This window comes from Streptomyces sp. Act143 (assembly GCF_003143935.1).
In the GTDB taxonomy this organism is placed as follows: Bacteria; Actinomycetota; Actinomycetes; order Streptomycetales; family Streptomycetaceae; genus Streptomyces.
In genome coordinates, this window is sequence record NZ_QFRX01000001.1 from 9,196,295 (window position 1) to 9,250,903 (window position 54,609).

The following is a 54,609-nucleotide window of genomic DNA, read 5'->3' on the forward strand; positions in this document are numbered from 1 at the left end:
GGAGGGCCGTGGCGCGGAGGCGTCCGGTGCCGCGTCCACGGGCGAGGCATACGGCGTCCCGGCAGGGCCGTACGGAGGGGAGGCGAACTGCGCCGGTTTCGGCCGCGGCACCACCACGACACCGAGCACGCCCCGCCCCACCGCGACCGACGCCACGTCCGCCCCCGCGGACACCGCCGAGGCGTCCCGCTCCGCCGGTGCCCCGGTGGCGTCTCGCTGTGCCGAGGCCGGCGTCGCGTCCCGTCCCGCCGACGTTCCTGTCGCGTCCCACCCCCCGGACGCCACCGCCTCTGCGCGTCCCGCCCAAGCCACCGCCCCTCCTCGCCCCACCCACACCACCGCCCCTCCTCGCCTCACCCACACCACCGCCCCTCCTCGCCCCACCCGCACCCCCTTCGACGTCCCCACCCACGCCCCCCTCGACGTCCCCGCCTCCGCGCGTCACCTCCTCGCCCGCGCCACAGAAGCCGCCATCTACACCGGTGACCTGCGGCGGTTTCGGGAGGCGGATCGGGTGGCGCGCAGGCTCGGGATCGAGGTGCCGGGGACACTCGGCGGGCTCGCGGCGGCCTCCGAGGGGCGGTACGAGGACGCGCGTGACCTGCTCGGCGCCACGGCGGGCCGCTGCGGCCCTGGCGGAGACCCCACTCTCCTGATCCACGCCGGCATCGCCGCCCTCCTGCTCGGCGACCACACCCGGGCCACCGCGGCGACCGTCCGCGCGGCCGCCTCCGCGCGTGTGCGCGGTGCGACCGTCAACGTGGTGCAGGCGATGGAGTTCCGCGCCTACGCCGACTTCTGGAGCGGGCGCCCCCGCGCCGGGGAGGCGGCCGCCGCGGACGCGCTCTGGCAGGCCTACGTCACCGGCCAGGACAACGGCGCCTGCCATCTCCAGGCAGCGCTGGCGATGTTCGCCGCGCTCACGGGCGACGCCGACGTCTGCCGGGAACGCGCGGCGACGGCCCGCTCGTACGCGCTGGGCCGCGGCCTGGGGCTGCCCGCGGCACTCGCCCAGTGGGCGCTCGCCTGTCTCGACCTCAGCAGCGGACGGTTCGCCGCCGCGGCGGCCCGGCTGCGTGCCCTCGCCGGCTTCGGCCCCGGCCACGGCCACCGGGCCATCCGGCACCTGGCCACCCCGCACTACGTGGAGGCCGCCGTCCGCACCGACGACACCCGGGTCGCCCGCGCCGCGCACGCCGACTACCACCGCTGGGCGAGCGCGGTACGCAGCCCCGACGACCTGGCGCTGAGCGCCCGCTGCCGGGCCCTGCTGGCCCCCGGAGCCGAAGCGGTGGACCACTACCGCACCGCGCTCGACCTGCACGCCCGAGGCACCCGCGACTTCGAACGCGCCCGCACGGAGCTGCTGTTCGGCAGCGCGCTGCGCCGTCTGCGCCGGCGCACCGAGGCCCGCGACCGCCTGCACAGCGCCCTGGAAGCGTTCGAGCACTTCGGCGCCCCGCACTGCGCGGCCCAGGCCCGGGCGGAACTCCGCGCCCTGGGCACTCCCGCGACGCCCGCCGCCACCGCCCCGGACGACCCCGCCAGCCGCCTCACGGCCCAGCAGTCGATGGTCGCCCGGATGGCCGCCGAGGGCGCCACCAACCGGGAGATCGCCACCAGGCTGGCCCTCAGTCCCCGCACGATCGACCACCATCTGCGGGGCGTCTTCAACCGGTTGGGCATCCGCTCCCGGATCGAGCTGGTACGGCTGCTGCCGGAGCTGGAGGGGGAGGGGAGGTGACGAGGCGCGTACGCGTTGCACGGACCCGAGCGCGGAGGCAGCGGTGCGCGGCTGCGCCGGCCGGCCGGTTCAGGTGCCTTCGCGCCCCCGGAACGCCTCCGCGTCCCAAACCCCGTCCAGCCGCGACGCCAGCCAACCGGGCGCCGCCGCACGGAAGTCCGCGGGCGCCAGCGCTCCCGCGCCCGCGGGCACCGCACCGAGCAGCGGCGCCCGCGCCACGTCCGGCAGGTCCGTGAGGTTGCACCGCGAGGCCAGGTCCGGCGTGTCCGGCCAGCTGCCGATCACGACACCCAGCAACTCCAGCTCCCGCGAGCGGAGTTCACGGGCCGTCAGGTCGGTCGTGTTCAGCGTGCCCAGTCCGGCCGGCGCCACCACCAGCACGGGCGCCGCGAGGAGTTGCGCCGCGTCGGCCAGGGTGCCGCCCGCCTCGTCGAACCGTACGAGCAGCCCGCCCGCGCCCTCCACCAGCACCAGGTCGTGCTCGGCGGCCAGCTTGGCGGCCGCCTCCGCGATCTGCTGCGGGCGCACCGGGGCACGGCCCGCCCGGCGGGCGGCGGTCGCCGGGGCCAACGGGTCGGGATAGCGGGCGAGTTCGGCCGTCGTGACCGGACCCGCGAGCCGGGCCACCTCCTGCGCGTCGCCCGGCTCGTCCGGCCGGACGCCCGTCTGGGCCGCCTTGAGCACGGCCACCGAACGGCCCGCGGCCACCGCGGTGGCGGCCACCGCGGCGGTCGTGATCGTCTTGCCGACCTCCGTGCCCGTGCCCGTGATCACCAGTACCGGCATCTCAACCCTCCCTCGCCGCCGCGCACACGGCCCGCGCGATCCGGGCCACGTCCGCGTCGGCCGTGACGTACGGCGGCATCGTGTAGACGAGGTCGCGGAACGGCCGCAGCCACACGCCCTCGCGCACGGCAGCCTCCGTGGCCGCCTTCATGTCCACGTCGTGGTCGATCTGGACCACGCCGATCGCGCCGAGGACACGGACGTCACGCACGCCCGGGAGCTCGCGCGCGGGAGCCAGGCCGTCCTCCAGGCCCGCCTCGATCCGCTTGACCTCGGCCTGCCAGTCCTGGCCGAGCAGCAGCTCGATCGACGCGCAGGCCACGGCCGCGGCGAGCGGGTTGCCCATGAACGTCGGGCCGTGCGCCAGCACCGGCACCTCGCCCCGCGAGATCCCGTCGGCCACGCGTGCCGTGCACAAGGTGGCCGCCAGCGTCAGGTAGCCGCCGGTCAGCGCCTTGCCCACGCACATCACGTCCGGCGTCACCGCCGCGTGCTCCGCCGCGAACAGGGCGCCGGTCCGCCCGAAGCCGGTGGCGATCTCGTCGAACACCAGCAGCACGTCGTGCGCGTCGCACGCCTCGCGCAGCACCCGCAGATACGCGGGGGAGTGGAACCGCATCCCGCCCGCGCCCTGCACCACCGGCTCCACGATCACCGCGGCCAGTTCGTCGGCGTGCCGCTCGATCAGCGCGCGCAGATGGTCGGCGTACGACTCCTCGTACTCCGTCGGCGGCGCGTCCGCGAACACCTGGCGCGGCAGCACCCCCGTCCACAGGTCGTGCATCCCGCCCTCGGGGTCGCACACCGACATCGGCTGCCAGGTGTCCCCGTGGTAGCCGCCCCGCCAGGTCAGCAGCCGCTGCTTGCCGCCGCGCCCCAGCGAGCGCCAGTACTGCAGGCACATCTTGACCGCGACCTCGACCGACACCGACCCGGAGTCGGCCAGGAACACATGCTCCAGGCCGTCGGGCGACATGTCGACAAGGTGCTTCGCGAGGCGTACGGCGGGCTCGTGGGTGAGTCCGCCGAACATCACATGACTCATCCGGCCCAGCTGCTCGCCCGCGGCCTCGTTGAGCACCGGGTGGTTGTAGCCGTGGATGGCCGACCACCAGGAGGACATGCCGTCGACCAGCTCACCGGCGGACGTCCGCAGCCGCACCCCGCTCGCCGACTCCACGACGAGCGGTTCCACCCGGCCGGGCATCGGCCCGTACGGATGCCACACGTGCCGCCGGTCGAGCTCCAGCAGCTCGGACACGGGCAGCTCAGGCATTGGGCGCGAGATCCGTTCCAGCACCTCGACGGCGTACGGCGACCAGGTCCGTACGGGGCTCGTTGGCCTCCGGAACGGCGGAGGCGGCGGCCGTTCCGCACACCGAACCGCACCCGGCGCTCTCGTGCGACCCACACCCGCCCGCGGCCTCGTGCGATCCGCAACCGCCCGCGCCCTCGTGCGATCCGCAGCCGCCCCCGGCCGCAGCCGCCACGTCCGCCCGGTGCTGCGGCAGCGTGACCTCGCCCGCACCCTCCACCTCGAACCCGGCGTCCGCGATCATCTCCAGGTCGGCCTTGCCCGCCTGGCCCTCGGAGGTCAGGTAGTCGCCGAGGAAGATCGAGTTGGCGAGGTTCAGGGCGAGCGGCTGCATCGTGCGCAGATGGACCTCACGGCCGCCGGCGATGCGGACCTCGACGTCCGGGCAGACGAACCGGACCATCGCCAGGATGCGCAGACAGCGCTGCGGGGTGAGGTTCCACTCCTTGGCCAGCGGGGTGCCCTCGAAGGGGATCAGGAAGTTGACCGGAACCGAGTCCGGGTCCAGCTCGCGCAGCGAGAAGACGACGTCGACCAGGTCCTCGTCCGACTCGCCCATGCCCGCGATCAGGCCCGAGCAGGCCGACAGACCCGCCGCGTGCGCCTTCTGCACGGTGTCGACGCGGTCGGCGTAGGTGTGCGTCGTCGTGATGTCGCCGTACGTCGCCTCGGAGGTGTTGAGGTTGTGGTTGTAGGCGTCCGCGCCCGCCTCGCGCAGCCGCTCGGCCTGGCCGTCGGAGAGCAGCCCGAGACAGGCACAGACCTCGACGTTCTCGTTCTGGTCCTTGATCGCCTTGATGGTGCCCGCGACCCGGTCCACGTCCCGGTCCGTCGGGCCACGACCGCTCGCCACCAGGCAGACCCGCTTCGCGCCGCCCGCGAGCCCGGCCGCGGCGGCCTTGGAGGCCTCGTCGGGCTTCAGCCACGTGTACTTCAGGATTCCGGCCTCGGAGCCGAGCCGCTGCGAGCAGTAGGAGCAGTCCTCGGGGCACAAGCCGGACTTGAGGTTGACGAGGTAGTTCAGTTTCACCCGTCGGCCGAACCAGTGCCGGCGCACCTTTCCGGCCGCGGCCACCACGTCGAGCAGGTCGTCGTCGGAGGTGGCGAGGACGGCGAGCGCCTCGTCGCGGGTCGGCAGCTCGCGCCGAAGCCCCTTGTCCACCAGCGTGTTCAGCAGGTCCATGAGAGCTGATCCTGTCCTAAGGAGCCGTCTCCGGCCAAGGAGAGTTCGCACAACAGCCGCCATTCACTGTGTGGGTATTGCCACACAGTGGGCGGCTGCTCGTCCCACTAGTGTCTGTTCGCTGCCTACAAAACCTCCGGAGGACCCATGGCGTTCGGCTGGATCGACGAGCAGGCGCGGCTGCGCCGCCGCGCCGGACTCGTACGGACCCTGCGACCGCGCCCCGCCGCCTCACCGCTCCTGGACCTCGCGAGCAACGACTACCTGGGGCTGGCCCACCACCCCGAGGTGGCGGAGGGCGCCGCGCGGGCCGCGCGGACCTGGGGCGCGGGCGCCACCGGCTCCCGGCTCGTCACCGGAACCACCGAGCTGCACACCGAGCTGGAACGGGAACTGGCCGAATTCAGCGGCTTTCAAGCGGCCCTCGTCTTCTCCTCCGGTTACGCGGCCAACCTCGCCGCGGTCACCGCGCTCGCACCGCACGGCTCGCTGATCGTCTCCGACGCCGGAAACCACGCCTCTCTGATCGACGGCTGCCGGCTGGCCCGCGGCACCACCCAGGTCGTCGGGCACGCCGATCCGGAGGCGGTGCGCAAGGCGCTCCAGACGCATGACGGTCCGGCCGTCGTGGTGTCCGACACGGTGTTCTCCGTCGACGGCGACGCCGCCCCGCTGGCCGCGCTCGCCGCGGCGGGCCGGGAGCACGGCGCCGGTCTGGTGGTCGACGACGCCCACGGCCTCGGGGTGCTCGGCGACGGTGGCCGCGGCGCTCCGTACGCGGCGGGGCTCGCGGGCGCCGACGACGTCGTCGTGACGGTCACGCTGTCCAAGTCGCTGGGCAGCCAGGGCGGCGCCGTCCTCGGCCCCGCCCGGGTGATCGACCACCTGGTCAACGCGGCACGGACGTTCATCTTCGACACGGGGCTGGCCCCCGCGGCAGCGGGAGCGGCCCTGTCGGCGCTGCGCCTGCTGCGTCGCGAGCCGGAGCGGGCGGCCCGGGCGCGCGAGGTGGCCGCAGAACTGCACGCACGGCTGACCGCCGCGGGGCACGAGGCGGTACGTCCCGACGCCGCGGTGGTCTCCGTGCGTGCGCCGTCCCCGGAGGGGGCCGTGCAGTGGGCGGCCGACTGCCGTGCGGCAGGCCTGTCCGTGGGCTGTTTCCGTCCTCCTTCCGTGCCCGACGGCATCTCGCGGCTGCGGCTGACCGCCCGCGCGGACCTCTCCGGGGCGCAGATCGAACGCGCTGTACGTGTGATCGGTGAGACACGACCATGAGTCGGCGTGACACGGCCGTGTTCGGACAGGATCGGAACTGATCAGAACGCGGCCGTGAACTCCGCCCAGCTCCCGGGGGAGAAGAGCAGCGCGGGTCCGGACGGGTCCTTGGAGTCGCGTACGGCGACGAGCCCGGCCCGCAGGCCGGCTCCTGGCCGAGCGGTCTCGACACAGTTGTTCGCTCCGGTGCTGTAACTGCTGCGCAGCCACCGCACGTCGAGCAGATCGGTACTGGCAGGTACGTTCCGAGGCAGTGCAGACATGGTGCCTCCTTACGCGCCGTCACCTATCCCGGCGATGTAATCCAACGAGTCCTCGGGTGAAAGGGCGTGGATCTGAAGGGTGTTGAAGGCCTCGGTGTAGGCCCGGAGGTCTTCTTTCCGCTCCAGGTAGAGGCTACTCGTCAAGTGGTCGAGAACAACCACGTCCAGATCAGAAGTGCGCGAAAAGGAGAAGATAACGAAAGGACCGGTGATGCCGATGTGCGCTCCCGCGGCGAAGGGCAACACCTGAAGTCTGACCTGAGGGAGCCGGGCCGCCTCGATGAGCCGTGTCAACTGCCGGGCCATCACCCCGGGTCCGCCGACCTCGCGGCGCAGCACCCCTTCGTCGAGTACCGCGCTCAACTCCAGCGGCGGGTCCGCCCGTAACACGTCCTGCCGGGCCAGCCGCACCTCGACCAGCGCGTCCAGCCGGTCGTCCGCCTCCTCGTCGAGGCCGCCCACCGCGGCCCGGGTGACCGCACGGGCGTACTCGGGCGTCTGCAACAGGCCGGGGACGACGGAGATCTCCAGCGTACGCATCGCGCTCGCCTGCGACTCCAGACTGATGAAGTCCCGGTACGTCGGAGGCAGCACCCCGCGATAGGCGTGCCACCAGTGATGGCGCCCGCCGCTCTCGTCGGACCCCGCCAACACCAGCAGCAACTCGCGCAGTTGGCTGTCGTGGACCTGGTAGACGTCCAGGAGTAACCGCACATCGGCCGGTTTCACACCGCTCGCGCCGGTCTCTATCCGGCTTACCTTGGACTGGTGCCATCCTGCCAACCGGGCCGCCTCACCACTGGTGAGCCCCGCACCGGTGCGCAATGCACGCAGTTCGGCGCCCAGCTTCCGGCGGCGCACCGCGGGACCGTGCTGCATGGGCTACTCCTTACTCCTTCCGAGGCGCCCAAATACGGTCTTCCGTCGGAGAGTTCACCGCTTCGAGCGACAGATATATGCATATCTTGGTGGATCGGCACCGTGACCGGCCTGGTAATGGCAGTCTGGCGAAGAAGCACCAGTCCGGGACCGTACTCGAACCATCCGCTCCATGTCGGACTGCGGTCCCGTGGGAAAGGGACGACGTCGCCATGGCAGACCACCTGGAAGCATCCGTCACTCTGCCGAGCGATCCCGCCTCGGTCTCCGCGGCCCGCGCCTACGTCCTGAGCACGCTGTCGGAGTGGGGGCTGCCGGCGGACACGGATGCGGCGGAGACGATCCGGCTCATCGTGTCCGAACTCGCCACCAACGCCGTACAGCACACCTTCGGTCAGTCACCCACCTTCACGGTCGACCTCCACCTCGACCGCGACGAGCAGCTGCGCATCGGCGTCACCGACAGCCACCCCCGCTTCCCGAAACGACTGCCGGCCGCCGTCCAGCAGGACAACGGCCGGGGCATGGTGATCATCCGCTGGCTCACCGCGGAGTGCGGCGGCAAGCTGAGAGTCAGGCCCACCCGCGAGGGCGGCAAGACGGTCTCCATCGAACTCCCGTGGACGGTACCGGCGGAGCCGGTGCCGGCGGCGGGGCAGCAGGAACCCTAGGACCTGCCGTCACCGTCCCGCCTGCCCGGCGGTCTGCCTGGCGCGGCCGAACGCGCCGCGCAGGAGTGCCCGGAAGGCGTCCGTCGCGGGCGCCGACTCGTCGGTCCGGTAGGCGACCGAGACGGTGCGGCGCAGATCTCCCGGCTCCAGCAGCCGCGTCCCCACCGGCGTGACCGCCATGCGCGCCACCATCTCCGGCACGACCGCGATCCCCAGCCCCGCACTGACCAGGGCACACACCAGGGCGTACACCGGTGTCGCCACCAGCACGGACGGGGTGGCCCCGGCCCGGGCGAGCACCGCCTCCACACCCTTCCGGGCGGGGTGGTCCGGGGCCATGCTGATCAGTGGCTGTCCGGCGAGTTCCGTCAGCGGCAGGCGTGCGGTGCCGTCCGCGAGCGCGTGGCCCGGGGCGGTCACCAGGACCAGCTCCTCCACCAGCACCGGTTCCACGGCGACGGACGCGGGCAGCGGAACGGGCTCCGCGGGCTCGTAGAAGTGCGTCAGCGCCAGATCGACATCCCCGGCCGCCACCGCGGCCACCCCAGCGGGCGGTTCGAGGTGGGCCACGGTCAGCTCCACGTCCGGGTGCGCCCGGCGGAACGCGCTCAGCACCGGTGGCAGCACCTGCATGCCCGCGGTCTGGAAGGTGCCGAGCCGCAGCGTGCCGCCGGACAGCCCGGTCAGCCGGGCGATTTCATGGCGGGCCTGCTCCAGCTCGTCCAGCACCCGGCGGGCCCGGGCCACCAGCAGCTCACCGGCGTCCGTGAGCCGCGCGCCGCGGTGATGCCGTACGAGAAGAGCCGTGCCAGCCTCCCGCTCCAGCTTGGCCAGTTGCTGGGAGAGCGCGGGGGTGGTGTACCCGAGGCGCGCGGCGGCCCGGGTGATCGAGCCGGCCTCGGCGACCGCGACCAGCGCGGCGAGCCGGTTCGGGTCGTACATGCCGGACTCCTGAGCCTGAAGGGCGGGCTTGAAGAGCGGGCTTGAAAGAGCAGTGCCCGCTGCGGTGCCTAGAGAGCTTGCCTAAAGACATGCTTAAGGCAGACCCAGAATATTCGACATACCTGCTGAAGGCTCCCGCGCGGCAGGCTGGGCGGCATGGACGGACAGCTCATCGCCTTCACCGGGGTCGCGGCCGGCATGGTCGCCATGCCCGGCGCGGATTTCACCGTGGTCGTACGCAATGCCCTCGTCTCCCGCCGGGCCGGCGTCGCGTGTGCGCTCGGGATCGCGGGCGGGCTGCTGCTGCACACGGCGCTGGCGGTGGCCGGAGTCGCCGCGGTCCTGACGGCCGTACCGGCGCTGTTCCGCGCACTCCAACTGCTGGGCGGTGTCTACGTGCTGTACCTGGGGGTGCGGACGCTGCGCGCGTTGAGCGGCCGTCCGGACCCGGCGGTCGAGGAGGCCGCGGGCGGCGCCGCACGACCGCTGCGGCAGGGGTTCGTCACCAACGCCCTCAATCCGAAGGCCCCCATCACCTTCCTGAGCCTGCTGCCGCAGTTCGTGCCCGCGGGCGATGCCGCGCTGCCCCGGACCCTGCTGCTGGCGCTGATCGTGGTGGTGCTCGCCCTGGTGTGGTTCCCGGCGGTGGCGCTGCTGGTGGACCGGCTGGGCCGGTGGCTCAGGCGGCCCCGGGCCGCACGGCTCGTCGCGGGCGTCACCGGCACCGCGCTGACCCTGCTGGGTGTGGTCCTGCTGTTCGAACCGCTGTCGGCCCTCAGGCGTGGCTGATGCCGAGGCCCCGCAGGGGTGACGGCGGGTCAGGTCGCCGCCACCCCCGCGGGAAGGTCACTTGACCCGGCCGTACCAGACGCTCTTCGTCCAGATCTTCTGGAGCTTCACGACCTCCCCGCTCTTCGGGGAGTGCCAGATCTTCCCCTTCCCGGCGTAGATGCCGACGTGGTACACGTTCGACCCCGAGTGGAAGAACACGAGGTCTCCGGCTTTGCGGCTGCCGGCCGAGATGTGGCGGGTCTTGTTGTACTGCTGGGCCGCCGTGCGGGGCAGGCTTTTGCCGGCCTTCTTGTACGAGTACAGCGTGAGCCCGGAGCAGTCGAACCTGTGCGGCCCCGCGGCGCCCCACTTGTACGGGGAGCCCTTCTTGGAGGCCGCGATCTGGAGTGCCTTCGTCGCCGGTGTCGCGGCCGCGGCGTCGGAGGCGACGCCCGGGACCACGATGGAGCCGCCCACTGCGGCGATGGTGAGGGCCGAGGCCGTACCGGCTCGGGCCATGAGCGACGGGACACGATTGAGCGCAGACATGCGCAACCCTTCGTCAGCCGCCTGTGAAGGATGACCTGTCGGATTCGGGCTGGCGAAGTTGCCCGGCCGCTGACGCGGCTTCACCCCAAGGGATGCTCGGCCCGGTCATGGCGTGACCGTTCCGGCGACCCGTCGTGCTTGGGTCCTCCACTCCTGCCGATCCACTCCTGTCGACCGGTCATCCGGGTGGCGGCAGGACTCGGCGTCCACCCGGATCGCCCCGCCGCTGCGGCGGGGGCTTGTCGTCAGACAGGGATCTTCACGTACTCAATGCCGAAAATCCCAATGGAATCGGGGATTTGTGTTGTTACTCACCACTCACCCGTTCGGGTGGACACTCCTCTGTTCGAGGGACTGTCCAGGGGTCCGCGGACCCCTGGACCAGGAGCGGAACGTCCTATTCCGTCCCCGGGCTACACGCGTTGCGCAACCCTGACGGCCTTGCAGGACGACCGGCGACTACTCCAAATGGGGGTACGTCTTCTGGTCCGTTTGAAACCCGGCCCGGACGCCTCGCCGTCGGGACGGACGGCCCGGACCGGGTGCGTCCGCATCAACTGCCGGGGTGTGGCGGCACCGTGACCCGCGCCGTGCGCCGCTCACCGTCCAGGACGCGCAACGCCCGCGCCAGGGTTGCGGCATGCAGCTCCGTCTCGCCCCGCTGGTGCATCAGCGTCAGCGCGTCCCGCAGTTCTGCCGCCTTGGCGACCAGCGCCTGGGCGGCCCGCAGGCCGCGGTAGGTGTCGCCGTCGTACGCGGGATTGATCCGGCCGAGCAGGTCGACCACGTCCAGGTAACGGTCGATCAACTCGCCCTCGGCGCGCGTCAGCGCGGGCAGCGGCGGGAGTTCCGGCGGCAGCATCGCCCGCTCACCGGGCGCCGGGTGCGGGGCGCGAGGTCTTGCGGCTGGGCACGATCCGGTCCACCAGGCCGTATTCCAGCGCCTCTTGGGCGGTGAGGATCTTGTCCCGCTCGATGTCCTCGGTGACTTGTTCCCGGGTGCGCCCGGTGTGCCGTACGAGCATCTCCTCCAGGCGGTCGCGGACCCGCCCCAACTCTTCGGCCTGGATCGCCAGATCACTGGCCTGCCCCTCCACCGGCCCGGGCAGCGAGGGCTGGTGGATCACCATGCGTGCGCCCGGCAGCGCGGACCGCTTGCCGGGGGTGCCGGCCGCGAGCAGCACGGCCGCGGACGAACCTGCCTGGCCCAGACAGATCGTCTCCACGTCGCAGGTGACGAACTGCATCGTGTCGTAGATCGCCGACATGGCGCTGAAGGAGCCGCCGGGGGAGTTGATGTAGAGCGAGATGTCCCGGTCCGGGTCCTGGTACTCGAGGTGCATGAACTGGGCCATCACGTCGTTCGCCGAGATGTCGTCCACCTCGGTGCCGAGGAAGACGATCCGCTCCTCCAGCAGCTTTGAGTACGGGTCCATCGTCTTGCTGCCGAAGCTCGTGCGCTCGGTGAACTCGGGCAGGACATGACGGGCGGTCGGTCGGGTCATGGGTACCCCTCCTTCTGCGTCTGTAAAAAATGTACAGGACGTACGTGACGTTATGATGGGGGTATGGCCTACGAGATTCCGGTGACGCAAGCCAGGGCTGAACTCGCCGACCTGATCAACCGAGTGGTGTACGGCGGTGAGCGTGTCGTCGTCACGCGGCACGGCAAGCCGCTGGTCGCCCTGGTCTCCGCCGCCGACCTCGAACGGCTGGAGGCGCTCCAGGAGGTCCAGGAGCCCGCCGAGGAGCAGGTGATCAGCGCGGTCTCGACCGTGCGCGAGCTGTCGTCGCCGCCCCGTGAGGCGCAGCGGTTCGGCATCGCGGCCCACCACCGGGGCACGGGCGCCTCGTAGGAAGACCGCAGAAGACCGCGCACCCCCGTCCGCTACAGCGGAGGTACGCGGTCCGTTCCAGGGTGCCCCGTGTCAGCCGGCGGGCACCAACTCCCTTTCGGCGGCGGGCTCGGTGCTCTTCGCTCGTGCCCGGAGCGCGTTCCCGAGCAATACGGCGGCCAGGCCGAGCGCCGCCCACCAGGCCAGGGTCAGGGCCGGGCCGCTCGCCGCCGCCCCGTCGAAGTACGCCACCGACCGCAGCAGCGTCGCGCTCGCCCCCGGCGGCAGCCACTGGCCGATCGCGCCGACCGGCTCCGGGAGCATCTGCGGCGCCGAGGGCGCCCCCGAGAACGGGTTGCCCAGGAGCATGATCACGCCGGAGGCGACGCCGATCCCCGCGGTGCCCAGGCATGCGGCCAGGCCGGCGACCGTGCCGCTCACCGCCAGGGTCGCGAGCCCGAACACCCCGGCCTCCGCCCACCAGTCGCCCGTGACGACACCGAGCCAGGTGTCCATGATCCCGGCGGCGGCCGCACCCACCAGGGCCGAGGCGCCGGCCAGGGCGGCCACGGCCCGCGTCCCGCGCAGCCCGACCGACGTCACCACCGCGCCCGCGGCGATCCCGGCGAGGGCCAGCGGCAGTACGCCGGCGTTGAGCGCCGCGCCCCGCGGGTCCTTCGCGGGCGCCGCCACCACATCGACCGTCCTGACCTGCGTGCCGTCGGCCGCCGCCGGTGCCGCCACGGCCTGCTGGAGCAACTGCGCCACCACCGGGCTCGCGGCCGACGCGGTCAGCAGCTCGGGACCCTCGGCGGTGACGACTACCGCCCCGTACACGGTCCGGTCCTCGATCGCGTCCCGGGCGGCGGCCTCGTCCGCGTAGTGGTGGATCTCGAACGCGCCCTCGTGCGCGGCCAGTTGCCTCTCCACCTGGGCGGTCGCCGCAGCGGGGCCGGCGATGCCGAGCGGCAGGTCGCGGGGTGCGGTCCGGGCGGCGGGCCAGGCGAAGGCCCACAGCGCGAGCGCCGCGAGGAGCGGGACGAGGGTGGCGGTCGCGATCAGCCGGCGGGCGTTGCCCGCGGGTGTCGTAGCGGAGGCGGTGGACATGGGGTGTCCTTTCTGGCTCAGGGCTCCGGCTCGGTTTCAAAGAGAAGGATCGTTCGTTTTTCTTGCCCCCTCACCGTCCCGCCGTGTGTGCGCCTTGTCAAGAAGGAACGTTCGTTTTAAGTTGGTGACCATGGCCCGCGTATCCCAGGAACACCTCGACGCCCGCCGCCGGCAGATCCTCGACGGCGCCGCGATCTGCTTCGCCCGCAACGGCTTCCACGCCACGTCCATGCAGGACGTCCTCAAGGAGGTCGATCTGTCGGCCGGTGCCGTGTACCGCTACTTCAGCGGCAAGGAGGCGCTCATCGCGGCCATCGTCGAGGAGGTGCTCGGCCAGGTCCGCGACGGTTTCGAGGAAGCGGCCCTGAGCAGCCCGCCCCCGCCGCCGGACCTCCTGGTGTCGTCGGTGCTCGGCCGGGTCCTCGAGAGCAAGGAGTTCCTGACCGTGGACGGGCGGCCCGCGTTCCCGCGCCTGGTCGTCCAGGTGTGGACGGAGACCCTCCGCAACGACCAGCTCGCGGGCATCCTGCACGACGGCTACAGCGCGGTGCAGAAGACCTGGGGGCGGATCGTCGAGGCATACCAGGACACCGGGATGATGCGGTCTGACATCTCCGCGGACCGGGTGGCCCGCACGATGATGGCCGCGGCCATGGGCTTCCTCGCCCAGCAGGCGCTGTTCGGGCCTGCGCCGCACGAGATCCTCCGGGACGGTCTGCGGGCGTTGATGAGCGTGCGGGACCCGTACGACACGACCGGTGGATCACAGCTCGGTTAACTTGCTTGAAACCCGGTCCAACTAGCCTTCCGGCACGCCACCAGGGACTTTGCCCGGTGGCTGCGGCAACCGGACCCCGCACGGTCCGGAGCGAGGACTGTGAGGTGGGACGTGCAACTGACCCCGCACGAGCAAGAGAGGCTGCTGATCCACGTGGCGGCCGACGTCGCCGAGAAGCGCCGGGCCCGCGGGCTGAAGCTCAACCACCCCGAGGCGGTCGCCCTCATCACCTCGCACATCCTCGAGGGCGCCCGTGACGGCCGTACCGTCGCCGAACTGATGGCCTCCGGGCGCAAGCTGCTCACCCGGGACGACGTCATGGAGGGCATCCCCGAGATGATTCACGACGTTCAGGTCGAGGCCACCTTCCCCGACGGCACCAAGCTCGTCACCGTCCACGACCCGATCGTCTGACGGGGGCGCCGTGATTCCCGGAGAGATCCTCTTCGCCGAGGACCCGATCGTCTACAACGACGGCCGTGAGGTCACCCGCCTGACCGTCCTCAACGCCGCCGACCGGCCCGTCCAGGTCGGCTCCCACTACCACTTCGCCGAGGCCAACCCCGGCCTGGAGTTCGACCGCGGCGCCGCGCGCGGCAAGCGGCTGAACGTCGCCGCCGGCACCGCCGTGCGCTTCGAGCCCGGAATCCCCGTCGACGTCGAACTCGTCCCGCTCGCCGGCGCCCGGATCGTGCCGGGACTGCGCGGGGAGACCGGAGGTGCCCTCGATGCCTGAGATCTCGCGTGCCGCGTACGCCGACCTGTTCGGCCCGACGACCGGCGACCGCATCAGGCTCGCCGACACCGATCTGCTCGTCGAGATCGAGGAGGACCGTTCCGGCGGCCCCGGACGCGCCGGTGACGAGGCGGTGTTCGGCGGTGGCAAGGTGATCCGCGAGTCCATGGGCCAGGCGCGCGCCACGCGCGCGGACGGCACCCCGGACACCGTCATCACCGGCGCCGTGATCATCGACCACTGGGGGATCGTCAAGGCCGACGTCGGCATCCGCGACGGCCGGATCACCGGGATCGGCAAGGCCGGCAACCCCGACACGATGGACGGCGTCCATCCCGACCTGGTGCTCGGCCCCGAGACCGAGATCATCGCCGGTAACGGGCGCATCCTGACGGCCGGCGCGGTCGACGCGCACGTCCACTTCATCTGCCCGCAGATCGCCGACGAGGCGCTGTCCTCCGGTGTCACCACCCTGGTCGGCGGCGGCACGGGCCCGGCGGAGGGCTCCAAGGCGACCACCGTCACCCCCGGCCCCTGGCACCTCGCCCGGATGCTGGAGGCGATGGAGCAGTACCCGCTCAACATCGGCTTCCTCGGCAAGGGCAACACCGTCTCGCACGAGGCGATGCTGTCCCAGATCCGGGGCGGCGCCCTGGGGTTGAAGCTCCACGAGGACTGGGGTTCGACCCCGGCCGTCATCGACGCCTCGCTCACGGTGGCCGACCGGACCGGCATCCAGGTCGCCATCCACACGGACACCCTGAACGAGGCCGGGTTCGTCGGGGACACGCTCGCCGCGATCGCGGGGCGGGGGATTCACGCGTACCACACCGAGGGTGCGGGCGGCGGGCACGCGCCGGACATCATGACGGTCGTCTCCGAGCCGCACGTCCTGCCGAGCTCGACCAACCCCACCCGGCCGTTCACCGTCAACACCGCCGAGGAACATCTCGACATGCTGATGGTGTGCCACCACCTCAACCCCGCGGTGCCGGAGGACCTGGCGTTCGCCGAGTCCCGCATCCGGCCGACGACGATCGGGGCGGAGGACATCCTCCACGACCTCGGCGCGATCTCGATCATCTCGTCCGACGCCCAGGCGATGGGCCGGGTCGGCGAAGTCATCATGCGGACCTGGCAGACGGCACACGTCATGAAGCGCCGACGGGGTGCGCTGCCCGGCGACGGGCGGGCCGACAACCACCGCGTGCGGCGGTACGTCGCCAAGTACACGATCAACCCCGCCGTCGCCCAGGGGCTGGCGCACGAGATCGGCTCGGTGGAGACCGGCAAGCTCGCCGACCTCGTGCTCTGGGAGCCCGCGTTCTTCGGGGTCAAGCCGCATCTCGTCGTCAAGGGCGGGCAGATCGCCTACGCGCAGATGGGCGACGCCAACGCGTCGATCCCCACCCCGCAGCCGATCCTGCCGCGTCCGATGTACGGGGCGATCGGGCGGGCGCCCGCGGCCAACTCGTTCAACTTCGTGGCCCCGCTGGCGATCGAGGACGGGCTGCCGGAGCGGTTGCAGTTGGGCAAGCGTTTCGTCGCCATCGAGTCGACGCGTGGGGTGACCAAGGCGGACATGCGGGAGAACGACGCGCGTCCGCAGGTGCGGGTCGACCCCGACAGCTTCGCCGTGCACATCGACGGGGAGCTGGTCGAGGCGACCCCGGCCGCCGAACTGCCGCTGGCCCAGCGGTACTTCCTCTTCTGATGTCCAGGGCCGCACTTCTCGTCCTGGCCGACGGCCGCTTTCCCGCCGGGGGACACGCGCACTCCGGCGGCGCCGAGGCGGCCGTCAAGGCCGGGCGGATCAGCGGGGCCGCGGGCCTGGAGGAGTTCTGCCGGGGGCGGCTGCACACGGCGGGACTGGTGTCGGCGGCGTTGGCCGCCGCCGCGGTACTCGGCGTGGACGCCCGGGAGCTGGACGCGGCGGCGGACGCCCGGACGCCGTCGCCGGCTCTGCGGGCCGCCGCGCGGAAGCTGGGGCGGCAGTTGACGCGGGCCGCTCGGGCGACCTGGCCGTCCGACGAACTCGACGCCCTGGCACGGGAGTTCCCCAAGGGGGCGCATCAGCCGGTCGTGCTCGGTCTCGCGGCGCGGGCGGCCGGGCTTGAGGCCGTCGACGCGGCATACTGCGCGGCGTACGAGAGCGTGAGCGGGCCGGCGTCGGCGACCGTGCGATTGCTGAGTCTCGATCCCTTTGACGCCACCGGGGTGCTGGCCCGGCTGGCGCCGGAGCTGGACCGGGTGGCGGGGCTCGCCGTGGAGGCGGCGCGGCGGGTGACCGAGGCGGGTGTCGAGGCGTTGCCCGCGGCTTCGGCTCCCCTGCTCGAGATCTCCGCCGAGCTCCACGCCGCCTGGCCCGTACGGCTCTTCGCGTCGTAGGGGCGTTCTCGCCCCCGCCGCCCTTGTCCGTTCCCGTCCTCCAGGGGCGCCGCCCCCTCGACCCCGCTGGGGGTGCCGCCCCCAGACACCGATCGGCCCGAAGGGCGTCGCCCCCGACCGCCGGACAGGCCGAAACACATCAAGGAGTCGCCCTCATGCATCTCGACCACTCCCACGCCGGTCCCGCCGCCGTCAGCGTGGACGCGCACCGCCCCGACGGCTCTCGTCGCGCGCTGCGGATCGGGCTCGGCGGCCCCGTCGGGTCCGGGAAGACCGCCACCGTCGCCGCGCTCTGCCGGCTGCTGCGCGACGAGCTGTCCCTCGCCGTCGTCACCAACGACATCTACACCCGCGAGGACGCCGAGTTCCTGCTCCGGGAGGCCGTGCTGCCGCCCGAGCGGATCACCGCCGTGGAGACCGGTGCCTGCCCGCACACCGCGATCCGCGACGACATCTCCGCCAACCTCGAAGCCGTCGAGGACCTGGAGGACGAGATCGGGCCGCTGGATCTGGTGCTCGTCGAGAGCGGCGGGGACAACCTCACCGCGACCTTCTCCAAGGGGCTCGTCGACGCGCAGATCTTCGTGATCGATGTGGCGGGCGGGGACGACATCCCGCGCAAGGGCGGTCCCGGCGTCACCACCGCCGACCTGCTCGTCGTCAACAAGACCGACCTCGCGCCGTACGTCGGCTCCGACCTCGCGCGGATGGCGGCCGACGCCAAGGCGCAGCGCGCCGAACTGCCGGTCGTCTTCCAGTCGTTGCGCAGCGAGACCGGTGTGGCGGACGTCGCCGCCTGGGTGCGGTCGCGGCTGGCGGCGTGGACGGCATGACGACCGGCACCGCCGGCGTGGCGGCCACCGCGCGGATCGTCGCCCGCGACGACGGACGCGGCGGCACCTCGCTCCCGGTGCTGGAGGGCGACGGCCCGCTGGCGCTGCGTCGGACCCGGGGGAGCGGGGCGGAGGCACGGGTCATGCTCGTCGGCGCGATGAGCGGACCGCTCGGCGGCGACCACTTCACCGTCGAGGCCGGGGTGGAAGAGGGCGCCCGCCTGCGGGTCGGATCGGCCGCCGCCACCATCGCCCTGCCGGGACAGGCCAAGGGGGAGGCGCGCTACGACGTCCGCCTCACCGTCGCCGACGGGGGTGCGCTGAGCTGGCTGCCGGAGCAGCTGATCTGCGCGAACGGCAGTGACCTGTACGTCACCACTCGGGTCGACGTCGGCGCGCGCGGCCGGCTCGTGCTGCGGGAGGAGCAGGTGCTGGGGCGGGCCGGCGAGGAGCCGGGGCGGCTCGTCAGCCGGCTTGTGCTGCGGGTCGGCGGGCGGACCCTGCTCGACCAGGAACTCGCCTGCGGCCCCGGGGCGCCGGGCGGCTGGGACGGCCCGGCCGTGCTGGCAGGGCAGCGCGCTGTCGGGCAACTCGTCGTCGTCCGGCCGGAGTTCGCCGCCGAGCCACCGGCGCCCCAGGTGCTGGGGGACGGTGCCGCGGTCATGCCGCTGGCCGGGCCCGCCGCGCTGGTGAGTGCCGTGGCGCCGGACGCGCTGCGGCTGAGGAGGCTGCTGGACGAGGCCCTGACGTCGCTCGGCTAGCGAACTGCCCTCTCCGTTTATCGGATTGGCAAAGAAGGGCTACGGCCCCTGTTCTCAGGGAACCCACAGCCGGGAGGATCCCCGTACTCATCAATGACGTACGGGGAGGTCGCACTTGAAGCACCACAGACCGACAAAGCGGGCCGCGGCGTTCGGTTCCGCCGGAGTGCTCGTCACGGCGACCCTGATAGCCGGGGCCGTGGCGGCGCCCACCGCGAACGCGACCGCGGGCGCCCGGCACGGCCAGGACCGCGAGGCCCGCGGTGCCGCCATCGCCGCCGCCCGGGCCGAGAAGGCCGGCATCGACTGGCAGGACTGCCCCGCCGACTGGGGGCTGGAGAAGCCCATCCAGTGCGGCTGGGTCACCGTGCCGCTCGACTACGCCAAGCCCTACGGCAAGCAGATCAAGCTCGCCGTGGACCGCATCGGCAACACGGGCACCCCCGCCGAGCGCCAGGGCGCGCTCGTCTACAACCCCGGCGGACCGGGCGCCTCCGGCCTGCGCTTCCCGCGCCGGGTCACCACCAAGGCGCCGGTGTGGGTCAACACGTCCAAGGCGTACGACTTCGTGGGCTTCGACCCGCGCGGCGTCGGTCACTCCGCGCCCATCTCCTGCATCGACCCGCAGGAGTTCGTGAAGGCGCCCAAGATGGACCCGGTGCCCGACTCCGAGGCCGACAAGCGCGCCCAGCGCAAGCTCGCCCGCGAGTACGCCGAGGGCTGCTACGAGCGCAGCGGCGAGATGCTGCCGCACATGACCACGCCGAACTCCGCGCGCGACCTGGACGTCATCCGCGCCGCGCTCGGCGAGAAGAAGCTCAACTTCCTCGGCGTCTCCTACGGAACGTACTTCGGTGCCGTCTACGGCACGCTGTTCCCGGGCCACGTCCGCCGTATGGTCGTCGACAGCGTCGTCAACCCCTCGCGGGAGAAGATCTGGTACGAGGCCAACCTCGACCAGGACGTCGCCTTCGAGAAGCGCTGGAACGACTGGCAGGACTGGGTCGCCGCCAACGACGCCGCCTTCCACCTCGGCACCACCCGTGCCGAAGTGCAGGCGAAGTGGCTGGAGTTGCGGGCCACCGCCAAGAAGAGCCCGATCGGTGGCGTGGTCGGTCCGGCCGAACTGATCGGCTTCTTCCAGAGTGCCCCGTACTACGACTCCGCGTGGGTCTCCACCGCCACCGTGCTCAGCAAGTACTTCGCCGGTGACACCCAGGCGGTCGTCGACGCGGCGGCCCCCGACCTCTCCGACACGGCGGGCAACGCCTCCTCGGAGAACGGCAACGCCGTCTACACGGCCGTCGAGTGCACCGACGCCAAGTGGCCCACCAGCTGGCAGAAGTGGGACCGGGACAACACTCGGCTGCACAAGGACTACCCGTTCCTCACCTGGGCCAACGCCTGGATGAACCTGCCGTGCGCCACCTGGCCGGTCAAGCAGCAGACGCCGGTGGACGTCAAGACCGGCAAGGGCCTGCCCGGTGTGCTGATCGTCCAGTCCGAGCGGGACGCGGCGACCCCGTACGGCGGCGCGGTCGAGCTGCACAAGAGGTTCAAGGGCTCCCGGCTGATCACCGAGAAGGACGCGGGCTCCCACGGCGTGACCGGCCTGGTCAACCCGTGCATCAACGAGCGGGTGGACGCCTACCTGCTCAGTGGCAAGCTGGACGCCGCCGACGTGACGTGCGGACCGCACGCCACGCCGAAGCCGTAACACCCGGGGGCGGCCCGCAGAAGGGCCGCCCCTTTCTCATGCCGTCAACCAGGCGTCCTCCGCCGCGTAGTCGAAGAGGTCGCCGTACGCCTGGGCCATCTTCGGGTAGGCGTCCCGCCAGTCCCGCCCGGCGAGCTGCGCCTCGATCGAGGCGACGGTCTCGGCCAGCCGGTCCGCGTACCGCACCACCGGCCGGTACCCCAACTCCCGTGCCGCGGCGGACATGTCGCAGACGACGGGAGCCGGCACCGACCACGGGGTGTCGCCGACACCGGGCGCGGGCGGCGGCCCCTCGACGAGGACGTCCTCCCGCTCCACGCCCATCACCGCGTCGACGGTCCGGGCGATCTCCGCCACCGTCGGTGCGTCCGGGTCGACGGCGTTGAGGACACGGGTCCCCGGCCGGGCTGCCGCCAGCCGGATCAATTCGGCGATGTTGTGGACGCTCGCGGGGTGGAACCGGCTCTCACCGCCGTGGGCGAGGACGCGCCGGGTCCGCCCGTCGAGGTTGCGCTTGACGAAGTAGAGCTCGCGCGGCGACCGGCAGTACGGCCCGTGGACGGCCCCGGCCCGCAGCAGGGTGCTCGGCAACGCCGCGCCTGCGGCGAGGAGTTCACGTTCCAGGGCGGCCTTGCGGGTGCTGTAGGAGCGCTCGCCCGGCCGCACCGTGCGCTGGTCCTCGGTCAGGGGCACCGGGTACTCGGGGAACCCGTCCGGCTCGTCCTGTGTGTCGAAGTTCCGTCCCTTGTCGTCCTCGTACACCGACACGCTGGACACGACGACGGCGGACCCCACGCGCCCGGCGAGCGAGGTCAACTGCCGTGCGTGGGAGGGGCCGTAGGCGACCATGTCGACGAGCACGTCGCACCCGTCGCCCACGACGGCGGCCAGCGCGGCGTCGTCCTCCCGGTCCACCCGGGCGGCACGCACGTCCTCCGGCCAGCTCTCGTCCCGGCCGCCGCCCCGCGAGGCGGCGGTCACCTCCCAGCCCTCCCGGGCCAGCACACCCACCGCCGCCCGACCGATCTGTCCGGTCGCCCCGATCACCACAGCACGTCGCGTCATGCGGGGACCGTACGCCGCTCCCGCCGGGGTCTCCCAGGGGTTTCTGCCGACAGCAGAGGTCACCCGAGCGGCATGCGCGGGAACCGCCGCTCCTTCTCCGACCTGGCCTCGGCGTCCTTCGCCTTCGCGACGGCCGCGTACTCGTCGACGTACTCCTGCTGCGAGAGGCTGAGGATGGCGTACATGATCTCGTCGGTGACGGCGCGCAGGATCGCCTTCTCGTTCTCCATGCCGGCGTAGCGGGAGAAGTCGAGGGGTTCGCCGAAGCGGATGTCGACGGGGTGGAGGTTGGGGATGACCTTCCCGGGCGGCTGCGCCTCGAAGGTGCCGATCATCGCGCAGGGGATGACGGGCACCCCGGCCTTCAGCGCCATCACCGCGACGCCGACCTTGCCCTTGTAGAGCCGCCCGTCGTGCGACCGCGTGCCCTCCGGGTAGATCCCGAGCAACTCGTCCTTGGCGAGCACCCCGAGCCCCTCGCGGATGGCCGCCTGCCCCGCCTCCTTGCCGGTGCGGTCGACCGGGATCTGGCCGGCGCTCCGGAAGAAGAACGCGGTGAGCCGGCCCTTCACGCCGCCTCCCGTGAAGTACTCCTTCTTGGCCAGGAACGTGATGCGCCGCTTGAGGATCGCCGGCATCAGGAAGTGGTCGGAGAAGGACAGATGATTGCCGGCGACGATGGCCGCACCGTCGGCGGGCACATGCTCCAGACCTTCGATCCGGGGCCGGAAGACCAGTCTCAGCAGTGGTCCCAGCAACACGTACTTGAGCAGGTAATAGAACAAGGGACGCTCCTCACTCCGGCATATCGGCTCAACCGCCGCGTTCCAGCAGGTCAACCGGCGTGTCGTGGGGGTGCCAGTGTAAGTGCATGCGGGAGCGCGGGGAACGGGGGCGCGGGTGGGGATGGCCGCGGGGACAGCCTGGTGTGCGCGGCGGCCCGGCGGCAACGTGATCGAGTGCACGATGACGGAAACGCGAGCATGAGTGGCGGACACGTGGGTCTTGTGCGGGCCCAGGGGAAGGGGGTGCGGCTCCCCCTCCGGAGAGCCGCACCCCGTTCGGCCGCTCAGCCCCGCGCCAGCACCGTCTCCAACGCCCCGAGCGCTCCGGCGAGTTCATCCGCCGTGATGGTCAGCGGCGGCGCTAGCCGAATGGTCGACCCGTGGGTGTCCTTCACCAACACCCCTTCCCGCAGCAGCCGTTCGCCGATGTCGCGTCCGGTGCCGAAGGACGGGTCGATGTCCACGCCCGCCCACAGTCCGCGCGCCCGGAAGCCGAGCACACCCTTGCCGACCAGCCTGGTGAGTCCGTCCCGCAGCAGCACCCCCGACTCGGCCGCCCGCTGCTGGAACTCGCCCGTCTCCAAAAGCTCCACCACCGCCGTGCCCACCGCCGCCGCCAGCGGGTTGCCGCCGAACGTCGAGCCGTGTTCGCCGGGGCGCAGCACCCTCAGAACGTCCCGGCGGGCCACCACCGCCGACACCGGCACGATGCCGCCACCCAGCGCCTTGCCCAGCAGCAGGACGTCCGGGACGACCGACTCGTGGTCCACGGCGAGCGTGCGGCCCGTGCGGCCCAGGCCCGACTGGATCTCGTCGGCGATGAAGAGGCAGCCCTTGCTGCGGGTCAGCTCGCGGACACCGGTCAGATAGCCGTCGTCGGGGATCAGCACACCGGCCTCGCCCTGGATCGGCTCCAGGAGCACCGCCGCCGTCGTCTCGTCGATCGCCGCTTCCAGGGCCACCAGGTCGTTGTAGGGCACGATCCGGAAGCCCGGCGTGAAGGGGCCGAAGCCCGCCCGCGCCGTCTCGTCCGTGGAGAAGGACACGATCGTCGTCGTACGGCCGTGGAAGTTCTCCGCGGCCACCACGATCGTCGCCTGGTCGGCCGGGACGCCCTTCACCTCGTACGCCCACTTGCGGGCCACCTTGATGCCGGACTCGACCGCCTCGGCGCCCGTGTTCATCGGCAGCACCATGTCCAGGCCCGTCAACGCGGCCAGCCGCTCGGCGAATTCGGCCAGCTTGTCGTTGTGGAAGGCGCGGGAGGTGAGGGTGAGGCGGTCCAGCTGGCGGTGGGCCGCCTCGATCAGGGCCGGGTGGCGGTGGCCGAAGTTGAGAGCCGAGTAGCCCGCCAGCATGTCCAGGTAGCGGCGGCCCTCGACGTCCTCGACCCAGGTGCCCTCGGCGCGGGCGACGACCACCGGAAGGGGGTGGTAGTTGTGCGCCAGCACCGGTTGCTCGGCGCGGATCAGGTCGGCGGACGAACGCGTGGTCACGGGAGCGGTCATGAACGGATCTCCTGAGTGCAGCACTTGATGCCGCCGCCTGCCTTGCGGAACTCGGACAGGTCGACGGGCACGGGGACATAGCCGCGGTCGGCGACGGCGGCGGCGAGGGCCTCGGCCTGCGGCGCGATGAAGACGTTCCGTCCGTCGGACACGGAGTTGAGGCCGAAGGCCAGCGCGTCGTCCAGCGTCGCCGTCACGGCGTTCGGGTACAGGCGCGCCAGCACCTCCCGGCTGCCCGGCGAGAACGCCTCCGGGTAGTAGGAGATGTTGTTGCCGTCGACGGAGTCGTCCAGCACGAATAGAGCCGTGTCCAGGTGGTAGAAGCGCGGGTCCACCAGCGTCAGGCTGATCACCGGGTGCCCGAAGAACTCCTGCACCTCGCGGTGCGCCTCCCGGGTGGTGCGGAAACCGGTGCCGGCCAGCACGTACCGGCCCGTCCAGACCAGGTCGCCCTCGCCCTCGCAGACCGACTCGGGGCGGTGGACGTCGAAGCCCGCCGCCTTGAACCACATGTCGTAGTGCGTGGACTCGGGGCGCCGCTCGGGCGCGTGGAAGAGGGAGCCGAAGACCCGGCCGTCCACGACGACCGCCGAGTTCGCGGCGAAGACCATGTCCGGGAGACCGGGGGCCGGCTCCACGCTGTCGACGGTGTGGCCGTGGGCCCGGTAGGCGCCGATCAGCGCCTGCCACTGTTCCCGGGCCAGGTCCACGTCGACGCGGACATCGGGTTGCATCCAGGGATTGATCGCGTACTGCACGGCGAAATGTCTGGGTTCGCAGACGAGGAAACGCCGTCGGCGCGGCACACGGGAGTCGGACACAGAGGGGTTCCTCCGCTTCCTGGGTGTCGACTGGGGGTTGACACCAAGGTAGGAAGTGACGGTCACGCCCGACAAGCAACGAGAATTGCGTGTCTGCGCAGGAATGCTGCGTCTTCGACCATGAGCACGCAGGTTCGCTGCGCGCTCGGATGTTTATTCGGGAGCCGGCTGAGTGGCGCCCGCCTCAGGGCTCTCCGGGAGCAGATGCGACAGCACCATCACGCTGATCGTCTTGCGGATGAACGGCTCCACCCTGATCCGCTCCAGCACCTCCTCGAAGTGCTCCACGTCCCGCGCCCGCACATGCAGCAGCGCGTCCGCCCCGCCCGTCACCGTCATCGCCGCCGTGATCTCCGGATGGTTGCGCACCACCTCCGCGAGCCGCCGCGGCGGCGCCGCGCCCTCGCAGTACACCTCGACGTACGCCTCCGTGCGCCAGCCCAGCGCCGACGGCTGCACGGTCGCCGTGAACCCGGTGATCACGCCGGTGTCGCGCAGCCGGTCCACCCGCCGCTTCACGGCCGTCGACGACAGCCCGATCGCGGCACCGATCTCCGCGAAGGACGTCCTCGCGTTCGCCATCAGCGCGGTGACGATCTTCCGATCGAGCTCGTCGAACGCGGCCAACCTGCTGTTCATGGCCGCACTGTATCCACCGGTGCCCCCTCCGTGGCCGGCACGGACGCCGACACCTCAGCGCATGTCCAGACGTACGAATTACTCCTACACTCCGGGTTCATGCTGCGCGCCCTGGCTGTCGACGACGAACGCCCCTCGCTGGAGGAACTGCTCTACCTCCTCAACGCCGATCCCCGCATCGGCAGCGCGGAGGGCGCCGGCGACGCGACCGAGGCGCTGCGCCGCATCAACCGGGCCCTGGAGTCCGGGCCGCACGGCCCGGAGGCGATCGACGTCGTCTTCCTCGACATCAACATGCCCGGCCTCGACGGCCTCGACCTGGCCCGGCTGCTCACCGGCTTCGCCACACCGCCGCTGGTCGTGTTCGTCACCGCCCACGAGGACTTCGCCGTGCAGGCCTTCGACCTCAAGGCCGTCGACTACGTCCTCAAACCCGTCCGCAAGGAACGCCTCGCCGAGGCCGTCCGCCGGGCCGCCGAACTCAGCGACGCCGCACCCCGCATCCCCGTGCACGAACCCGATCCCGACCACATACCCGTCGAACTCGGCGGCGTGACCCGCTTCGTCGCCGTCGAGGACATCACCCACGTCGAGGCCCAGGGCGACTACGCCCGGCTGCACACCACCAAGGGCAGCCACCTCGTCCGCATCCCCCTGTCCACCCTGGAGGAACGCTGGCGCAACCGCGGCTTCGTCCGCATCCACCGCCGCCACCTGGTCGCCCTGCGCCACATCGGTGAACTCCGCCTCGACGCCGGCACGGTCAGCGTCCTGGTCGGCACCGAGGAGCTCCAGGTCAGCCGGCGCCACACCCGCGAGCTGCGCGACCTGCTGATGCGGAGGGCCTGACATGCCGCCCCCGGACCCCGCCGAGCGCCGCGTCGTCGTCACCGGCCCGCCCCGCCGCACCCGCCGCACCACCGGCTACTACCGCCCCCGCACCGAGATCGACGAGCAGACCACCCTCGGCCACACCTACGTCCGCTCCCTCATGCGCAGCCAACTCCGCGCCGGACTCACCGTGTTCGCCGTCCTCGGCCTCCTCATCGGCCCGCTCCCGCTGCTGTTCGCGGCGATGCCCGACGCCCGGCGGGTGGAGTGGGCGGTCCTCGGCTTCGGCATCTACGTCCCGCTGGTGCTGCTCGCACGCTGGTACGTGCGGCGGGCCGAGCGCAACGAGCGGGACTTCGTCAGGCTCGTGGAAGACCGATGAGACACACGGACCGATGAACTCCAGCTACGCCGTCCCCGCCGTCGCGCTCGTCGTCGTCGCGACCGTCCTCGTCGGCGCCTTCGGCCTGCGCATCTCCCGCACCACCTCCGACTTCTACGTCGCCTCCCGCACCGTCGGGCCCCGCCTGAACGCGGCCGCGATCAGCGGCGAGTACCTCTCCGCCGCCTCCTTCCTCGGCATCGCGGGCCTCGTCCTGGTCCAGGGCCCCGACATGCTCTGGTACCCGGTCGGCTACACCGCCGGATACCTCGTCCTCCTGCTCTTCGTCGCCGCCCCGCTGCGCCGCTCCGGGGCGTACACGCTCCCGGACTTCGCCGAGGCCCGGCTCGCCTCGCAGGCGGTACGACGACTGGCGGGAGCCTTCGTCGTCGGGGTGGGCTGGCTGTATCTGCTGCCCCAACTCCAGGGCGCCGGGCTGACCTTGCAGGTCCTGACCGGCGCCCCCGACTCGCTGGGCGGTGTCATCGTCGCCGTGGTCGTGGTCGCGACCGTCGCCGCCGGAGGCATGCGCAGCATCACCTTCGTCCAGGCCTTCCAGTACTGGCTCAAGCTCACCGCCCTGCTCGTCCCCGCCCTCTTCCTGATCCTCGCCTGGCAGGGCGACGGCGCCCCCAGCCACGCCTTCGAGGAACCGGCCACCTTCCGCGAGCAGCGCGTCGTCCGCGTCGACGACAGCCTCGACCTCAAGCTCGACCGCCCGCTGACCGTCACCGTGGACGGCACGGTCGACGGCCGCGCCCACGCCGGCACCGCACTCCGCCTCCGCGCCGGCACCCACCACATCGACGCCGGCACCCGGCTCACCTTCGCCGAGGGCGACCCCGTCCCCGAGGCCGACCGCCGCGACATCGCCGGCCTGTCGCCCTCACAGGCCGAGAGCCGCGGCGAACGCCCGCTGTACGCCACGTACGGACTGATCCTCGCGACCTTCCTCGGCACCATGGGCCTGCCGCACGTCGTCGTCCGCTTCTACACCAGCCCGCACGGCGTCGCCGCCCGCCGCACCACGGTCGCCGTACTGGGCCTCATCGGCGCCTTCTACCTGCTGCCCCCCGTCTACGGCGCCCTCGGCCGCCTCTACGCCCCCGAACTCACCCTCACCGGCGACGCGGACGCCGCCGTCCTGCTGCTGCCCGACCGGGTGATCGGCGGCCTCGGCGGCGACCTGCTCGGCGCGCTGGTCGCCGGGGGCGCCTTCGCCGCGTTCCTGTCCACCGCCTCCGGGCTGACCATGGCCGTCGCGGGCGTCCTCACCCAGGACGTGCTTCCCTCCCGCGGCGTACGGCACTTCCGGCTCGGCACGGTCCTCGCCATGGCCGTGCCGCTGGCGGCGAGCGCCCTGGTCGGCGGGCTGCCCGTCGCCGACGCGGTCGGCCTGGCCTTCGCCGTGTCCGCGTCCTCCTTCTGCCCGCTGCTCGTCCTCGGCATCTGGTGGCGCCGGCTGACCCCGCCGGGCGCCGCCGCCGGGATGCTGGTGGGCGGTGGCTCCGCGCTGGTCGCCGTCGCCGCGACGATGGCCGGCTTCCCCGGCTCGGGCGCCCTGCACGCCGTGCTCGCCTGGCCGGCGCTCTGGTCGGTGCCGCTGGGCTTCCTCACCATGGTGCTGGTGTCCCTGGCCACCGCGGGGCGGGTCCCGGCCGGGACGGCGGCGATCCTGGCGCGGTTCCATCTGCCGGAGGAACTGCGGACGGAGGTGAAGGCGTGAGCGGCTTCCTCGCCGGGCTGTGCGTGGCGATCCTGCCCCTGCTGGCCGCCGGGTTCTGGCTGGGCAGACGCACCGCGCGCCCGGAGAACCTCGGCGGCCTCGGCACCCCCGTCGAGCACGCCACCTTCGAGACCCTGCACACCGCGTCCCTCGCCGCACCCCCGCTCCGCGCCGGCCTGACCGAGGAGACCGCCCGCAAATCCGCCCGCAGGCTCCGGACCCTGCTCGGCACGGACGCCCTGTGCCTGACCGACCAGGAGCGGGTCCTCGTCTGGGACGGCGTCGGCGGCCATCACCGCGACGAGATCATGAAACGCCTCGCCGGCCCGCTGGAGACCGGCCGCGGCGAGGCCTTCCCGCTGACCTGCGACGCCCTCGACTGCACCGTGAGCTGGGCCGTGGTCGCCCCGCTCACCGTCGACGACCGCGTCCACGGCGCCCTGGTGGCCTGCGCGCCCCGCGAGTCCGCCGTGCTGGTGCGGGCCGCCGGAGAGGTCGCCCGGTGGGTCTCCGTCCAGCTGGAGCTGGCCGACCTCGACCAGTCCCGCACCCGGCTCATCGAGGCCGAGATCAAGGCCCTGCGCGCCCAGATCTCCCCGCACTTCATCTTCAACTCGCTCGCGGTGATCGCCAGTTTCGTCCGCACCGACCCCGAGCGCGCCCGTGAACTCCTCCTGGAGTTCGCCGACTTCACCCGCTACAGCTTCCGCAGACACGGCGACTTCACCACCCTCGCCGACGAACTCCACGCCATCGACCACTACTTGGCGCTGGTCCGGGCCCGCTTCGGCGACCGCCTCTCCGTCACCCTGCAGATCGCCCCCGAGGTGCTGCCGGTCACCCTGCCCTTCCTCTGCCTCCAGCCGCTCGTGGAGAACGCCGTCAAGCACGGCCTGGAGGGCAAGGCGGTGTCCGAGGGCAAGTGCCACATCCAGATCACCGCCCAGGACACGGGCGCCGAAGCCCTCGTGGTCATCGAGGACGACGGCGCCGGAATGGACCCCGCCGTGCTGCGCCGCATCCTCGCCGGCGAGGTCAGCCCCTCGGGCGGCATCGGCCTGTCCAACGTCGACGACCGGCTGCGCCAGGTGTACGGCGACGACTACGGCCTGGTCATCGAGACCGCCGTGGGGGCGGGCATGAGGATCACCGCCCGGCTGCCGAAGTACCAGCCGGGCGTGCACTAGGGCCGCGGCTCAGGTACCGCGGGTGACGATCAGCCCGAGGGTGATCAGGCCCAGCACGACCCAGCCGAACCACAGCCAGCCGTTGCTGCCGAGCGCCACCGTGTAGGCGGTCACCACGACGAGTCCGCCGACGGTGAGCACCCCCATCGTTCTGGCCGAGCCGTCCGTGGAACCGGGCATCGCGACACCCTCCTCGGGATTCCTCAGGATCCGTCCCCCTCCATGGTGCCCCCGTTCTGCTTCCTGACGGTGCAGACGACGAAATGAGTGCCCGCCTTCCAGGGCCCCTCGCTCGTCCAGGACCCCGCCCGGTACACGGATGGATCGAAGCCGTAGTCGCCCGGTGCCACCTCCCGGCCGCACGCCAGATCCGCCGCCTCGGCGCGCGCCTCGTCCAGGGTGACGTCCTCGCCCAGCCGGGTGAACCCGAGGACCTGCTCGTCGTGCGGCCCCGCGCAGGAGACCAGCCGCGCGTCCCGGTTGGACCGGACCTCCAGACAGTCCCGCTTCTGCATGGAGGTGACGTCGAGGAACTTCGTCCCCGGCTTGCGGTGCTCGCCGAGCGGCCCGTACACCGGGCCGTGCGCGCCCAGCACCAGACAGGCCGTGCGCTTCCCGGCGGCCGTGAAGCCGTCCGCGGTCGGTACCAGGGCGAAACTGCGCACATCGGCCAGTTTCCCGCGGATCTCCTGGGTCTGCTCCTCGCACCGCGCCGGCCCCTGCGCCCGCGCCTCGGCCGCGGACGCGGCGGCGACGAGCGCCATGACCTGTCCGTCCGGCGGCCGGCTGCACGTCGCGTCCAGGCTCACCCGGGGAGTGCCCTGGAAAGGCGTCGTGCCCGGCCAGTCGACGGTCACGCAGTCGCCGTCCCGGAGGGCCTTGCCCAGCCCGACGTCCGTCCCGTACGGCGCGGTGTTCGCGCTGCCGCCACCCCCTTTGCCGGGCGGCTGCTGCGCCACCGCGTACCAGACACCGCCCCCGGCGAGCACCAGCCCCAGCAGGCCCGCGAGCGCCGAGTGCAGGGCCCGCGGCCGGGTACGGCGCCGGCTCCCCCCGCCGCCGGTGACCAGAGGTCCGAGGCCCTGCGGTACGGGCGGCGGCGGGGGAGCCATGGGACCCGGCGGGGGCGGCGCCGGCTGCGCCCACGGCGGCTGCGAGTTCAGGGCGGTCTGGGTCCGGGCGAACGGGTCGGCCTGCGGCGTGACGAGCTGCGCCAGCGCCGTCTCCGCCTGCGCGGCGGAGATCCGCAACCCCGGGTCCTTGACCAGCATCGCCTCCAGTACGGGGGCCAGGGCGCCCGCCCGCACCGGTGGCCGCGGCTCCTCCGTGACCACCGCGCTGATCTCCGCGAAGTGCGACTCGCGCTCGAAGGGACCGCAGCCCTCCACGGCGTGGTAGAGCGTGCACCCCAGCGAGAACAGGTCGGCGGCCGCAGTGGGCGGCCCGCCCGTGGCCCGCTCCGGCGCCAGATAACCGGCGGTCCCGACCAGCACGGACGTCAGCGTGTACCGCGTCTCCCCGGCGTCCGGCTGCACCGAGATGCCGTAGTCGGTGAGCAGGACACGGCCGTACGGCGCCCCCGTGCGGTCCGGCGCGAGCAGGATGTTCGCGGGCTTCACGTCCCGGTGCATGACACCCCGCTCGTGCCCGGCGGTCAGCGCGTCGAGGACCGCGAGCCCGATCCGGGCGGTGTCCGCGGGCGCCAGCGGGCCGCGCCGGGCGACCAGTTCCCGCAGGTCCACCGCGCCCGGCACGTACTCCATGACGATCCACGGCAGCCCGTCGTGCTCCAGCACGTCGTGCACGGTCACCACGTGCGGATGACCGCGCAGCCCGGCCGCGTGCCGGGCCTCCGCGCGGGCACGGGCGACCCGGGCCTCCCGCTCGTGACCGGCCTCCGCCGCGTCACGGAAGACGATCTCCTTGAGCGCCACCTCGCAGGCGAGTCTCTGGTCGTGGGCGAGCCACACATGGCCCATGCCGCCGCTGCCCAGCTGGTTCAGCAGCAGATAGCGGCCGGCGATGACCCGGCCCACTCCCGATGTCGATGGTCCTGAAGGCATCCGGTGACTCCCGGGTTCTGCGGGGCGTTACGTGGCGACGCTTGCGGTGGGCTCCTCCGGCGCGGACTCACTGGAGGGCGGCGGCGCGCCGGTGGTCTCCGGGGGTGCGGTGGTGGTCACCGGCGGCGGTGCGCCGGTCGTGACGGGCGGGGGCGGGCTGCTGGTCACCGGCGGGGGTGGCGGCGGTGCGCTGGTCGTCGTCTGCGGAGGCGAGTTCGTCACGGCGGGGGACGAGCTCGACGGCGGGACCGATACCGAGGGTGAGGCCGGTGGCGGCGTCGACGGTGGCACCGGTGTCCAGGGGCTGGTGGACGGCGAACCCGGCCCGCCGCTCGACGAGGACGGCGGCGGCGAGGAGGGCGGTCGCGACGTGCTGCCGTCCGGCCCCGGTGTCGACGGCTGCGTCGGCGGGGGAGTGGTGACCGTGCCGCCGGACGCCGAGTCCTCGGCCACGCTCACCGTCACGTACTGCCCGAACCGCAGCTCGGTCCCGGCCGGCGGATCGGTCGCCGTCACCCGCGCGCTGTCCGCCGGTGCCGACGCGGTGTCGTACCCCGTCGCGAGCCCCTTGTCGGCGAGCGCCTGCCGGGCCTCACCGAAGGTCCGGCCGGTCAGGCCGGGCACGGCCTCCGTCCTGCGGGTGTCGAAGGTGTCGTCCTTCGCCCCCGTGGTTCCGACCGGCCGGTTGATCCCCCGGTCGGGGTCGTCCACGTCGACGAGGGCGATCCGCTGCAGCGGACGGGCCGCGGGCCGCACGGCCACGACCGAGGAACGGTCGTAGCCCTTCCACTCCTTGTTCCCGTTCCCGAACTTGACCGAGATACGGTTCGTGTCACCTGTGAAGGGACGCAGCGGATTTCCACAGCTGCACTTCACGGCCGGCTGCCCCTGCTGATCGACGAGAATCGCGATTCCGGCCTGGAGCAGTGAGTCGTAGGGAACGGCCTTTCCCTTTTTGTAGTCGTGGTTCTTCACGAGCGTGTCGTGACGCAGCAGAACAGGTGTGAGCCGGTCCAGGTATTGCGGAATCTCGCCGGTGGTGATTCCCAGTGCGCGCGCCCATGCCTGTGCCTTCTGGTCGTTCGCGGGATCGGTGAGGAATTTCTCCAGCTTGTCGACATCACAGACGGTCGGTTGCTTCGAACCCCCGTACAGACCGGGGGTGTCGCCCTGCTGGAGGCTCCCCCGGACGGGCCGCGACGCCACCGGCTGATCCTTGCCGAGGCCACTGCCCTCGTCGAAGAAGGGCGCGAGCGAGGGCACCCCGGCGGCGACCGCCTTCACCACCTGCAATGGAGTGCCGCGATCGCACCCGCTGAGCGCCAGGACGAAGACCAGCAGCACCGCGATCCGGCGGATCGCCGATTTCCCGGCCCTGTGCAGAAACACGTGAATTGTCATCACCGCTCCCCCCGGCGGTTCCGTCAGCGCGTTTCATGCTACTGAATGGAAAAGCATTCCCGCGGGATTGAGGGGAAAGGGTGGAATGAGGGGAAAGGGGTGTCAGTTCCCGCGTGCGTTCAGTGAGGCCAAATAGGCGTTGTACGCCTCGAGTTCCTTGTCCCCGTCCCGGTCGGCGGCCCGGTCCTTGCGTCGCGCCTGCCGCTGTTCGGAGCCGTACCACTGGAACAGCAGCGCCAGCAGCACCAGTACGGACGGGATCTCGCTGAACGCCCAGGCGATACCGCCCGCGGCGTTCTGGTCGGAGAGCGCGTCGATACCGAGCGAGGCGGGCGGGTTCTTGAACGTCTCCACCATCGGGGTCGATGCCATCATCAACGCGATGCCGAAGAAGGCGTGGAAGGGCATGCCCGCGAACAGCTCCAGCATCCGCATCAGATAACCGGGCCGGTGCGGTCCCGGGTCGACGCCGATGATCGGCCAGAAGAAGACGACGCCGACCGCGAGGAAGTGCACCATCATCGCGATGTGCCCGGTCCTGGATCCCATGAGGAAGTCGAAGATCGGGGTGAAGTAGAGCGCGTAGAGGCTCGCGATGAACAGCGGGATGGTGAACGCCGGATGCGTGATGATCCGCATGTACCGGCTGTGCAGCAGCGCCAGCAGCAGCTCGCGCGGCCCCTTGCGCCCCTTCCCGGCGGCGGGCAGCGCCCGCAGCGCGAGCGTCACCGGTGCGCCGAGCAGGATCAGGATCGGCGACAGCATGCTGATGACCATGTGCTGCACCATGTGCACGCTGAACATGACCATGCCGTAGTCGTTGAGCTTGGTGCACATCATCAGCATCACGGTCAGCACACCGACGACGTACGAGACGATCCGCCCCACCGGCCAGGCGTCCCCGCGCCGACGCAGCCGCACGACCCCGTACGCGTACAGCCCGAGCCCCAGCAGGCAGGCGACGAGGAAGAACGGGTCGGCCGACCACTGAAGACCCCGCCCCAGCGTGAACGGCGGCAGATCCATGGTCATGCCGTGCCCGCTGTGATCCATTACGGCGGCTCCTGATTCGTGGGGGTTGTGCAAGTCTGTCCGCACACAGACTAGAACTGCCCCCGGCCGCAGCTGCGGCCGGGGGCAGATTCCTCAGTTCCGGTGTCGTCCTACAGCACGCACTCGGCTTCCTCGTAGCGCTCCGCGGGAACCGTCTTCAGCGTCTCCACGGCCTCCGCCAGCGGCACCATCACGATGTCGGTGCCCCGCAGCGCGGTCATGTGACCGAACTCGCCCCGGTGCACGGCCTCCACCGCGTGCCAGCCGAAACGCGTCGCCAGCACCCGGTCGTACGCGGTCGGCGTACCGCCCCGCTGCACATGCCCGAGGATCACCGGCCGCGCCTCCTTCCCCAGCCGCTGCTCCAGCTCGATGGAGAGCTGCCGCGCGATCCCGGCGAAGCGCTCGTGCCCGTAGATGTCCTTGCCGCCCTCGTCGAACGCCATGGAACCCGGCGCCGGCTTCGCGCCCTCCGCCGCGACGACGATCGCGAACCGCTTGCCCGCCTCGAACCGCTCGCCGACCCGCTTGGCCAACTCCTCGATGTCGAAGGGGCGTTCCGGTACGACGATGGCGTGGGCGCCGGCCGCCATGCCGGAGTGCAGCGCGATCCAGCCGGTGTGCCGCCCCATGACCTCGACGACCAGCACCCGCTGGTGCGACTCGGCGGTGGTCTTGAGCCGGTCCAGCGCCTCCGTCGCGACCCCCACGGCCGTGTCGAAGCCGAAGGTCACGTCGGTGACCGCGATGTCGTTGTCGATGGTCTTCGGCACGCCCACGACCGGCAGACCGGCGTCGGACATCAGCCGGGCCGCCTTCAGCGTGCCCTCGCCGCCGATCGGGATGATCGCGTCGAGACCGAGCTCGGCGACATGGCCCTTGGCCCGCTCCACACCGTCCCGCAGATGCGAGGGCTGAACCCGGGAGGAGCCGAGGATGGTGCCGCCGCGGGCGAGGATGCCGCCCACCGCGTCCAGGTCGAGCTTGAGGTAGTCGCACTCCAGGAGGCCCTTCCAGCCGTCCCGGAAGCCGATGACCTCGTCGCCGTGGTCGGCGACGGCACGGTGCACGACGGACCGGATGACGGCGTTCAGGCCGGGGCAGTCGCCGCCGGACGTGAGGACACCAATGCGCATAGCCCGAAACAACCTTCTCAACGTGGGCCGGGGACCGGACCACGCTGTCCGGCTCGATCCCCGCCACCCTAGCGGCAGGAGGGGGCGGGACCGAACCGTGCGTCCGCCTGCTGGACGGCCCCGCTCAGGTGTGCGGACCCATCGTCAGACGGGCTGGTAAAACCTGCCTGGAGCGCGAGTGAACGGCCAGCTCAGGCAGGCTGCTGCGCCGCCGCGATGCGCTCGTTGCGCAGCGCCTCGTACCAGCGGTCGTCGGTCGGCGGCAGCGCGTTCACGTCGAGCGCCAGCTTCAGCAGCAGGTCGGCGATGAGCGGGTTCCGCGCCAGCACCGGACCGTGCATGTAGGTGCCGAAGACCGTGTCGTTGTACGCGCCCTCCGTGCCGTCCCCCGTGCCGTTGCCGTTGCCGAGTTTGACGTTGGCGAACGGGCGGGCCGTCGGGCCGAGGTGGGTGACGCCCTGGTGGTTCTCGAAGCCGGTCAGCGGGGGCAGCCCGAGGCGCGGGTCGATGTCGGCGAGGACGTCACCGACGCACCGCGCGCCCTCACCGCGGACCGAGACCACGTCGAGGAGCCCGAGGCCCGGCTCCCGCTGGCCGAGGTCGTTGATGAACTCGTGGCCGAGGATCTGGTACCCGGCGCACACCGAGAACACGATCGCGCCGTTCTCCACCGCCCGGTGCAGACCGCCGTCCCGGCGCAGCCGCTCGGCCGCGAGCCGCTGCGGACGGTCCTCACCGCCGCCGATGAGGTAGATGTCCCCGGAGGTCGGGATCGGCTGGTCGCTGCGCACATCGAGCCGGGCCACGTCGAGGCCCCGCTGCCGCGCCCGGCGCTCCACGACCAGGGCGTTGCCCTGGTCGCCGTAGGTGCTGAGCAGGTCGGGATAGATCCAGACGATCCGCAGCTGGTTGTCGCTCACAAAAGTCCCCTGAGGTGTCAGTTGCCGACGCGGCGGCGCAGGTCCTGGAAGGCGGTGTAGTTGGCGATGACCTCGATGCGGCCGGGCGGGCACAGCTGCACGGCCTGGTCGAGGTTCTCGCACACCTGGAAGTGCTGGTTGGCGACCTCCAGGCGCACCGCGAGGTCGAGCTTGCGGTCGCCGATGACGCAGATCGGGTGGCCGGTCAGCCGCGTGTAGTCGACGTCCCACAGCCAGGAGGTGTCGGTGCCGTCGGCGCCGCGCGCGTTCACCGAGAGGATCACCGGGGTGGGCGGCGGATCGATCAGGCTGAACGTTTCGAGCCAGCCCGCGGGGTTCTTCGCGAGCAGCAGGCGCAGGTCGCGCTGCTGGAACTGCACGACGTCGTAGCGTCCGGCCACGGCCTGCACCTGGTACATGCGCTCCAGCGCGACCTGCGGCGGTACGCCGAACACGGCGGCGACGGCGGCCGAGGACGCGGCGTTGGCCTTGTTGGCGCGTCCGGGCAGCTGGAGATGGATGGGCCAGGCGGAACCGTGCGGGTCCAGCACATGGTCCCCGGACAGCGCCCAGCTCGGCGTCGGCCGCCGGAACCCGCACTCCCCGCAGAACCAGTCGTCGCCCGGCCGCTGCATCACACCGCCGCAGGACGGGCAGGACCATGCGTCGTCCTTCCACATCTGCCCGGCGGCGACCCAGACGACGTTGGGGGAGGAGGAGGCGGCCCACACGACCAGCGGGTCGTCGGCGTTGGCGACGATGACGGCCTTGCAGCCGGCCAGTCCCTCACGCCAGTTCTCGGCGAGCATGCGCGTCTCGGCGGCCCGGTCGAGCTGGTCGCGGGAGAGGTTGAGCAGCGCGATGCACTTCGGGTCGGTGTCCCGGGCGACGCCGGCGAGGTACTTCTCGTCGACCTCGATCACGCCGTAGCGCGCTTCCGAGCTGCCGGCGAGCGCCGAGGTGATGCCGGCGGGCATGTTGGCGCCGAGCGCGTTGGACACCACGGGCCCGGCGGCTCGCAGCGCCTCGGCGATGAGACGCGTCGTGGTGGTCTTGCCGTTGGTCGCCGAGACCAGGACCACATCCAGGTTCTGGGCGAGCCGGGCGAGGAGGTCGGGGTCGAGCTTGAGCGCCACCCGGCCGCCGATCACCGAACCGCTGCCGCGCCCCGCGGCGCGCGATGCCGCTGCGACCGCCTTACCGGCGGTCACGGCGATCTTGGCCCGCGGCGTGAGCGGGTCCGAGTTGCCTGCCATCAGTTCTCGATCCTCCTTGCGTACGCGCCGCGCCTGACGGCAACGTGGTGGTGGTCAGCCTATCGAGATCCATTCGCAGTCCCGAATCGCCGTACCCTTGCGGCCATGCGAAACGCCTCCATTCCGGGCACCCGCGGGCGCGTCCGGCCCCTCACGCTGCTCGGTGACCCCGTCCTGCACACCCCGTGCGAGGACGTCAAGGACTTCGGCCCGGAACTGGCGGCACTGGTGGAGGACTTGTTCGCGACGATGTACGCGGCCCAGGGCGTGGGCCTCGCAGCGAACCAGGTGGGGGAGTCGCTGCGGGTGTTCGTGTACGACTGCCCGGACGACGAGGACGTGCGGCACCTCGGTCATGTGGTGAACCCGCGGTTGGTGGAGGCCGACGGCGTGGTGCTGCGCGGTCCGGAGGGCTGCCTGTCCCTGCCGGGTCTGGAGGCGGGGACGGAGCGCTACGACCATGCGGTGGTGGAGGGGTTCACGATGACGGGGGAGCCGGTGACGGTGCACGGCACGGGGTGGTTCGCGAGGTGCTTGCAGCACGAGTGCGACCACTTGGAGGGAAGGGTGTATGCGGACCGCCTGACGGGCTGGCGCCACCGCAGACTGATGCGACAAGTGACGCGGACTTCCTGGGGCCGGGACAGCTGAGGCACCCAGGGGTGCGGGGAACTGCGCGACCGGCCCCCACCAGCCCTCAGCCGAAACACAACCCTCAGAACCCCGGACCTCCGACCTTGTCCCCGGCGGCAGCCAACCGCCCCCACAACAGATCAGCCAGACTCCGCACCAACTCGGCCCGAGAACACGGCCGTTCCCCCAGCCACCAGTCACCGGCCGCATGCATCATCCCGACGATCCCGTGCCCCCACACCCGGGCCAGCTGCTGGCTCCCGGGCCCGAGATCCAGCCGGTCCTCGATGACCTGCGCCAACTCCTCGCCCATCCGCCGCAGCAACGGCGCGGAGTGCTTGCCGACGTCGAATCCCTGGTCCCCGACCTGGCTCCCCTCCGCGGGATGCATCAGGAACCGGTACACCTGAGGGCGCGCCTCGATCGCCGCGAGATAGGTGTCCAAAGTGGCCTCGACCCGCTCGCGCCGGTCGGCGGGAGCGTCCAGCGCGGCCCGCAGAGAATCCAGCAGCGCATCTGTATGCCGCTTGGCCAACGCCGCGTAGAGTCCCCCCTTGTCACCGAAGTGACGGTAGAGGATCGGCTTGGTGATGCCCGCTTCCGCGGCGATCGCGTTCATGGAGGCCTGCGGTCCGTCACGCAGGACCACTCGGTCCGCGGCCTCCAGCAGCTCGCGCCGACGGCGGTCGGCGGACCGCTGCTGATCGGTCCGCTGCGTGGTGTCCATGAGCTCTCCCCACCCGTGCTGGTTCGGTGACGCCTGCGCAAACTAACACTCACCATGCCGCATGCATCGAACGGGCTGCCGAGGGGTCATCAGGAGTTGACTTTTCCTACCGGTCGGTAACAGACTCGGGTTACCGCTAGTAACATGCAAGTTGCGCCGCCGCTGGAGGGGACATGGCCGAGTTCACCATGGAGCTCAACGACGAACAGAAGGAGGTCCGGGACTGGCTGCACGGCTTCGCCGCCGACGTCATCCGCCCCGCGGCCGCCGAATGGGACGAGCGTGAGGAGACTCCCTGGCCGGTCATCCAGGAGGCCGCCAAGGTCGGCATCTACTCGCTCGACTTCTACGCCCAGCAGTACTTCGACCCCACCGGGCTCGGCATTCCGATGGCCATGGAGGAGCTCTTCTGGGGCGACGCGGGCATCGCGCTCTCCATCGTCGGCACCGGTCTCGCCGCCGTCGGCGTCCTCGCCAACGGCACCGAGGAGCAGATCGGCACCTGGATCCCGCAGATGTACGGCGACGCCAACGACGTCAAGGTCGCCGCGTTCTGCTCCTCCGAGCCCGACGCCGGTTCGGACGTGGCCTCGATGCGGACGCGTGCCGTCTACGACGAGGCCAAGGACGAGTGGGTGCTCAACGGCACGAAGACCTGGGCGACCAACGGCGGCATCGCCAACGTCCACGTCGTCGTCGCGGTCGTCGACGCCGACCTCGGCTCCAAGGGCCACGCGTCCTTCATCATCCCGCCGAACACGCCGGGCCTGTCCCAGGGCCAGAAGTTCAAGAAACACGGCATCCGCGCCTCGCACACCGCCGAGGTCGTCCTGGAGAACGTCCGGATACCCGGCTCCTGCCTCCTCGGCGGCAAGGAGAAGCTGGACGAACGCCTGGCCCGCGCCCGTGAGCGCGCCAAGCAGGGCGGCGAGCGCGTGAAGAACGCCGCGATGGCCACGTTCGAGGCGTCCCGCCCGGCCGTCGGCGCGATGGCGGTCGGCACCGCCCGCGCCGCCTACGAGGTGGCCCTCGACTACGCCAAGACCCGCGAGCAGTTCGGCCGCCCGATCATCGACAACCAGGGCGTCGCCTTCCAGCTCGCCGACATGCGCACGTCCATCGACGCCGCCCGCCTGCTGGTCTGGCGCGCCTCCTGGATGGCGATCAACGGCAAGCCGTTCACCGCTGCCGAGGGCTCGATGTCGAAGCTGTTCGCCAGCGAGACCGCGAAGAAGGTCACCGCCCAGGCGGTCCAGATCCTCGGCGGCAACGGCTACACCCGCGAGTACCCGGTCGAGCGCATGCACCGGGACGCGGCCATCTACACCATCTTCGAGGGCACGAGCGAGATCCAGCGCCTGGTCATCGCCCGCACCCTCTCCGGGATGCCGATCCGCTGACCCGCTACCGGTGTCTGAGCGGCGTCAGCTGTTCGATGTCGTACCGCGCGCGGAGTTCCTCGATCGCCGTGTGATCCGGCGGGCCTCCGCCGCCCAGGATCTCGAGCAGTTCCTCGAAGTACCGCTCGTGGTCCGGCGGCGGGGACGCCTGGAAGAACATCTTCGCGGGCGCGTCCGTCGGGTTCGCGAACGCGTGCGGACAGCCCGGGGGTACGACGATCACCGTGCCCGGCGTCGCCCGTACCACCCGGCTGCCCGAACTCGACTCCCAGCGCTGCCAGTTGTCGGGCGTGCGCACCCTGGGCTCGAAGGCGAGCACGTCCAGCTCGCCTTCGAGCACGTAGAACAGTTCCTCGCTGCGGGTGTGCACATGCGCGCCCACGTCGAAGCCGGGCGGCACGACGACCTCGAAGGTGGAGGCCGCGCGGGAGTGCGACCCGGTCACCTTGAAGGTCACGTGCTGGGCGGGGGTCTCGACGACCCGGCCGTGCCCCGGCGGTACGAGGAGCCCCTCGGCGGCCGTCACCACGTCACCGGGAGGGCCTCGGGGCCGCGGATCAACGCGCCCTTCCTGAAGGGCACCTGGTCCGGCGGGACCGCCAGCTTCAGTCCCGGGAACCGGTCCAGCAGCGCGTCCACCAGCAGCTCGGACTCCAGCCGGGCCAGCATGCCGCCCGGGCAGTAGTGCGGGCCGAAGCCGAAGGACACATGCGGGTTGGGGCTCCGGTCGAAGTCGATCGTCTCCGGGAACGGGAAGACGTCCGGATCGCGGTTCGCTGCCAGGTACGAGACATAGATCGGGTCGCCGGCCCGGATGCGTACGCCCCTGATGCCCACGTCCTCCCGCGCGATCCGCGACAGGCCGACCGCGTTGCGGTGCGGGATGTAGCGCAGCAGCTCGTCGATGGCGCGCGGGCGGATCGACGGTTCCGTGCGCAGGCGGTCCGCGAGGTCGGGGCGGGTCAGCAGCAGGTAGAACATCTGGCCGCTGTTGTTGGTCACCGCCTCGCCGCCGATCTGGAGCAGCACCGCGAGCCCCACGGCCTCGTCCAGCGTCACCTCGCCCCGCCCCACCGCGGCGCCGAGCAGCGAGGCGACGTCCTCGCCCGTGCTGCCCTCCCGCAGCCCGATGAGATCGCCGAAGTAGGCGCCCATCTCCTTCTTGGCCTTCTCGCTGACCTGCTTGCCGTGCGCGGAGGACAGGATCAGCTGGGTCCAGGTGTGCATGACGTGCCGGTCGGCCGCCGGGACACCCATCAGCTCGCAGATCACCGCGATGGGGAACGGGCTCAGGACGGTCGCCGTGAGATCGGCGGGCGGCCCGTGCTGCACCAGCTCGTCGACCAGTTCGTCCAGCAGCCGGCGGGACTTCTCCCGTACCCGCTCCACGCCCTTCGAGGTCAGCGCGGCGGCCACCGTACGGCGCAGCCGGGTGTGGTCCGGCGGGTCCAGGAAGCCGACGGCCCCCCGTTCGGGGATGAAGTGCGGGGCGAGCCGGGTGACCGGCTGGTCCATGACGGCCTCCCGGCTGAACCGGGGGTCATTGGTCACCGTCCGGACGTCGTCGTACCGGGTGACCAGCCAGGCCCAGCCCTCGCCGTTGGGCAGCTGGATACGGGTGACCGGACCCTCGCGCATCAGCTCGGTGAGCACCGGGTCGAAGTCGGTCCCGTTCAGGTCGAGGGCCGGCCAGTGCCGCACCGGCGGCAGGATCTCGGTGATCGTCTCTTCGGTCATCTCAGTCCGTCCCGTCCCTGCGCTGCCAGCGCCCCAGGGCCATTTCCGCGGTGATGCCGGGCCCGAACCCGGCGAGCAGCCCACGCGCCCGGTCCTGCGCCCCGCCCGCGTCGAACAGCCGCCGCAGCGCGTCCAGGACGACGGCGCTGGCGATGTTCCCGTACTCGGTGAGCGTGGCCCGGCTGAACCGGAAGGCGTGCGGATCGACCTGGAGGAACTTGCTCAGGTCGTCGAGGATGCGGGGCCCGCCCGCGTGAACTATGTAGAAGTCCAGGTCGGCGGCGTCCCAGCCGTGCAGCCCCGCGAGGTCCTGGAGCGCCGGGGCGAGCGGCTCCATGGTGGCCGGCACCCGCTTGTCCAGCTGGAAGTGGAAGCCGGTGGCCCGGACGTCGTACATGATCCACTCTTCGGTCTTGGGGATCAGGAACGAGCCGTTGCGTTCCAGCACGATGCCCTCGCCGCCCCTGCCGCGCACCACGGCGGCCGCGATGCCGTCACCGAACAGGCCGTTGGACAGCAGGTTGCCGATGCCGAGGTCGGTGGGCTGGTAGCAGAGCGAGCAGAACTCGCAGGCCACGATGAGCGCGTTGGCCTCGGGGTAGGCCGTGCAGAAGTCGTGCGCCCGGTTGATCGCCGCGCCGCCGGCCGCACAGCCCAGCTGGGCTATGGGTATCTGCCGGGTGGTGCTCGCGAAGTCCATCTCGTTGATCAGCCAGGCCGTCAGTGACGGCATCATGAAGCCCGTGCACGAGACGTAGATGATGACATCGATGTCGGCGGCCAGGACCTCGGCGTCGTCCAGCGCCCGCTGCACCACGGCCGGCACCCTGGCCTTCGCCTCGGCCACGTAGACCTTGTTGCGCTCCTCGAAGCCCGGGTGCTTGAGGGTCTCCTCGATGGGTTGCACGATGTGCCGGGTGCGTACCCCGGTGTTCTCGATCAGCCGGAGCGCCAGCGGCAGTTGGGGATGGTCCGCGTGACGGGAGCGCGCCAGCTCCAGCGTCTCCTCCATCGTGATCACATGCTCTGGAACGGACACCGAGGGTCTGCACAAAGTCGCCATGAACCGTGCCTGCTTTCGCCTCAGAGGGTGGTCCAGTCCACGATCACCCGAGGGGCAGACGACTTCGCGCGGTGTTACTCCGTTCCAGGGACGGGCGGAGTTCCAAACAGATACCGGAACAACGACCGTTACGACGCGCTCCCGCTACTGTGCGCGATGCAGGCCACATCGATACGATCCGCCAGCTTGGCCAGCTCAATGGTCAACGCGGCCACCGTGTCCTCGTCGAGGCCCTCCTCCCCGGCCTCGACAAGATGCAGCCACCGCCCCCCGACCGTACGCAACAGCTTGCTCACATCGGCCGCAGCCACCTGCAAGGTGCCCCGGTCGTCGACGATCAGCGGCAGAGTCACTTCACGGTTCACATCGGGGATGTTAGCCGCGCAAGCGTCACGCTCCGTGCCAAACCGTCGTGATGTTGCAGAACTCGCGGATTCCGTGCCCGGACAGCTCACGCCCGTACCCGGACCGCTTCACCCCGCCGAACGGGAACGCCGGATGGGACGCGGTCATCCCGTTGACGTACACCGCACCGGCTTCCAGATCCCGTACGAAACGGTCGACCTCGGCGTCGTCCCGGGTCCACACGTTCGAACTCAGGCCGAACGGCGAGTCGTTGGCGAGCAGCACCGCCTCGTCCAGGTCGTCCACCCGGTACAGCGTGGCCACCGGGCCGAAGGCCTCCTCGCGGTGGATGCGCATCTCGCGGGTGATGTCGGTGAGGACGGTCGGCCGGTAGTACCAGCCGTCGCCGTCGGGCCGTTCGCCGCCGCAGAGCACGCGGGCACCGCTGCGGGTGGCGTCGTCGACGAGCTCCTCCAGGTCCGCGCGTCCCTGCTCGCTCGACAGCGGGCCGACGTCCGTGTCCTCGTCCATCGGATCGCCGACCTTCAGGGTCTGCATGCCCCGCACGAACTTCTCGGCGAAGGCGTCGTACACGTCGGCGTGCACGATGAACCGTTTGGCGGCGATGCAGGACTGGCCGTTGTTCTGGACGCGCGCCGTCACGGCGATCTCGGCCGCGCGGTCGATGTCCGCGGACGGCATGACGACGTACGGGTCGCTGCCGCCGAGTTCGAGGACCGTCTTCTTCACCATGTCGCCGCAGGTGGCGGCGACCGAGCGGCCGGCGGGCTCACTGCCGGTGAGGGTGGCCGCCTTGACGCGCTCGTCCCGCAGGATCTCCTCGACCGCCCCGGAGCCGATGAGGAGGGTCTGGAAGACGCCCTCCGAGTAGCCCGCCTGGTGGAACAGGTCCTCCAGGAAGAGGGCGGTCTGGGGGACGTTCGAGGCGTGCTTGAGCAGGGCGACGTTGCCCGCCATCAGGGCAGGTGCGGCGAACCGGATGACCTGCCACAGGGGGAAGTTCCACGGCATCACCGCGAGCACCGGGCCCAGCGGGCGGTAGCGCACCCGGACGCGGGAGGCGCCGGACTCCTTCACGTCGGCGTCGGCGGGCTCCTCGTCGGCCAGCAGCGCCTCGGCGTTCTCGGCGTACCAGCGCATCGCCTTGGCGCACTTGGCGGCCTCGGCGCGGGCCTGCTTGATCGGCTTGCCCATCTCGGTGGTCATGACCCGGCCGATGTCCTGCTGGATCTCGTCGAGCAGACCGGCCGCCCGGTGCAGGAGTTTCGCGCGTTCGGCGAACGTCGTCGTCCGATAGGTGCGGAAGGTGGCCTCCGCGAGCTGGAGCCGGCGCTCGATCTCCTCGGCGCCCATGGCCTCGTACGTCTTGAGCGTCTCGCCGTTCGCCGGGTTCACCGTCGCGATGGGCATGACCGACCTCCTGGGGGAGCGGACCTGTGTTCCGACCTTCCCGCGCGGCGGGCCCCGCCGCAACGTGTCAGGGCGAGTGCTCCGCCAGGCGGTCGAGAAACGTGGCCTGCGCCTTGACGATCACGGTCCGCGCCCGGTCCAGGCCGAACCACTCCACCCGGTCCAGCTCGGGGAAGTCCTGCTGCTGCCCCGACTTCGGCGGCCACTCCATCCGGAAGGTGCCGGGAACGACGGTGGCGGGGTCGAGATCGGCCTCGATCGCCCAGACGGTGACGAGCTTGCCGTTGGACTGCCTGACCTCGCCGAGCGGTACGGCGTCCCCGTCCGGCGGCGGCAGCCCGAGCTCCTCCTGGAACTCCCGCCGGGCGGCCTCCCAGGCCGGCTCCTCGGCGGGCACGTACTCGCCCTTGGGGACGGTCCAGGCCCCGGCGTCGCGGCGGGCGAAGAACGGGCCGCCCATGTGGCCGAGCAGCACCTCGATGCCGTCGTCGGTGTGCCGGAACAGCAGCAGACCCGCGCTCGTCCTCACGGCTTCACCTCGGGATGCGCGGCCAGCAGCGTCTCCACCGTGTCCGCCTCCTCCGGCCGCTTGTCCTCGCGGTAGCGGACCACGCGGGCGAAGCGGAGGGTGACGCCGGCCGGATAGCGGGTGGAGCGCTGAAGGCCGTCGTAGGCGATCTCGACGACGAGTTCGGGGCGTACGGTCACCACGGAGCCGTCGGAGCCGGTGGCGAGTTCCTGGAGTCTCTCCGTCTGCCAGGTCAGCAGCGCGTCGGTCATGCCCTTGAAGGTCTTGCCGAGCATGGCGTACGAGCCGTCCGCCTGCCGGGCTCCGAGATGGAGGTTGGAGAGCTTGCCGGTGCGGCGGCCGTGACCCCACTCGGCGGCCAGGACGACCAGGTCGAGCGTGTGCACCGGCTTGACCTTCAGCCAGGACGCGCCGCGGCGGCCCGCGCTGTACGCGGCGTCGAGGGACTTCACCACCACCCCCTCGTGGCCGCGCTCCAGCGTCCGGGCGAGGAACGCCTCGGCCGCGCCGGCGTCCTCCGGCCCGGACGCCAGGGCCCGGCGGACCCGCATCGGCTCGGGGACGAGCCGGGCCAGTTCCGCGTGCCGTTCGGCGAAGGGCAGGTCCAGCAGGTCGCGGTCGTCGACGGACAGGGCGTCGAAGAACACGGGGGAGACGGGGACCTGCTCGGCGGCCGTGGCCACGTCCACGCGGGAGCCGACCCGCCCCGCCGTCTCCTGGAAGGAGCGGGGGCGCCCGGTCGCGTCGAAGGAGATGACCTCGCCGTCGAGGATGAAGCGCTTGCCCTGCAACGCCCGTGCGGCAGTGGTCAGTTCGGGCAGGCGGTCGGTGATGTCGTCGAGGGTGCGGGTGTAGACGCGAACGGTGTCGCCGTCCCGGTGCACCTGGACGCGGATGCCGTCGAGCTTCTCCTCGACCGCGCACGCGCCGAGCTTCTCGACCGCCTCGGCCACCGAGGAGGCGCTGTGCGCCAGCATGGGCAGGACCGGACGGCCGACGGTGAGGCGGAAGCGGTCGAGGGCCTCGGGGCCGTCCGCGAGCAGCGCCTCGGCGACCGTCTGGAGGGAGCCGGCGAGCATCACCGCCCGGCGGACGTCCGCGGGCGGGGCCTGGGTCGCCTGGGCGAGACCCTCGACGGCGACGGCGTCCAGGGCGCCCTGGCGCACCTCGCCGCTGAGCAGCCCCAGCAGGAAGCGCTGTTCGGTCTCGGTGGCCGCACCCATCAACTCGCCGACCAGCCTGACCCGTTCGGCCTGTGACCCGGCGCCCGACACCTTGCCGAGCTCGCTCAGGAGCGCGTCGACCTCGCGCACGGTGAGGTGCGGCTCGGCGGCCGGGGCGACCGGACGGCTCAGCACCTTCCAGCCCACCCCGAGCCGCCCCTGCGGCAGCCGTCCCGCGAGGTAGGGGATGACGACCGGCACGTCGGCCGGCTCGGCCTCCCGGAACAGCTCGGCGAGCAGCGCCGTCTTCTTCGAGCGCGCCGAGGTCGCGGCGACCTCCTGGGACACCTGGGCCAGCCGGGCAAGAAGCATGCAGCCCATGGTGCACCGGAGACGGCGGGTCTACACCTGGACGGCCGCGTCGAGGTCGGTCATGAGCAGCTCCCCGTTGATCGTGGCCCCGGCCCGGTAGCCGCCCGCCGCCGCGTTGATCACCTGCTCGGCGAAGCCCATCGCGTTGCCCACGGCCCACACGCCGGGGACCGTCGTCTGCCCGGTCGCGTCGACCACGGGGTACGCCCCGAACGGGGTCTCGTTCAGCTCGGCGCCGAGCTGAACGAGGAGGCCGTTCTGCGGGACGGCCCGGGGCGCGGTGAACAGCACCTCGCGCGCGTGCACCGAGCCGTCCGCCAGCCGCACGCCTGTCAGCCGGTCGTCCTCGACGCGCAGTCCCGCCACCTCGCCCGGCACCACCTTGACGCCCGCCGCCGCGAGCCTGCGCAGGTCCTCGTCCGACAGCTCCTCCGCCGCGACCGTGTGCAGGAAGAACGTCACGTCCTTCGACCACTGCGAGACCATGAGCGCCTGGTGCACGCTCAGCGGGGTCGTGGCCAGGACGCCGAAGGCCCGGTCGCGGACCTCCCAGCCGTGGCAGTACGGGCAGTGCAGCACGTCCCTGCCGAAACGCTCGGCGACGCCGGGGACCTCGGGGAGCTCGTCCTTGAGGCCGGTGGCGATCACCAGGCGGCGGGCCCGCAGGGTCCGGCCGCTCTCCAGCGTGACGCCGAAGCCCCGGGACACCTCGACCACCCGGTCCCGGACCAGTCCGACGCCGTACCGGGCGATCTCCTCGCGGCCGGTCGCCAGGAACTCGGCCGGGGACATGCCGTCCCGGGACAGATAACCCTGCAGGTGGGCGGAGGGCGCGTTGCGGTGCTCGCCGGCGTCGACGACGAGGGTGCGGCGGCGGGCCCGCCCCAGGACGAGGGCCGCGGACAGTCCGGCCGCGCCGCCGCCGATCACGATCACTTCGTGGGCGTCTGTCGTTTCGTGGGTGTCAGTCATGCCGACACGGTGGCTCCGCGGGTGCGGGATTGACAAACATCTTTGCTGATTCTGCAATATGGACATGACTACCGAAGACGTCGAAGGTGTTCTCGCGGACGTGGGCCCCCGGCTGCGCCGTGTCCGCAAGGAGCGCGAGGTGACGCTCGCCGCGCTGTCGGAGGCGACCGGCATCTCCGTGAGCACCCTGTCCCGGCTGGAGTCGGGGCTGCGCAAGCCCAGTCTGGAGCTGCTGCTGCCGATCGCGCAGGCCCACCAGGTGCCCCTGGACGAGCTGGTCGGGACGCCGCCGGTGGGGGACCCGCGGGTGCGGGCCGCGCCGCTGGTGCGGCACGGGCGGACGTACTGGCCGCTGACCCGGCAGCCGGGCGGCCTCCAGGCCTACAAGGTGCTGGTGCCGCAGCGGACCGAGGAGCCCGACCCGCGTACCCACGAGGGCTACGAGTGGTTGTACGTGCTGGCGGGGCGGCTGCGGGTGGTGCTCGGCGACCACGACGTGGTGATGAGCGCCGGGGAGGCGGCCGAGTTCGACACGCGGGTACCGCACTGGTTCGGGTCGACGGGGGAGGGGCCCGCAGAGTTCCTCAGTCTGTTCGGGCCGCAGGGCGAGCGGATGCACGTCCGGGCGAAGCCGAAGCGGTCGTGACGGACGCTACTGTTCCCTGAACGGCAAGCGACCGCTTAGTATGCGGCTGGTCCGGGTCGTACGACGCAGTCGCGTGGAGGCATCGCATGCAGGCATGGCAAGTGCACGAGAACGGCGAGCCGGGTGAGGTGATGCGCCTCGCGGACGTCGCGACGCCCACGCCCGGCGACGGCCAGGTCCTGCTGAAGGTGCGTGCCGCCAACATCAACTTCCCGGACGTGCTGATGTGCCGCGGCCACTACCAGGTCAGGCCGCCGCTGCCGTTCACGCCGGGCGTGGAGATCTGCGGCGAGACCGAGGACGGACGCCGGGTGCTCGCCAACCCCGCGCTGCCCTACGGCGGTTTCGCCGAGTACGCCGTCGCGGACGCCGCCGCCCTGCTGCCCGCGCCCGACTCGCTGGACGACGCCGAGGCCGCCGCGCTGCACATCGGCTACCAGACGGGCTGGTTCGGACTGCACCGGCGGGCGCACCTCGAGGCCGGTGAGACGCTGCTCGTGCACGCTGCCGCGGGTGGTGTCGGCAGCGCGGCCGTGCAGCTCGGCAAGGCGGCCGGAGCGACCGTGATCGGGGTCGTCGGCGGCGCCGACAAGGCCGCCGTGGCCCGGGAGCTGGGCTGCGACGTCGTCGTCGACCGGCGTGCCGAGGACGTCGTCGCCGCGGTGAAGGAGGCCACCGGCGGCCGGGGCGCCGACGTGATCTACGACCCGGTCGGCGGCGACGCCTACACGCAGTCCACGAAGGTCGTCGCCTTCGAGGGCCGGATCGTGGTCGTCGGTTTCGCGAGCGGGACCATCCCCAGCCCGGGCCTCAACCACGCCCTGGTGAAGAACTACTCGATCCTCGGCCTGCACTGGGGCCTGTACAACACCAAGAACCCGAAGCTGGTCCAGCACTGCCACGAGCAGCTCACCGAACTCGCCGCCCGGGGCGCGATCAAGCCGCTGGTGAGCGAGCGCGTGCCGCTGGCGGAGGCCGCGGCCGCGGTGCAGCGCGTCGGCGACGGCGTCACCACCGGCCGGGTCGCCGTAGTCCCCTCTCTCGGCAAGGGAGCCGCCGCATGACCGACGCAGCCGAACTCAAGCGCCGCACCGCGGAGTTGCTGGCCGCCCACCCGCCGGCCACGACCGAGCGCCTGGACTTCCTGCGGGCCCGCTTCGACGCCGGCCTGGCGTGGGTGCACTACCCGGAGGGCCTCGGCGGGCTCGGTGCCGCACGGTCCCTCCAGCCCGTCGTGGACGCCGAGCTGGAGGCCGCGGGCGCCCCCGACAACGCCCCCCGGCGCAACGGCATCGGCCTCGGCATGGCCGCGCCGACCATCCTCAAGTACGGCACCGAGGAGCAGAAGCAGCGCTATCTGCGGCCCCTGTGGACCGGCGAGGAGGTCTGGTGCCAGCTCTTCAGCGAGCCCGGCGCCGGCTCCGACCTGGCCGCGCTCGGCACCCGTGCCGTCCGGGAGGGCGACGGCGACTGGGTGGTCAACGGGCAGAAGGTGTGGACCTCCAGCGCCCACAACGCCCGCTGGGCCATCCTCATCGCCCGCACCGATCCGGACGTGCCCAAGCACGCCGGCATCACCTACTTCCTGTGCGACATGACCGACCCCGGCGTCGACGTCCGGCCGCTGCGCCAGATCACCGGCGAGGCCGAGTTCAACGAGGTCTTCCTCACCGACGTCCGCATCCCCGACGCCCGCCGCCTGGGGGACATCGGCGACGGCTGGAAGGTCGCGCAGACCACCCTCAACAACGAACGCGTCGCCATCGGCGGCATGCGCCTGCCCCGCGAGGGCGGCATGATCGGCCCGGTCTCGAAGACCTGGCGCGAGCGCCCGGAGCTGCGCACCCACGACCTGCACCAGCGGCTGCTGAAGCTGTGGGTGGAAGCCGAGGTCGCCCGCCTCACCGGCGAACGCCTGCGCCAGCAGCTCGTCGCCGGCCAGCCCGGCCCCGAGGGCGCAGGCATGAAGCTCGCCTTCGCCCGCCTCAACCAGGAGATCAGCGGCCTGGAGGTCGAACTCCGCGGCGAGGAGGGCCTGTTGTACGACGACTGGACCATGCGCCGACCCGAGCTGGTGGACTTCACCGGCCGCGACGCCGGCTACCGCTACCTGCGCTCCAAGGGCAACAGCATCGAGGGCGGGACCAGCGAGGTCCTGCTGAACATCGTCGCCGAGCGCGTCCTCGGGCTGCCGTCCGAGCCGCGCACCGACAAGGACGTCGCATGGAAGGACCTGGCCCGATGAGCGACCTGCTGTACTCCGAGGAGGAAGAGGCGCTCCGCTCCGCCGTACGGGAGCTGCTCGCCGACCACTGCGACGCCCCCGGCGTCATCGCCCGCACCGAGTCCGACACCCCGCACGACCTCGCCGCCTGGAAGGCGCTCACCGACGGCATGGGCCTCGCGGGCCTGCTGGTGCCGGAGGCGCAGGGCGGCCAGGGCGCCACGCACCGCGAAGCCGCCGTGGTCCTGGAGGAGCTGGGGCGCGCGGTCGCCCCGGTGCCGTACCTCACCAGTGCCGTCGTCGCCACCGAGGCCCTGCTGGCGACCGGGGACGAGCACCTGCTCGCCGAGCTGGCGGGGGGCCGGCGGATCGGCGCCCTCGCGGTCGGCCTGCACATCGCCACGGGCGGCGCGTACCAGGTCGTACGCCATGAAAGCGGGGCCCTGCACGGAGAGTTGACCGGCATCGCCGACGCGGCCGTGGCGGACGTGCTGCTCGTTCCCGCGGACGACGGCGGGCTGTACGCGGTGGACGCCGCCGACGCGACCGTCACCCCGCAGGTCTCCCTCGACCTGACCCGCCCCCTCGCGACCGTCACCCTGAACGGCGCCCCCGGGCGGCTCCTCGGCGACGCCGAACCGGCCGTACGCCGTGCCCTGCAGGCCGGGGCCGGGCTGCTCGCCTCCGAGCAACTCGGACTGGCCGACTGGGTGTTGACGGAGACGGTGCGCTATCTGAAGGACCGCAAACAGTTCAACCGTCCCGTCGGCGGCTTCCAGGCACTCAAGCACCGGCTCGCCCAGCTGTGGCTGGAGGTCGTCAACCTCCGCGCCGCCGCCCGCAACGCGGCCGACGCGCTCGCCACCGGCTCCGACGCCGAGGTGGCGGTCGCCGTCGCACAGGCCTACGCGGCACCCGTCGCCGTGCACGCCGCCGAGGAGGCGCTGCAACTGCACGCCGGTATCGGCATGACGTGGGAGCACCCGGTCCACCTGTACCTCAAGCGGGCCAAGGCCGACTCGATCGCGTACGGCACCGCGGGCGCCCACCGCGCGGCGCTGGCCGAACTCGTGGACCTGCAAGCCCCCTGACGTTCACCGGACAAAGCCCGCCCCACCTGGGGCGGGCTTTTCCGTGCGCCCCGCGCGGAGACGGTGAACACACAGCGGCAGTCCGGCCAACTCCTGTCACGAGCATGCCTTTTGAGGGCGCTGTGACCGCATACTCGCCCATGTCTCGTACCGCCCCAAAGGGAGGCAGAGCATGGCCCTCACCACCCGTCGCAGAGCCCTCACCACCATCGGCGCCGCCCTCGCGGGCGCGGTCGCACTGCCCGCCGCGCAGGCCCTCGCGGGCGAACAGAAGCACCGGCCGCGGCCGTTGTGGCGGGCCCACGCCCACAACGACTACGAGCATCCCCGGCCGCTGTTCGACGCCCTCGACCACCGCTTCGGCAGCGTCGAGGCCGACATCTTCCTCGTCGGCGACCAGCTCCTCATCGGCCACACCGTGGACGACCTGGACCCGGCCCGCACCCTGGAGTCCCTCTACCTGGACCCGCTCGCCGCCCGCGTGAAAACCAACCACGGCTCGGTGTACCGGGGGTGGCGCAGGCCGCTGCAACTGCTCATCGACATCAAGACCGAGGGTGCCTCCACCTACGCGGAGCTGGACCGCCGGCTCCGGCGCCACAGGCACCTGTTCACCACGTACGCCCACGGCCGGGTGTTCCCCGGGCCCGTCACCGCCGTCATCTCCGGTGACCGAGCGGCCCGTACGCCCATGGAGACGCAGACCGTACGGCGCGCCTTCTACGACGGCCGCCTCAGCGACCTCGGTTCCTCCGCGCCCGCCTCCCTCATCTCGCTGATCAGCGACAACTGGACGCTCAACTTCACCTGGCAGGGAGCCGGCGCCTTCCCCGAGACCGAGCGGCAGAAGCTGCACGGCATCGTCAGCACCGCCCACGCGCGCGGACAGCAGGTGCGCTTCTGGGCCACCCCCGACGTGGCCGGGCCCGCCCGCGACGCACTGTGGGGCGAACTCCTCGCCGCCGGGGTCGACTACCTCAACACCGATGACCTGGCGGGTCTGGAAGCCTTCCTGGACGCTCGCCCCTAGGGCCCGGACACCACTCGTTCGGCGGACAGGTCAGCCGCCCGGACGAACCCTCCGCTACGCCACACTTGCGGCCGAACGCCGTGAACCGGACGTGACGGCGTGGCGGAGGAGGTTGGCGATGGCGATTTCCATCTCAGTGGTGCTGCTGCTCCTGATCCTGGCGGTGATCTTCCTGCGCAACGGCGGGCTGAAGGTCTCCCACGCCCTGGTGTGCGCGCTGCTCGGCTTCTTTCTGGCCGGCACGAGCATCGCGCCCACCATCAGCAGCGGCCTGACGGCCACCGCGGACATCGTCAGCAGCCTCAGACCCTGAGCCTCAGCCGGTCGAGAAGACCCCGATGCCGTTCGGGACGGGGCGTTCCGCGCCGCCGGTGGGGTGGTTGCGGACCGTCACAGCGGTCCCGCCGGGCTCCCGGGCGACCAGCGTGGACGAGCCGCCGCCGTCCAGACTGAAGCCGTCGACGGCACCCAACCCCCGCAGGGTGGAAGCCACTTCGGCGATGGTCAGCCCGGTGCGGTAGGCCGGTGCCCCGTCCACCGCGAGCAGCAGCAGACGCCGGCCGTCGTCCGAGACACCCACGGCGGTGCGCACGGCCGAGGTCGTGGCGTCCAGGCCGGGCAGCGGCACCCCGCCGGTCAGAACCGGGTAGCCGCCGACGGCGAAGCGGTACGGGACCCGGCTCGTGGTCGCCGCCAGCCGCTGCCGTACCCGTACCGGTTCACCCAGGGACAGCTTGCGCAGCTCCTGCGCACCCTCCTCCCGGCCGACGACCACCGTCGTGCCGGCGGGGATGGCTCCGCTGCCCGGGGTGTCGGCGGTCGCCGCGACCCGGCCCCGGCGGAGCGTCACCTCGTAGGTGTCCGTGCTGCACGGGGCGGCCCGGTCGGTGTCGGTGCCGCAGGTGGCGCGCAGCCGGGAAGCGCTGCCCCAGGCGCTGGTGTAGGCGCCGATCGAACCCACCGGCAGGGCGTACTGGTTGAGCCCGGCCAGCGGCAGCCGGCCGGACCAGCTCCGCACGCTCCCGGTCAGCGTGAGGCCGTCGAGCCGTAGCCGCCGGTCGACACCCATGCCGAGCACGTCCCGTGTCGAGGTGCCGGGCGGCAGCGCCGGGCCGAACCGCTGGCCGTCCGGCACCGCCGCCTTGAGGGCGCGCCCGCTCGCGATCGCCGGTCCCACGCTCGCGCCGGTCGCCTCGACGCCGGGATGCTGGGTCTCGGTGATGTTGAAGAAGTCGCCGTTGACCCCCGCCACCGCGCCCTGGGCGTCGGCCAGTTGGGAGACCGGCGCCCGCGCGGCCACCGCGCCGGGGTACAGCAGGTCCAGGCGGACCTTCGGATCGCGCAGGTCGGCCCGGATCACGTGGATGTGCGTCGGACCCCTGGCCGCCTGGATGTCGTACTCCTCATAGGTGACACCCGACGCGATCCGTACGGCCCGGGCCTGCACGGCACCGGCCGGTGCCGCCCCCGTCAGGGCCGCACCGGCCAGCGCGCCGAATGCCATGAGAAGCGTCAGTACCCGTCTGCCCGTCCGGAACCCTCTCCGGCATCCACTCTGACGAAGCGTCACAGTTCCCCCTGAGGTCCCGTCAACTGTCCCAGGAACCACGGGGGACGCACCAGACGGCGACGGCCGTACGGGGGAGGGCTAAGGGGTGACCAGGCGTGAACGGATCAGGAAACGCACGCCCTCGGGCGCCTCCAGGGAGAAGCCGCTGCCGCGGCCCTCGACGACGTCCACGATGAGCCTGGTGTGGCTCCATGCCGCGTACTGGCTGCGGGACATCCAGAACGTCACCGGCTCCGCGACGCCCTCGACCTCCAACTCCGCGAGCAGTACGTCGGAGGCGCCGGTGCGGAACTCACCCTCCGGGTAGCACATCGGGGCGCTGCCGTCGCAGCAGCCGCCGGACTGGTGGAACATCAGCGGGCCGTGTGTC

At 71.9% G+C, this 54,609-nt stretch carries 58 protein-coding genes and 1 riboswitch (2 of these 59 only partly in view); of the genes, 25 read left to right on the forward strand and 33 right to left on the reverse strand.

Annotated features, from left to right (window positions below; translation table 11 throughout):
- Positions 1–1,744, forward strand: partial view of a LuxR C-terminal-related transcriptional regulator gene (locus DI272_RS45795; protein WP_258314832.1) — the 3' portion only. Its footprint begins 878 nt before the window's first position; 1,744 of the gene's 2,622 nt are visible here — the last part of the coding sequence; its start codon lies beyond the left edge, outside the window; its stop codon occupies positions 1,742–1,744.
- Between the two features lie 69 nt (positions 1,745–1,813).
- Here DI272_RS45795 and bioD read toward each other — a convergent pair whose 3' ends face one another.
- The 3 genes from bioD to bioB are packed head-to-tail and all read right to left on the reverse strand — an operon-like array spanning position 1,814 to position 5,028.
- The gene (gene bioD / locus DI272_RS42050; RefSeq protein ID WP_109500401.1) at positions 1,814–2,530 is read right to left on the reverse strand and encodes a dethiobiotin synthase; all 717 of its coding nucleotides are present in this window, start codon (positions 2,528–2,530) and stop codon (positions 1,814–1,816) included.
- A 1-nt stretch (position 2,531) separates the two neighbouring features.
- Positions 2,532–3,806, reverse strand: a complete 1,275-nt coding sequence (locus tag DI272_RS42055) for an adenosylmethionine--8-amino-7-oxononanoate transaminase (RefSeq protein ID WP_109500402.1) — start codon at positions 3,804–3,806, stop codon at positions 2,532–2,534.
- Entirely contained in the window at positions 3,799–5,028 is a 1,230-nt protein-coding gene (gene bioB, locus DI272_RS42060; RefSeq protein ID WP_109500403.1) for a biotin synthase BioB, read from the reverse strand. Before bioB ends, DI272_RS42055 begins: the two co-directional genes overlap by 8 nt.
- 147 nt (positions 5,029–5,175) lie before the next feature.
- Here bioB and DI272_RS42065 point away from each other — a divergent pair, with 147 nt between their 5' ends.
- Positions 5,176–6,303: an 8-amino-7-oxononanoate synthase gene (locus tag DI272_RS42065; RefSeq protein WP_109500404.1), complete on the forward strand. Its 1,128-nt coding sequence runs from the start codon at positions 5,176–5,178 to the stop codon at positions 6,301–6,303.
- Between the two features lie 41 nt (positions 6,304–6,344).
- On the opposite strand, the gene DI272_RS42070 is transcribed toward DI272_RS42065, so the two are convergent.
- Positions 6,345–6,566 (reverse strand): DUF397 domain-containing protein, encoded by a 222-nt coding sequence (locus DI272_RS42070; protein ID WP_109500405.1) that lies wholly within the window; start codon positions 6,564–6,566, stop codon positions 6,345–6,347.
- A 9-nt stretch (positions 6,567–6,575) separates the two neighbouring features.
- The gene (locus DI272_RS42075) at positions 6,576–7,445 is read right to left on the reverse strand and encodes a helix-turn-helix transcriptional regulator (protein WP_109500406.1); all 870 of its coding nucleotides are present in this window, start codon (positions 7,443–7,445) and stop codon (positions 6,576–6,578) included.
- 212 nt (positions 7,446–7,657) lie between these two features.
- Between DI272_RS42075 and DI272_RS42080 the strand changes: the two genes are divergently transcribed.
- Positions 7,658–8,116: an ATP-binding protein gene (locus DI272_RS42080; RefSeq protein ID WP_109500407.1), complete on the forward strand. Its 459-nt coding sequence runs from the start codon at positions 7,658–7,660 to the stop codon at positions 8,114–8,116.
- Between the two features lie 9 nt (positions 8,117–8,125).
- Here the strand turns inward: DI272_RS42080 and DI272_RS42085 are convergent, their stop codons facing one another.
- Positions 8,126–9,058 (reverse strand): LysR family transcriptional regulator, encoded by a 933-nt coding sequence (locus DI272_RS42085; RefSeq protein ID WP_109500408.1) that lies wholly within the window; start codon positions 9,056–9,058, stop codon positions 8,126–8,128.
- Positions 9,059–9,214: 156 nt separating this feature from the next.
- Here DI272_RS42085 and DI272_RS42090 point away from each other — a divergent pair, with 156 nt between their 5' ends.
- Complete coding sequence (locus DI272_RS42090) at positions 9,215–9,847, forward strand: LysE family translocator (protein WP_109500409.1); 633 nt, start codon at positions 9,215–9,217, stop codon at positions 9,845–9,847.
- 57 nt (positions 9,848–9,904) lie between these two features.
- Here DI272_RS42090 and DI272_RS42100 read toward each other — a convergent pair whose 3' ends face one another.
- The 3 genes from DI272_RS42100 to DI272_RS42110 form a co-directional block, all read right to left on the reverse strand.
- The gene (locus DI272_RS42100) at positions 9,905–10,378 is read right to left on the reverse strand and encodes a C40 family peptidase (RefSeq protein WP_109500410.1); all 474 of its coding nucleotides are present in this window, start codon (positions 10,376–10,378) and stop codon (positions 9,905–9,907) included.
- A gap of 3 nt (positions 10,379–10,381) precedes the next feature.
- A riboswitch (cyclic di-AMP (ydaO/yuaA leader) is annotated at positions 10,382–10,593 on the reverse strand.
- A 338-nt stretch (positions 10,594–10,931) separates the two neighbouring features.
- Positions 10,932–11,240, reverse strand: a complete 309-nt coding sequence (locus DI272_RS42105) for a hypothetical protein (RefSeq protein ID WP_109500411.1) — start codon at positions 11,238–11,240, stop codon at positions 10,932–10,934.
- A 7-nt stretch (positions 11,241–11,247) separates the two neighbouring features.
- Positions 11,248–11,883 (reverse strand): ATP-dependent Clp protease proteolytic subunit, encoded by a 636-nt coding sequence (locus DI272_RS42110; RefSeq protein WP_109500412.1) that lies wholly within the window; start codon positions 11,881–11,883, stop codon positions 11,248–11,250.
- A gap of 63 nt (positions 11,884–11,946) precedes the next feature.
- Here DI272_RS42110 and DI272_RS42115 point away from each other — a divergent pair, with 63 nt between their 5' ends.
- Complete coding sequence (locus tag DI272_RS42115; RefSeq protein ID WP_109500413.1) at positions 11,947–12,234, forward strand: type II toxin-antitoxin system Phd/YefM family antitoxin; 288 nt, start codon at positions 11,947–11,949, stop codon at positions 12,232–12,234.
- A 72-nt stretch (positions 12,235–12,306) separates the two neighbouring features.
- Here the strand turns inward: DI272_RS42115 and DI272_RS42120 are convergent, their stop codons facing one another.
- The gene (locus tag DI272_RS42120; protein ID WP_109500414.1) at positions 12,307–13,320 is read right to left on the reverse strand and encodes a hypothetical protein; all 1,014 of its coding nucleotides are present in this window, start codon (positions 13,318–13,320) and stop codon (positions 12,307–12,309) included.
- 130 nt (positions 13,321–13,450) lie between these two features.
- Here DI272_RS42120 and DI272_RS42125 point away from each other — a divergent pair, with 130 nt between their 5' ends.
- The 8 genes from DI272_RS42125 (at position 13,451) to DI272_RS42160 (ending at position 20,533) form a co-directional block, all read left to right on the forward strand.
- Positions 13,451–14,098 (forward strand): TetR/AcrR family transcriptional regulator, encoded by a 648-nt coding sequence (locus DI272_RS42125; protein WP_109500415.1) that lies wholly within the window; start codon positions 13,451–13,453, stop codon positions 14,096–14,098.
- 111 nt (positions 14,099–14,209) lie between these two features.
- A complete protein-coding gene (locus DI272_RS42130; RefSeq protein WP_010355509.1) occupies positions 14,210–14,512 on the forward strand; it encodes an urease subunit gamma in 303 nt (100 codons plus the stop codon).
- A gap of 10 nt (positions 14,513–14,522) precedes the next feature.
- Positions 14,523–14,834, forward strand: coding sequence for an urease subunit beta (locus DI272_RS42135; protein ID WP_109500416.1), 312 nt, complete (start codon positions 14,523–14,525; stop codon positions 14,832–14,834).
- The gene (locus DI272_RS42140; RefSeq protein WP_109500417.1) at positions 14,827–16,548 is read left to right on the forward strand and encodes an urease subunit alpha; all 1,722 of its coding nucleotides are present in this window, start codon (positions 14,827–14,829) and stop codon (positions 16,546–16,548) included. The genes DI272_RS42135 and DI272_RS42140 overlap by 8 nt, the downstream gene beginning before the upstream one ends.
- Positions 16,548–17,222, forward strand: coding sequence for an urease accessory protein UreF (locus DI272_RS42145; RefSeq protein WP_109500418.1), 675 nt, complete (start codon positions 16,548–16,550; stop codon positions 17,220–17,222). The genes DI272_RS42140 and DI272_RS42145 overlap by 1 nt, the downstream gene beginning before the upstream one ends.
- Before the next feature lie 155 nt (positions 17,223–17,377).
- Positions 17,378–18,055, forward strand: a complete 678-nt coding sequence (ureG, locus tag DI272_RS42150) for an urease accessory protein UreG (RefSeq protein ID WP_109500419.1) — start codon at positions 17,378–17,380, stop codon at positions 18,053–18,055.
- A complete protein-coding gene (locus tag DI272_RS42155; protein WP_109501319.1) occupies positions 18,052–18,816 on the forward strand; it encodes an urease accessory protein UreD in 765 nt (254 codons plus the stop codon). The genes ureG and DI272_RS42155 overlap by 4 nt, the downstream gene beginning before the upstream one ends.
- Before the next feature lie 115 nt (positions 18,817–18,931).
- The gene (locus tag DI272_RS42160) at positions 18,932–20,533 is read left to right on the forward strand and encodes an alpha/beta hydrolase (RefSeq protein ID WP_109500420.1); all 1,602 of its coding nucleotides are present in this window, start codon (positions 18,932–18,934) and stop codon (positions 20,531–20,533) included.
- Positions 20,534–20,569: 36 nt separating this feature from the next.
- On the opposite strand, the gene DI272_RS42165 is transcribed toward DI272_RS42160, so the two are convergent.
- The 5 genes from DI272_RS42165 to DI272_RS42185 form a co-directional block, all read right to left on the reverse strand.
- On the reverse strand, positions 20,570–21,598 hold the full coding sequence (locus DI272_RS42165) for an NAD(P)-dependent oxidoreductase (RefSeq protein WP_109500421.1): 1,029 nt from the start codon (positions 21,596–21,598) through the stop codon (positions 20,570–20,572).
- A gap of 59 nt (positions 21,599–21,657) precedes the next feature.
- Positions 21,658–22,383, reverse strand: coding sequence for a 1-acyl-sn-glycerol-3-phosphate acyltransferase (locus DI272_RS42170; protein WP_109500422.1), 726 nt, complete (start codon positions 22,381–22,383; stop codon positions 21,658–21,660).
- A gap of 284 nt (positions 22,384–22,667) precedes the next feature.
- A complete protein-coding gene (rocD, locus tag DI272_RS42175; protein WP_109500423.1) occupies positions 22,668–23,891 on the reverse strand; it encodes an ornithine--oxo-acid transaminase in 1,224 nt (407 codons plus the stop codon).
- A complete protein-coding gene (ddaH, locus tag DI272_RS42180) occupies positions 23,888–24,712 on the reverse strand; it encodes a dimethylargininase (protein WP_109500424.1) in 825 nt (274 codons plus the stop codon). The genes rocD and ddaH overlap by 4 nt, the downstream gene beginning before the upstream one ends.
- A gap of 153 nt (positions 24,713–24,865) precedes the next feature.
- On the reverse strand, positions 24,866–25,351 hold the full coding sequence (locus DI272_RS42185) for an Lrp/AsnC family transcriptional regulator (RefSeq protein WP_109500425.1): 486 nt from the start codon (positions 25,349–25,351) through the stop codon (positions 24,866–24,868).
- Between the two features lie 99 nt (positions 25,352–25,450).
- On the opposite strand from DI272_RS42185, the gene DI272_RS42190 reads away from it, so the two are divergent.
- The 4 genes from DI272_RS42190 to DI272_RS42205 are packed head-to-tail and all read left to right on the forward strand — an operon-like array spanning position 25,451 to position 29,477.
- On the forward strand, positions 25,451–26,200 hold the full coding sequence (locus DI272_RS42190) for a LytTR family DNA-binding domain-containing protein (protein WP_109500426.1): 750 nt from the start codon (positions 25,451–25,453) through the stop codon (positions 26,198–26,200).
- A gap of 1 nt (position 26,201) precedes the next feature.
- Entirely contained in the window at positions 26,202–26,564 is a 363-nt protein-coding gene (locus tag DI272_RS42195) for a hypothetical protein (protein WP_109500427.1), read from the forward strand.
- A 13-nt stretch (positions 26,565–26,577) separates the two neighbouring features.
- Positions 26,578–28,290: a cation acetate symporter gene (locus DI272_RS42200; protein WP_109500428.1), complete on the forward strand. Its 1,713-nt coding sequence runs from the start codon at positions 26,578–26,580 to the stop codon at positions 28,288–28,290.
- Entirely contained in the window at positions 28,287–29,477 is a 1,191-nt protein-coding gene (locus DI272_RS42205; RefSeq protein ID WP_109500429.1) for a sensor histidine kinase, read from the forward strand. The genes DI272_RS42200 and DI272_RS42205 overlap by 4 nt, the downstream gene beginning before the upstream one ends.
- 9 nt (positions 29,478–29,486) lie before the next feature.
- Here DI272_RS42205 and DI272_RS42210 read toward each other — a convergent pair whose 3' ends face one another.
- The 7 genes from DI272_RS42210 to DI272_RS42240 all read right to left on the reverse strand — a co-directional run bounded on the left by DI272_RS42210 (position 29,487) and on the right by DI272_RS42240 (position 37,306).
- Positions 29,487–29,657, reverse strand: a complete 171-nt coding sequence (locus DI272_RS42210) for a hypothetical protein (protein ID WP_109500430.1) — start codon at positions 29,655–29,657, stop codon at positions 29,487–29,489.
- Positions 29,658–29,680: 23 nt separating this feature from the next.
- Positions 29,681–31,540, reverse strand: a complete 1,860-nt coding sequence (locus tag DI272_RS42215) for a serine/threonine-protein kinase (protein WP_109500431.1) — start codon at positions 31,538–31,540, stop codon at positions 29,681–29,683.
- 27 nt (positions 31,541–31,567) lie between these two features.
- Positions 31,568–32,941 (reverse strand): PASTA domain-containing protein, encoded by a 1,374-nt coding sequence (locus DI272_RS42220; RefSeq protein ID WP_109500432.1) that lies wholly within the window; start codon positions 32,939–32,941, stop codon positions 31,568–31,570.
- Positions 32,942–33,043: 102 nt separating this feature from the next.
- Complete coding sequence (locus DI272_RS42225) at positions 33,044–33,994, reverse strand: cytochrome c oxidase assembly protein (RefSeq protein ID WP_109500433.1); 951 nt, start codon at positions 33,992–33,994, stop codon at positions 33,044–33,046.
- 110 nt (positions 33,995–34,104) lie between these two features.
- Entirely contained in the window at positions 34,105–35,130 is a 1,026-nt protein-coding gene (locus DI272_RS42230; RefSeq protein ID WP_109500434.1) for a 6-phosphofructokinase, read from the reverse strand.
- Positions 35,131–35,321: 191 nt separating this feature from the next.
- Positions 35,322–36,050: a type 1 glutamine amidotransferase gene (locus tag DI272_RS42235; RefSeq protein WP_109500435.1), complete on the reverse strand. Its 729-nt coding sequence runs from the start codon at positions 36,048–36,050 to the stop codon at positions 35,322–35,324.
- A gap of 17 nt (positions 36,051–36,067) precedes the next feature.
- Positions 36,068–37,306, reverse strand: coding sequence for a MurT ligase domain-containing protein (locus DI272_RS42240; RefSeq protein WP_109500436.1), 1,239 nt, complete (start codon positions 37,304–37,306; stop codon positions 36,068–36,070).
- A gap of 105 nt (positions 37,307–37,411) precedes the next feature.
- Between DI272_RS42240 and def the strand changes: the two genes are divergently transcribed.
- On the forward strand, positions 37,412–37,957 hold the full coding sequence (gene def / locus DI272_RS42245) for a peptide deformylase (RefSeq protein ID WP_109500437.1): 546 nt from the start codon (positions 37,412–37,414) through the stop codon (positions 37,955–37,957).
- A gap of 64 nt (positions 37,958–38,021) precedes the next feature.
- Here the strand turns inward: def and DI272_RS42250 are convergent, their stop codons facing one another.
- Positions 38,022–38,666 carry a TetR family transcriptional regulator gene (locus DI272_RS42250; RefSeq protein ID WP_109500438.1) on the reverse strand — a complete coding sequence of 215 codons (645 nt, stop codon included), beginning with the start codon at positions 38,664–38,666 and terminating at the stop codon, positions 38,022–38,024.
- Between the two features lie 173 nt (positions 38,667–38,839).
- Here DI272_RS42250 and DI272_RS42255 point away from each other — a divergent pair, with 173 nt between their 5' ends.
- Positions 38,840–40,066 carry an acyl-CoA dehydrogenase family protein gene (locus DI272_RS42255; RefSeq protein WP_109500439.1) on the forward strand — a complete coding sequence of 409 codons (1,227 nt, stop codon included), beginning with the start codon at positions 38,840–38,842 and terminating at the stop codon, positions 40,064–40,066.
- Between the two features lie 4 nt (positions 40,067–40,070).
- Here the strand turns inward: DI272_RS42255 and DI272_RS42260 are convergent, their stop codons facing one another.
- The 8 genes from DI272_RS42260 to DI272_RS42295 form a co-directional block, all read right to left on the reverse strand.
- The gene (locus DI272_RS42260) at positions 40,071–40,592 is read right to left on the reverse strand and encodes a cupin domain-containing protein (RefSeq protein ID WP_109501320.1); all 522 of its coding nucleotides are present in this window, start codon (positions 40,590–40,592) and stop codon (positions 40,071–40,073) included.
- Positions 40,589–41,803 (reverse strand): cytochrome P450, encoded by a 1,215-nt coding sequence (locus DI272_RS42265; protein ID WP_109500440.1) that lies wholly within the window; start codon positions 41,801–41,803, stop codon positions 40,589–40,591. Before DI272_RS42265 ends, DI272_RS42260 begins: the two co-directional genes overlap by 4 nt.
- A 1-nt stretch (position 41,804) precedes the next feature.
- Positions 41,805–42,890 carry a type III polyketide synthase gene (locus DI272_RS42270; RefSeq protein WP_258314934.1) on the reverse strand — a complete coding sequence of 362 codons (1,086 nt, stop codon included), beginning with the start codon at positions 42,888–42,890 and terminating at the stop codon, positions 41,805–41,807.
- 104 nt (positions 42,891–42,994) lie between these two features.
- Positions 42,995–43,231 (reverse strand): DUF6213 family protein, encoded by a 237-nt coding sequence (locus DI272_RS42275; RefSeq protein WP_109500442.1) that lies wholly within the window; start codon positions 43,229–43,231, stop codon positions 42,995–42,997.
- Positions 43,232–43,256: 25 nt separating this feature from the next.
- Positions 43,257–44,642 (reverse strand): NADP-dependent succinic semialdehyde dehydrogenase, encoded by a 1,386-nt coding sequence (locus DI272_RS42280; RefSeq protein WP_109500443.1) that lies wholly within the window; start codon positions 44,640–44,642, stop codon positions 43,257–43,259.
- 67 nt (positions 44,643–44,709) lie between these two features.
- On the reverse strand, positions 44,710–45,171 hold the full coding sequence (locus tag DI272_RS42285) for an NUDIX domain-containing protein (protein WP_109500444.1): 462 nt from the start codon (positions 45,169–45,171) through the stop codon (positions 44,710–44,712).
- Positions 45,168–46,706 carry an ATP-dependent DNA ligase gene (locus DI272_RS42290; protein WP_109501321.1) on the reverse strand — a complete coding sequence of 513 codons (1,539 nt, stop codon included), beginning with the start codon at positions 46,704–46,706 and terminating at the stop codon, positions 45,168–45,170. Before DI272_RS42290 ends, DI272_RS42285 begins: the two co-directional genes overlap by 4 nt.
- Before the next feature lie 30 nt (positions 46,707–46,736).
- Positions 46,737–47,678, reverse strand: coding sequence for an NAD(P)/FAD-dependent oxidoreductase (locus DI272_RS42295; RefSeq protein ID WP_109500445.1), 942 nt, complete (start codon positions 47,676–47,678; stop codon positions 46,737–46,739).
- Positions 47,679–47,742: 64 nt separating this feature from the next.
- Between DI272_RS42295 and DI272_RS42300 the strand changes: the two genes are divergently transcribed.
- From DI272_RS42300 to DI272_RS42325, 6 genes are all read left to right on the forward strand, one after another.
- Positions 47,743–48,324 (forward strand): helix-turn-helix domain-containing protein, encoded by a 582-nt coding sequence (locus DI272_RS42300; RefSeq protein ID WP_109501322.1) that lies wholly within the window; start codon positions 47,743–47,745, stop codon positions 48,322–48,324.
- A gap of 86 nt (positions 48,325–48,410) precedes the next feature.
- A complete protein-coding gene (locus DI272_RS42305) occupies positions 48,411–49,388 on the forward strand; it encodes an NADPH:quinone oxidoreductase family protein (RefSeq protein ID WP_109500446.1) in 978 nt (325 codons plus the stop codon).
- Positions 49,385–50,569 carry an acyl-CoA dehydrogenase family protein gene (locus DI272_RS42310; RefSeq protein WP_109500447.1) on the forward strand — a complete coding sequence of 395 codons (1,185 nt, stop codon included), beginning with the start codon at positions 49,385–49,387 and terminating at the stop codon, positions 50,567–50,569. The genes DI272_RS42305 and DI272_RS42310 overlap by 4 nt, the downstream gene beginning before the upstream one ends.
- A complete protein-coding gene (locus DI272_RS42315) occupies positions 50,566–51,639 on the forward strand; it encodes an acyl-CoA dehydrogenase family protein (protein ID WP_109500448.1) in 1,074 nt (357 codons plus the stop codon). The genes DI272_RS42310 and DI272_RS42315 overlap by 4 nt, the downstream gene beginning before the upstream one ends.
- 172 nt (positions 51,640–51,811) lie before the next feature.
- Positions 51,812–52,669: a phosphatidylinositol-specific phospholipase C/glycerophosphodiester phosphodiesterase family protein gene (locus DI272_RS42320; RefSeq protein ID WP_109500449.1), complete on the forward strand. Its 858-nt coding sequence runs from the start codon at positions 51,812–51,814 to the stop codon at positions 52,667–52,669.
- Between the two features lie 118 nt (positions 52,670–52,787).
- Positions 52,788–52,982, forward strand: coding sequence for a hypothetical protein (locus tag DI272_RS42325; protein ID WP_059198368.1), 195 nt, complete (start codon positions 52,788–52,790; stop codon positions 52,980–52,982).
- A gap of 3 nt (positions 52,983–52,985) precedes the next feature.
- Here the strand turns inward: DI272_RS42325 and DI272_RS42330 are convergent, their stop codons facing one another.
- Positions 52,986–54,173 (reverse strand): phosphodiester glycosidase family protein, encoded by a 1,188-nt coding sequence (locus DI272_RS42330; protein ID WP_109500450.1) that lies wholly within the window; start codon positions 54,171–54,173, stop codon positions 52,986–52,988.
- Positions 54,174–54,317: 144 nt separating this feature from the next.
- Positions 54,318–54,609 carry the 3' portion of a DUF779 domain-containing protein gene (locus tag DI272_RS42335; RefSeq protein WP_109501323.1) on the reverse strand. It continues 68 nt past the right edge of the window, so 292 of the gene's 360 nt are visible here — the last part of the coding sequence; its start codon lies beyond the right edge, outside the window; the stop codon is at positions 54,318–54,320.

What these genes read in the sequence shown, in the direction of transcription:
- bioD (WP_109500401.1), bottom strand. Translation starts at nt 2,530, where the DNA reads ATGCCGGTACTGGTGATCACGGGCACGGGCACGGAGGTCGGCAAGACG.
- DI272_RS42055 (WP_109500402.1), bottom strand. Translation starts at nt 3,806, where the DNA reads ATGCCTGAGCTGCCCGTGTCCGAGCTGCTGGAGCTCGACCGGCGGCAC.
- bioB (WP_109500403.1), bottom strand. Translation starts at nt 5,028, where the DNA reads ATGGACCTGCTGAACACGCTGGTGGACAAGGGGCTTCGGCGCGAGCTG.
- DI272_RS42065 (WP_109500404.1), top strand. Translation starts at nt 5,176, where the DNA reads ATGGCGTTCGGCTGGATCGACGAGCAGGCGCGGCTGCGCCGCCGCGCC.
- DI272_RS42070 (WP_109500405.1), bottom strand. Translation starts at nt 6,566, where the DNA reads ATGTCTGCACTGCCTCGGAACGTACCTGCCAGTACCGATCTGCTCGAC.
- DI272_RS42075 (WP_109500406.1), bottom strand. Translation starts at nt 7,445, where the DNA reads ATGCAGCACGGTCCCGCGGTGCGCCGCCGGAAGCTGGGCGCCGAACTG.
- DI272_RS42080 (WP_109500407.1), top strand. Translation starts at nt 7,658, where the DNA reads ATGGCAGACCACCTGGAAGCATCCGTCACTCTGCCGAGCGATCCCGCC.
- DI272_RS42085 (WP_109500408.1), bottom strand. Translation starts at nt 9,058, where the DNA reads ATGTACGACCCGAACCGGCTCGCCGCGCTGGTCGCGGTCGCCGAGGCC.
- DI272_RS42090 (WP_109500409.1), top strand. Translation starts at nt 9,215, where the DNA reads ATGGACGGACAGCTCATCGCCTTCACCGGGGTCGCGGCCGGCATGGTC.
- DI272_RS42100 (WP_109500410.1), bottom strand. Translation starts at nt 10,378, where the DNA reads ATGTCTGCGCTCAATCGTGTCCCGTCGCTCATGGCCCGAGCCGGTACG.
- DI272_RS42105 (WP_109500411.1), bottom strand. Translation starts at nt 11,240, where the DNA reads ATGCTGCCGCCGGAACTCCCGCCGCTGCCCGCGCTGACGCGCGCCGAG.
- DI272_RS42110 (WP_109500412.1), bottom strand. Translation starts at nt 11,883, where the DNA reads ATGACCCGACCGACCGCCCGTCATGTCCTGCCCGAGTTCACCGAGCGC.
- DI272_RS42115 (WP_109500413.1), top strand. Translation starts at nt 11,947, where the DNA reads ATGGCCTACGAGATTCCGGTGACGCAAGCCAGGGCTGAACTCGCCGAC.
- DI272_RS42120 (WP_109500414.1), bottom strand. Translation starts at nt 13,320, where the DNA reads ATGTCCACCGCCTCCGCTACGACACCCGCGGGCAACGCCCGCCGGCTG.
- DI272_RS42125 (WP_109500415.1), top strand. Translation starts at nt 13,451, where the DNA reads ATGGCCCGCGTATCCCAGGAACACCTCGACGCCCGCCGCCGGCAGATC.
- DI272_RS42140 (WP_109500417.1), top strand. Translation starts at nt 14,827, where the DNA reads ATGCCTGAGATCTCGCGTGCCGCGTACGCCGACCTGTTCGGCCCGACG.
- DI272_RS42145 (WP_109500418.1), top strand. Translation starts at nt 16,548, where the DNA reads ATGTCCAGGGCCGCACTTCTCGTCCTGGCCGACGGCCGCTTTCCCGCC.
- ureG (WP_109500419.1), top strand. Translation starts at nt 17,378, where the DNA reads ATGCATCTCGACCACTCCCACGCCGGTCCCGCCGCCGTCAGCGTGGAC.
- DI272_RS42155 (WP_109501319.1), top strand. Translation starts at nt 18,052, where the DNA reads ATGACGACCGGCACCGCCGGCGTGGCGGCCACCGCGCGGATCGTCGCC.
- DI272_RS42165 (WP_109500421.1), bottom strand. Translation starts at nt 21,598, where the DNA reads ATGACGCGACGTGCTGTGGTGATCGGGGCGACCGGACAGATCGGTCGG.
- rocD (WP_109500423.1), bottom strand. Translation starts at nt 23,891, where the DNA reads ATGACCGCTCCCGTGACCACGCGTTCGTCCGCCGACCTGATCCGCGCC.
- DI272_RS42185 (WP_109500425.1), bottom strand. Translation starts at nt 25,351, where the DNA reads ATGAACAGCAGGTTGGCCGCGTTCGACGAGCTCGATCGGAAGATCGTC.
- DI272_RS42190 (WP_109500426.1), top strand. Translation starts at nt 25,451, where the DNA reads ATGCTGCGCGCCCTGGCTGTCGACGACGAACGCCCCTCGCTGGAGGAA.
- DI272_RS42195 (WP_109500427.1), top strand. Translation starts at nt 26,202, where the DNA reads ATGCCGCCCCCGGACCCCGCCGAGCGCCGCGTCGTCGTCACCGGCCCG.
- DI272_RS42200 (WP_109500428.1), top strand. Translation starts at nt 26,578, where the DNA reads ATGAACTCCAGCTACGCCGTCCCCGCCGTCGCGCTCGTCGTCGTCGCG.
- DI272_RS42210 (WP_109500430.1), bottom strand. Translation starts at nt 29,657, where the DNA reads ATGCCCGGTTCCACGGACGGCTCGGCCAGAACGATGGGGGTGCTCACC.
- DI272_RS42215 (WP_109500431.1), bottom strand. Translation starts at nt 31,540, where the DNA reads ATGCCTTCAGGACCATCGACATCGGGAGTGGGCCGGGTCATCGCCGGC.
- DI272_RS42220 (WP_109500432.1), bottom strand. Translation starts at nt 32,941, where the DNA reads ATGACAATTCACGTGTTTCTGCACAGGGCCGGGAAATCGGCGATCCGC.
- DI272_RS42225 (WP_109500433.1), bottom strand. Translation starts at nt 33,994, where the DNA reads ATGGATCACAGCGGGCACGGCATGACCATGGATCTGCCGCCGTTCACG.
- DI272_RS42230 (WP_109500434.1), bottom strand. Translation starts at nt 35,130, where the DNA reads ATGCGCATTGGTGTCCTCACGTCCGGCGGCGACTGCCCCGGCCTGAAC.
- DI272_RS42240 (WP_109500436.1), bottom strand. Translation starts at nt 37,306, where the DNA reads ATGGCAGGCAACTCGGACCCGCTCACGCCGCGGGCCAAGATCGCCGTG.
- def (WP_109500437.1), top strand. Translation starts at nt 37,412, where the DNA reads ATGCGAAACGCCTCCATTCCGGGCACCCGCGGGCGCGTCCGGCCCCTC.
- DI272_RS42250 (WP_109500438.1), bottom strand. Translation starts at nt 38,666, where the DNA reads ATGGACACCACGCAGCGGACCGATCAGCAGCGGTCCGCCGACCGCCGT.
- DI272_RS42255 (WP_109500439.1), top strand. Translation starts at nt 38,840, where the DNA reads ATGGCCGAGTTCACCATGGAGCTCAACGACGAACAGAAGGAGGTCCGG.
- DI272_RS42265 (WP_109500440.1), bottom strand. Translation starts at nt 41,803, where the DNA reads ATGACCGAAGAGACGATCACCGAGATCCTGCCGCCGGTGCGGCACTGG.
- DI272_RS42280 (WP_109500443.1), bottom strand. Translation starts at nt 44,642, where the DNA reads ATGCCCATCGCGACGGTGAACCCGGCGAACGGCGAGACGCTCAAGACG.
- DI272_RS42290 (WP_109501321.1), bottom strand. Translation starts at nt 46,706, where the DNA reads ATGCTTCTTGCCCGGCTGGCCCAGGTGTCCCAGGAGGTCGCCGCGACC.
- DI272_RS42295 (WP_109500445.1), bottom strand. Translation starts at nt 47,678, where the DNA reads ATGACTGACACCCACGAAACGACAGACGCCCACGAAGTGATCGTGATC.
- DI272_RS42300 (WP_109501322.1), top strand. Translation starts at nt 47,743, where the DNA reads ATGACTACCGAAGACGTCGAAGGTGTTCTCGCGGACGTGGGCCCCCGG.
- DI272_RS42305 (WP_109500446.1), top strand. Translation starts at nt 48,411, where the DNA reads ATGCAGGCATGGCAAGTGCACGAGAACGGCGAGCCGGGTGAGGTGATG.
- DI272_RS42310 (WP_109500447.1), top strand. Translation starts at nt 49,385, where the DNA reads ATGACCGACGCAGCCGAACTCAAGCGCCGCACCGCGGAGTTGCTGGCC.
- DI272_RS42315 (WP_109500448.1), top strand. Translation starts at nt 50,566, where the DNA reads ATGAGCGACCTGCTGTACTCCGAGGAGGAAGAGGCGCTCCGCTCCGCC.
- DI272_RS42320 (WP_109500449.1), top strand. Translation starts at nt 51,812, where the DNA reads ATGGCCCTCACCACCCGTCGCAGAGCCCTCACCACCATCGGCGCCGCC.
- DI272_RS42325 (WP_059198368.1), top strand. Translation starts at nt 52,788, where the DNA reads ATGGCGATTTCCATCTCAGTGGTGCTGCTGCTCCTGATCCTGGCGGTG.
- DI272_RS42330 (WP_109500450.1), bottom strand. Translation starts at nt 54,173, where the DNA reads ATGGCATTCGGCGCGCTGGCCGGTGCGGCCCTGACGGGGGCGGCACCG.